This is a genomic window from Kitasatospora sp. NPDC036993 (assembly GCF_055607525.1).
Genome location: NZ_JBVJRP010000001.1, coordinates 322,926 through 378,252, shown reverse-complemented (window position 1 = coordinate 378,252; position 55,327 = coordinate 322,926). Strand labels below are relative to the sequence as shown.

Here is a 55,327-nt window from a genome sequence, read left to right as displayed (position 1 = left end):
TGCACCCCTCCGCCCCGCCCCGCCTCTCCCTCGCCGCCTCCCACACCCCTGCCTCCCAAACCCCTCCTTCCCGCGCCCCGCCCGACCTGACGGTCCGGCGGGGCTTTCGGCTTTCGCATGCCGCACCCGACCGGTCCGACGCCTCGAACCGGTTGACGCTGCATCACCTAACTCCTACTCTCGCTATTACCGGTTAGGCAATGGCCTCGCCGGGCGTCGAAGCCTCCGGGAGTGACCAGGCATGTCCACCACCACCCAGCTCCGCACCCTCCAGACCGGCCACGTGGGTCTGAACGTCACCGACCTGGCCCGCTCGGTCGACTTCTACCGGGCCGTGTTCGGCCTCCAGATCACCGCCGAGGGCACCGACCCCGAGCGCCGCTACGCCCTGCTCGGCCGCGACGGCCGCCTGGTGGTGACGCTCTGGCAGCAGAGCGCGGGCGCCTTCGCCACCGCCGCTCCCGGCCTGCACCACCTCTCCTTCGAGGTCGAGAGCCTCGACGAGGTCCGCGCCACCGAGCGGCTGCTGCGCGAGCTGGGCGCCGGGTTCGCCTACGACGGCGTCGTCCCGCACAGCGAGGGCTCGGCCTCCGGCGGCATCTTCTTCACCGACCCGGACGGCATCCGGCTTGAGGTCTACACCCGCACCGGGGTGGACGCGACCGAGGCCGCCGCCCCCACCACCGACGCCCCGACCTGCGGCTTCTTCTAGGCCGTCGCGAACCGGGGGAGCCCACCGTGACCACCGACGACACGCCGAACGGCCCCGGCACGCCGTACCACCCCGGCGAGCGGGCCGCCCAGGCCCGGGCCGGCCGGACCGAACGGGCCGACCACGCGGGACGGTCGATCCGCAGCACCGTCCCCGCGGTCGCCGCCCGCTTCCTGGCCGAACGCCGGATGCTGGTCGTCGGCGCCGCCGACCCGGAGGGCCGGGTCTGGGCCACCCAGCTGGCCGGCCCGGCCGGCTTCCTGTCGGCACCGGACGAGCGGACCATGGCGGTCGCCGCCCTCCCGGCCGGGGCCGATCCACTGGCCGGCGCGCTGGCCCGCCCGGCCCGGGTCGGCACCATCGCGCTGGACCCGGCCGGCCGGCGCCGGATGCGGCTCAACGGCCGTTCCGTCCCGGACGGCCGGGGCGGGCTGCTGGTGCACGCCGACGAGGTGGTCGCCAACTGCCCGAAGTACATCCAGCGCCGCACCCCGGCCGACCGCCCGGCCGCGGGACCGCCCCGCGCGGTCGCCACCGGTCGGGCGCTGACCACCGCCCAGCGCCTGACGGTGGCCACCGCGGACACCTTCTTCGTCGCCAGCACCGGGCCGGACGGCAGCGTGGACGCCTCGCACCGCGGCGGGTACCCGGGCTTCCTGGCACCGGTGGCCCCGGACCGGCTGCGCTGGCCCGAGTACCCGGGCAACAGCATGTTCCTGACGCTCGGGAACCTGGAGCTGGACCCGCGAGCCGGCCTACTGCTGCCCGACTGGGAGACCGGCGGGGCACTGCTGGTCACCGGAGAGGCCCGCACCGACTGGTCCGAGGAGGCCCGGCAGGGCGTCCCCGGCGCCGAGCGGATGGTCGAACTGGCCGTCACCGGCGTGGTCGAGCTGGTCGACGCCACCCCGCTGACCTGGACCGGACCCGAGTACTCGGCCGCCATTCCGCGCTGACCGCACCTCAGGTCCGTTCGGACCCTAACCGCTCCCGGCGGCCCCCGCCACGCCCGGAAGCCGAACGGGTCTCACCCGTTCGGCCTAACCCACCGTGACGGGACCCCGCCCGCTTTGGGACTTTGGTCCGGATAACACGCGGAATGGTCCGGGAAAGGCCCTTCCTGTCCCGTCGTCAGGCGACGACCAGGAAAGACCGCAGGAAAGAGGCGGAGCATGACCCTTACAGACCCCCTGTCCCCGCTCATGGAGTTCGACGAGGTCGAACCGGCGGAGGACTGCATATGCGGGGGCTGCAGTGCCCGCCGCCGCGCACGGCTGCACGCCGCGCCGGTCCACGAGGGCGGCCACGCCGCCGCCCGCAGCGTCCGCCGCCGGGCCGCCGTCCTGATGGCCGCCGTGGGCACCGCGATCGGCGGCGGGGCGGCCGCCGCCGGTTCCGCCACCGCCGCCCCCAGCCCCACGCCGGGCGGGAACAGCGCCGCCCAGTCCGCCCCGACCCCCCAGGGCGAGGTCAGCGGCCTCTACGGCCAGGCACCGGGCGCCCGCACCTTCGCCGCCCCGCGCGCCGCCGCGGCGCCGCTCACCCGGGCACAGATCATCCAGCGCGCCCAGACCTGGGTCGACCAGGGAGTGCCGTACAGCATGAGCCGCTACTGGTCGGACGGCTACCGCCAGGACTGCTCCGGCTTCGTCTCGATGGCCTGGGGCCTGAACAGCAGCCAGACCACCTGGACCCTGCCGAACTTCGCCGAGCGGATCGCCAAGAACGACCTCCAGCCCGGCGACATCCTCATCTACAACAACCCGGCCAGCCCACAGTCCGGTTCGCACGTGACGATCTTCGGCGGCTGGGCCGACTCCTCCCGGACCAAGTACATCGCCTACGAGCAGACCGGCCCCTCCACCAAGAAGCGCTCCACCCCGTACGCGTACTGGAACAACTCCGGCTCCTACGTCCCGTACCGCTACACCGGCCTGTCCACCGGCGGCAACGGCGGCGGCGGCAGTTCCTCGACCGCCTTCCCCGGCGCCGGCAGCTTCGGCCCCGGCGCAAACAACGCGAACGTCACCAAGCTCGGCCAGATGCTGGTGCAGCGCGGCGGCGCCGCGTACTACACCTCGGGCCCCGGCCCGCGCTGGACCGAGAGCGACCGCAGGGCCACCCAGGCCTTCCAACAGGCCCAGGGCTGGCGCGGCAGCGAGGCCGACGGCATCCCCGGCAAGGACACCTGGGACTACCTGGTCAACGGCAAGGGCCGCAACATCGACGGCGGGGGCGGCGGCACCCCGCTGCCGCCCCCGCCGCCCGTCACCGGGGCCCCCGCCTTCCCCGGCCCGCAGTACTTCGGCCCCGGGCAGAACAACGACCACGTCCGGCAGCTCGGCGAACAGCTGGTCCGCAAGGGCTTCGGCGGCTCGTACAGCGTCGGCCCCGGCGCGCGCTGGACCGAGAGCGACCGCAGGGCCGTCCAGGCCTTCCAGCAGGCCCAGGGCTGGCGCGGCGGCGAGGCCGACGGCTACCCCGGCCCCGACACCTGGCGCCGGCTCTTCTCCTGACACCCCGCCGAGGCGCGGTGCCCACCGGGGCACCGCGCCTCAGCGCTTCCCCGACATCCAGTGGAAGAGGCCCATCGCCACGCTGGTCGCCAGGTTGAAGCTGGACACCCCCGGCCGCATCGGCACCGCCACCAACCGGTCGGCCCGCGCCTTGAGCTCGTCCGAGACACCGTGCCGCTCGGTGCCGAAGGCCAGCAGCGCGTCGTCCGGGAACGGCACCTCCCGAATGTCCGCACCCTCCGGATCCAGTACGTACAACGGCCCGCCGGGCAACTCGGCGAGACCCAGCCGCTCGACCGCGGTCGCGAAGTGCAGCCCCGCGCTGCCCCGCAGCACCGTCGGGTGCCACGGGTCCAGGTCCCCGGTGGTCACCACCCCGGCGGCACCGAACCCCGCCGCCAGCCGGATCACCGCCCCCACGTTCCCCAGGTTGCGCGGATTCTCCAGCAGCACCACCGGCGCCCGCCGCGGCCGCCGCTCCAGCACCGCCCGGTTCGCCTCGGGGGAGGGCCGCCCGGCCAGCGCGATCACCCCGGTCGGATGCAACCGGGGCGCCAGCGTCCGCAGCACCCCCTCCGGCAGCTCCACCGCGAGCCCGTCCAGCGCCGGAACGACATCCGGCGCCAGCTCACCCGCCAACCCCAGCAGGGCCCCCCGGTCCGCGGTCAGCACCCGCCGCACGTCCCCCCCGAACCGCAGCGCGTGCTTCAGCACGTGGAAGCCGTCCAGCAGCACCGCCCCCGGCTCCCGCTCGGCCGCCCGCCACACCCGCACCAGCTCGTCGTCCACGCCGCTCACGCACCCGTCTCCACTTGCTTCGCCGCCTTGTCCCCGGCCTCCGGCACCGGTTCACCGGGACGTCCGGCGGCGGCGATCACCTCGTCGAAGCCGAGCGCCCGGCCCGGCGGGCCGTCCGGGGCCGCGGCGAGACCGGCCAGCGCGAGGTCCAGGTGCCGGTGGACCAGCGAGCCGTCCGCGTCCAGGGCCGCCAAGCCACCCGGCAGCGGACGGGACACCCGGACGCAGAGCAGCACCAGGTCCCCCATCCCGACGTCGGGACGCAGCCGCCCGGCCTCCCGCGCGGCCGCCAGCAGCCCCTCCACAGCGGTCACCGCGCCCCGGCGGACGGCGACCAGCTCCTCGTCCACCACCAGGCGCTCCAGCAGCACCACGATCGCCGCGCCCATCCGCAGATCGGCGGCGGCGTGCACGAAACGGCGCAGCGCCAGGTACGGATCCGGCTCGACGCCCCGCGCCTCCTCGGCCGCCCCGGCAAGCCGCCCCAGCAGGTCGATGACCAGCGCGCGGACCAGCGCCTCCCGGTCGGGGAAGCGCCGGTAGAGCGTGGCCGGACCGACCCCGGCCCGCCGGACCACCGCGTCCAGTGGGGCATCCGGCCCCCGTTCCAGGAACACCTCGCAGGCGGCGTCCAGAATCCTGCGCCGGCTGCGTTCCGCGTCGGCCCTCATCCACAACTCCCTAACCGGAGAAAATCTCTCCCCCATGCTAGCGCCGCGCCACTCGGAGAAAATCTCTCCGAATATCCGCACATCCGCCCTTCCCCCAGCCCCTGCCCCTGCCCCTGCCCCTGCCCCCAGCGCCCTCCCCCTGTTCCCACCCACCCACCTGTTCCCACCCACCCACCTGTCCCCCTGTTCCCACCCACCCACCTGTCCCCCTGTTCCCACCCACCCACCTGTCCCCCTGTTCCCACTCACCCTCCCTTTCCTCCCTCCCTCCCCGGCGAGAGGGACGCGCCGCGGGCGGGGGCGGCGCAAGGGGTGGCCCGGAGAGGGGCGTGACGGGTGATTTTCAGACTGCCACCGCCGTCGGGCACCGCACCCACGAGCAGGGCAGTCCGAAAATCACCCAGCCCCCGGAGCGGCCACCCCCGGAGCCGACCCCGCCACCCCACCCTCCCGAAAGCCCTCCCCCACCGAGCTCCCCCGCAAAGCCCGCTCCAGATCCCGCAGAGCCTGCCCCACCAACCGAACCCCCGCCCGCACCACATCCCGCTGCACCCCCGCCGGCGAGTCCGCCAACTCCCCCTCCAACCGCGCCTGCGCATCCCGCACCGCCCCGAACTCCACCGGCTGCCCCGTCAGCAGCGCCGCCGCCGCCAGCGCCGTCGCCAGCCGCAGCTCCTCCGCGTACTCCCCCGTCCCCGGCACCGGTTCCGCGTCCCCCGCCGGCAGATGGGCCTCCAGCAGCACCGCCGCCCGCCCGAGGGCCCCGACCGCCGCCCTGGCCCGGTCGATCTGCCGCCGGCTCACCCCGGCCAGCCCCGACTCGTGCCGCCCCGGCTCCGCGTCGGCCCGCTGCATCGCCTGGAGCAGCTCCGACCGCGCCTCCCGCGAGTCCAGCAGCGCGCTCCGCACCGCCCGTCCGCGCGGCGCCGCCGGCTTCTCGTAGCAGGCGATCACCGCCCCCGCGTACCGTCCGGCCGCCGCCAGCCACTCGGCGAGCCGTTCGCCCAGCCTGGCGGTCTGCCAGGTCGGGAACAGCGCGTACGTGACGAGCGCGATCGACCCGCCGAGCAGTGTGAGCCCGACCCGCTCGAACGCCGTCACCAGCGGGTTCCCCTCCTGCAGCCCGAGCAGGAACACCACGTACGTGGAGATCCCGACGGTGGTCAGCGCGTACCCGGTGCGGAAGGCCAGGTACGACCCGCCGATGCAGAGCACCGCCAGCGCGGCCAGCACCCACTCCCCGGGATGGGCCAGCTGCACCACCAGCGTCGAGACGGCGACCCCGACCACCGTCCCCGCCAGCCGGGCCACGCCCCGGCTGTAGGTCTGGGCGAAGTCCGGCCGCATCACCATCGCGGCGGTCATCGGCGCCCAGTACCCGTGGTGGAACCCGACGAGCCTGGCCAGCAGGTAGGCGGCGGTGACCACGCCGGTGAGCCGGACGGCGTGCTGGAAGATCGCCGAGCGCGGCCGCAGCTGGCGCCGGACGGCCCGCGCCGCGACCGGCAGCATCCGGGCGATGGTCGGCTTGCGCAGCGACCCGCCGGCGCCGACCACGGGCGTGGTGATGGTGTCCTCGTCGTTGCGGTCCAGGGTGTCCGCGGCCTTCCGCAGCAGCCCGCCGAGCCGCCGGGCGGAACGCCTGGCCGCCCCCTGGAGCCGCGGCCCGTCGTCGGAGCCGACCAGGGTGAGCGAGGGCGCGGAGCGGGGGAGCCGGACCGGGTCGCCGGTGCGGACCGCCCGGGCGAGGGCGTCCATGACCTCGGCGGAGGCCGCCAGCACCTCCCGGGCCCGGTCCCGCCCTGGGCCTTCCTCGGGGGCGCCCACCTTGGGGTCGGCGAGCGCGGCGAGGGTGGGCCTGATCCGCTCGGCGATGCCGCGCAGGCCGCGCAGCTCGGGCGGCCGGTGCCGGTCCTGCCAGGGCGTGAGGGCGGCCGCGTGGCGGGCCGTCATGAACGGCTCCGGGTCCACGTGCGCGGTCGGGTCCTGCCGCAACCGCCGTGCGTAGTCGGCGAGTTCGGCGTAGGTGTCGGCGAGGGCCTCCCGCTGGGCGGTCCAACTCCCGATCGGCCAGACGGTGATGACGACGGCCTGGGCGACCCCGCCGAGGGCGGCGACCAGCCCGTGGCCGAGCGCGGTGGCCGTGCTGACCGGGAGCTGTACGACGATCAGCATCACCGAGACGGTGTTGGTGGCGACCACTCCGGCGGTGGGCCCGATCGCCCAGGACAGTCCGGCCCCGAAGGCCCAGACCGCGAGCAGCACCGGGAACAGTCCGGGGACCCCGGCGGCCACGTAGCCGAGGAAGGTGCTGATGCCGAGTCCGGCCCCGGCCGCGACGGCCAGGCTGGCCCGGGGCCTGAAGCTCCGCTGGAAGGTGGCCGAGCCGGCGATGAAGGCGCCCATCGCGGCCGAGGTGGCGAGCGCGGGCCCGCCGAGGGTGAGGGTCGGGAAGAGCACCAGCGCCACCGCGACCGCCCCGCGCACCGCCCGCTTGGGGTCGGTGAGCGCCCGGTCCAGGGTGAGCCCGGTCCGCGCGGTGTCACGAAGTGCGGCGAACCAGGACATAGCGACATCCTAGGGGCCCCAGGCCGCCGACCGCCGCCGGATCCCGCTCAGCCGCGCCGCCGCCCACAGCAGCGCCCCGGTCGGCAGGAACACCGCGTCCGCCGCGATCATCGCCAGCGAGAACACCGGCAGCCCGAGCACCACCGCGATCCCCGCGTGCTCCAGCATCATGACGGCCACCAGCACGTTCTTGACCCGCCGGTTGAGCAGCGTGAACGGGAAGGCCACCTGGAGGATCACGGTCCCGTACGAGATCAGGAAGACCGGCAGCAGCGCCGAACCGACCAGCGCGGACAGTCCCGGCCAGGGGGCGAAGTAGTCCAGGTGCAGCGGGTAGTACAGCGCGGTGCCGTCCTGCCAGCGCGAGCCCTGCACCTTGTACCAGCCCGCCGTGGCGTAGATCAGCACCACCTCGGCGGCGATCACCAGCATCGCGCAGTTGTGCACCATGTTCGCCAGCGCGTCGAGCACCGCCCGCACCTCGCCGTCCGGCCGGAGCCGGCCGAGCGTCCACCAGAGCCCGGCCACCGCCCAGAGCCCCCAGAACAGCGGCGACCAGCCGACGTACGGGAAGGTCCGGTCGGTCCAGGTCAGGCTGCCCCCGGCGAAGCCGCCGAACTGGCAGACCGCCAGGACGGCCCCGAGCACCACCCAGAGCACCACCCCGGTCCACCCGGGCCGCGGTCCGGCGGGGGGCGCCGCCCGGCCGGAGGCTCGGCGGGCATCCAGCGACCAGACCTCGGCGCAGCGGGTGAAGACCAGGTAGACCGCCATCAGGTGGACCACGTTGTCGCCGCCGTCGCCGAGGAAGACGTCGCGGTTCTGCAGCGACAGCACGGTGACCAGGAACAGCACCGTGGCCGCCCTGGTCCGCCAGCCCAGCAGCACCGCGAGGGCCGCCGGCAGCGCCAGCAGGTAGACCAGTTCGAACCAGGGCCGCCCGCCGAACCAGGGCAGCACGGTGAACGCCCCGCTGTCGTTCAGCAGCCGCTCGGCGAGATCCATCGACCAGGGGGAGCGGTCGCCGTACAGCACCCGCCGGTTGGGCCACTCACGCAGCAGGTGGGCCAGCCAGACCAGCCCGAAGCCGATCCGCACCACGGCCGCCTGGTGCCGGCCGAGCGCCCGTCCGGTGAAGGCCTCCATCGCCCGGCCGAGCGGTGCCCCCGCCCGGCGCGCCGTCACCGGCGCCCCGGCACCCGCCTGCCGCGGCACGCCGCCCGACGGCCCCACCACGTCCGGCAGCGCGGCCCGCACCGCCGCCTCGTCGTTCATCCGAGCAGCCCCCGGTAGTCCTCGTCCGCCACCGGCCACCACGGCAGTTCCCGCACCCGGGGCGCCGGCGGGGCGGTCTCGCCGCTCCAGGACGGCGGCGGGACGGTGGCCGCGGTCGACCGGAACTGGATCTCCAGGACCCGGTCGCCGTCCGCCTCCCGGCCGATCCGCTGGAGCGCGATCCGCTTGAGGTACTGCTCGGCGAGCTTGCCGCGCGGGGAGTTCGGCGTCTCGTCCTGCGGGTTGTGCGAGCCGTCGTAGAAGTCCCAGGCCCGCCGCAGCAGGTTCTGCTCGACGTGACTGGGCGCCGGGTTGCCCCGTATCGCGGCGATGTCCTGGGCGGTCAGCCCGATCCAGTCGTGGGTGCGGGTCGCCCCGCCGGGCGCGACGGTGCGGACCCGGGCGTCCACGCCCACGTTCTGCTGGAGCGGGTTGGGCGCGAACAGCTTCCAGTTCTGCTCGAACTCCGGGTACACCACGCCGTCGACCTCGTCCCGGTACTGCCGGGACACCGTGTTGGCGGGCGCGACGTGCAGGAACACCGCGGCGAGGAACAGACCGGTGCCGCCGGCCAGCAGCGCCCCGGCGAGGCCGAGGACCGACTGCGCGGGCCGCGACCAGACCCGCCCGCCGGCCGGCCGGTCCGCCGTCTCCGTCATGCCCTCCCCCGCCCCGTCCGCGGGCGCCGCCGGCCCGCTGCCGACGCGCTCGCGCGCGCCCATCCTGCCCTACCGGGCAACGGGCGCCGGGCCGGTCCTCAGAGGACGAAGGCCTCCTGGCCGGTGCTGCTCACCATCGGACGGCCCGCACCCTGCCAGGCGTGCATCCCGCCGTCCACGTTCACCGCGTCCCGGCCCTGCTGCACCAGGTACTGGACGACCTGCGCGGAGCGGCCGCCGACCCGGCAGAGCACGTACAGCTTCTCCTCCGGCAGCTCGCCGAGGCGGGCGATGACCTCGCCGATCGGGATGTGCAGCGCGCCGTCCACGTGGCCGGCGTCCCACTCGTCCTGCTCGCGCACGTCCAGCAGGGCGGCGTCGGCGGGCACGGCGGCGGCGTCGGCGGAGGGGATCTGCGGGAACATCGTGTGGCTCTCCTGATGGGGGTGCCTCCCAGCCGAAGGCCGGGGGACGGTCGGATGCGTGTCATTGTCGCCCGCCGGCGCCCGGCCGCGGGCCCCGGTGGCCCGGCCGTCCGCCGGAGCCGGGCCGTCACCGAACAGCCGCTCCAGCTCGGCCTGCCGCTCGGCCGCCTTGGCCAGCAGCTCTTCGGCGAGCTGCTCCAGCAGCCGGTCCGGGTCCTGCGGGGCGAGGGCGAGCAACTGGCCCATCGGGGTCTGCTCCAGCCGGACCTGCTCGGTGGCGGTCTCGCCGATCTTGGCGGTCAGCCAGTCCAGCCGGCGGCGCAGCCAGTCCGACCGGTCGGGGGCGTCGGCGGCGGGCGCGGCCTCCGGCGCGGTGGACCACTCGGCGGCCAGGCCCTCCAGCGCGGCGGCGTCCCCGTACGCGTAGGCCTCGTTGACCCGGGCCAGGAAGGCGGCCCGGCGCTGCTGCTCGGCGGGTTCCGTGGTCAGGTCCGGGTGGGCACGGCGGACCAGCTCGCGGTAGATCCGCTGGGCCTCCTTGCCCGGCCGCACCCGTTCCGGCGCGGCGGGCGACGGCGGGGCCGCCTCCCCGTCCCGGCCGGACTGCTCGCGCACCGAGTCGAACAGCGCGTCCAGGTCCGGCAGTTCCTCGACCTGCCGACGCGCCTCGGCGGCCCGGCGCAGGTCCTCCGGCAGGCCGGTGCGGGCCGCGACGGCCTCGGCGACCAGAGCGTCCAGCTCGTCCAGCCGGGCGTAGAGCGGGCCGAGCAGCTGATGGTGGATCAGCGCGAAGTTGTCGATCTCGACCCGCAGCGTCTGCACGTCCACGTCCATGCTGAGCCAGGCCAGCTCGGCGGCGGCGACCCGCTCCTCCAGCTGCTGCTGCTCCGGGTCGGTCCAGCGGGCGGGGCTCTGCGCGCTCACTTCTCGCCTCTGTCTCGTCCGGCCGGCTGCGTCCTGCGGGACCACCCGTACGGGCGGTCCGGCCTGCCACCCTACCGCCGTGGCCACCGGCCCCGTCCGGATGAACCGGGGGTGCGGACCGGCGCGCGGCGCGTGACACGCAACCGATCCTGAGGAATCTCCCCGTTTCGGTGTCGGGTCCGGCCCGGTCCGTGCTTCGCTGGTACCCACACAGCGTGCCTTCCTCCGGAGAGACGGCCGCCCCCGGGCGCGGTGGCCAGGCGGGAGCAGAGCGGATCCATGGTGGCCGAGTCCAACCCCACACCGCGGCAGGCGGGCGACGGAACCACGCCGGGCGACCACCCGGCGGGCGTGGCCGCCCTGGTCCGGCTCGCCCCCGTCCTGGTCGACCGGTCCGGCCGGATCGCCCAGTGGGGGCGGGCCGCCGAGGAACTGTTCGGCCACCGCGCCGAGGTCGCCCACGACCGGCCGGCCGCCGGACTGCTGCCCGCCGTGGAGTCCCGGGTGCTCGACCGGTGTTCCGTCCGCCGCCACTGCGACGCCTTCGACACCCTCGCCGAGCGGACCGCCGACGGCCGCCCCTGGATCGGCCGGCTGACCGTCACCGACCGCGAGGAGCACCAGCGCGACGTGCTCTGGTGGGCCTACCCGCTGCCCGGCCCGTCCGGCGGACTGCTCGCGCTGGCCGCCGACGCCCGGCCGCTGCGCACCGCGGGGCCCCGGCTCGCGCTCGGCGAGCGGCTGCTCCCCTTCGCCGCCGCCCCCGGCACCAGGGGCGGCTTCCACACCGTGGCCCCCGCGCTCACCCCGGCCGGCCGGCCGGTGCCCGACCCACTGGCCCGGCTGCTGCCCGCCGCCCACCGCCCGGCGCTGCTGGCCGCCCTGGAGCGGGGCGGGCTGCCCGCCCTGCGGCTGGACCCGGCCACCGTGCTGCCGGTGCTGCCCTCCGAGGCCCAGACCGGTACGGCGCAGGCGGCCGCCGGCCTCGGCCGCCGCTACCCGACGCCCCAGCAGCGCGCCGCCAGGGTCGGCCCGCCGCCGCAGCCCGAGCAGGGCGCGCCCGGCCGCCGGGCGCCCGGACCGCTGCCAATCCAGCGCGAGCCCGCCGAGCGTCCCGCCGCCGCCCGGCCCCCCGTGGCCCAGCCGGTGGCCGCCGGCGGCGCGCCCGTCCCGCCCCCGGCCGCCGGCCCCGAGGTACCCCCACCCAGCGCAGGAGCCGTCGCCATCGAGCCGTCCGCCGTCGAGCCCGCCGCCAACGGCCACCCCCCGCTGTGCCCCGGCCAGGCCCCGCCCGCCGCCGTCCCCGTCCCGGTCCCGATCCCCGCCCCCGCGGGCGGCGACAACGCCTCCCGCGGACGGCTGGGCCCGTTCCTCACCAACGGGCAGGCCGGCGAGCAGCTGGCCCTGCTGAACGAGGTCGGCGGCAAGGTCGGCACCACGCTGGACCTCGGCTTCACCGCCCACGAGCTCTGCCAGGTGCTGGTCCCCCGGGTCGCCGACTTCGCCTGCGTGGACCTGGTGGACGGGCTGATCTCGGACTCCGAACTCCCGGCCGCCCGCCCGGACGACGACACCATGCTGCGCCGGGTCGCCCTGGTCTACAACGAGACCGGCGGCGCCTGGGACCACGTGCTCTCCGAGGGCTCGCTGGTCAGCATGCCCCGCCGCACCCCGCCCGGGATGGCCCTGCAACTGAACCAGCCGGTGCTGGTCCCCGTGGTCAGCCCGGACGTCGCGGTCGACTACGCGATCGCGCTCGGCGGCGCCCGGCTGGTCCCGGTGGTATCCGGCCGCTCGATGCTGGTCGTCCCGCTCTCAGCCCGCGGCACCGTGCTGGGCATCCTCAAGCTGCTCAGGCTGCCGGACCGCGCCCCCTTCGACGAGAGCGACGCGGCGACCCTCAAGGAGCTGGCCGTCCGCGCCGCGCTGTCGCTGGACAACGCCCGGCTGCACCGCGCCGAGGCGAGGGTCGCCACCACCCTGCAGCGCTCGATGATCCCGACCCGCCCGCCGCAGATCCCCGGCGTGCAGATCGCCCACCGCTACCTGCCGGGCGATCCCAAGGCCGAGGTCGGCGGCGACTGGTTCGACGCGATCCAGCTGCCCGGCAGCCGGGTCGCCCTGGTGGTCGGCGACGTGATGGGCCACGGCCTGCACTCGGCGGCCGCGATGGGCCGCTTCCGCACCGCCATGCAGACCCTCGCCGCCCTGGACCTGCCGCCCGGCCAGCTGCTGCGCCACCTGGACAACCTGGCCCACAAGCTCGGCGACGACCACCTCGCGACCTGCCTGTACGCGGTCTACGACCCGATCAACCGGACCTGCGAACTGGCCAGCGCCGGCCACGTCCCGCCCGTCCTGGTGCACCCGGACGGCACCGGCGAACTGCTGGAGATCCCGGCCGGCGCGCCGATCGGCGTCGGCGGGGTGCCGTTCGTCGCCAAGACCATCGACGTCTCGGACGGCTCGATGCTGGTGCTCTGCACCGACGGCCTGGTCGAGGTCAGGGGCGGGGACATAGGAGCCGGCCTGGCCGCGCTCTGCGGCAACCTGATCGACCCGCGGCAGAGCCCCGAGCAGGCCTGCGACGAGGTGCTGCGCCGGCTGCACACCGACGACCGCAAGGACGACGTCGCCCTGCTGGTGGCCCGCTTCGACGGGGTCGCCCCGTCCGAGGTGGCCACCTGGGACCTCACGGTGGACCACCGCGAGGTCCGCCGGGCCCGCTCGCTGGTCCGCGAGCAGCTGGCCGGCTGGCACCTGGAGGCGCTCAGCGACACCACCGAGCTACTGGTCAGCGAGCTGGTGACGAACGCCGTCCGGGTCGCCAGGGACACCGTGAAGCTCCAGCTGATCCGGGTGGACAAGCTGCTGGTCGAGGTCAGCGACGACAACCACAACCTGCCCTCGCTGGAGCCGGCCGAGCAGTTCGGCGAGACCGGCCGCGGCCTCACCCTGGTCACCAAGCTCGCCGAACGCTGGGGCACCGCCCGCAAGGCGGTGGGCAAGGTCGTCTGGTTCGAACTCCCGCTCCCGCACGCCTGACCGCCGGCCGGACGCCCCGGCACGCCGCCGCACGCCGAACGGCCGGGTACGGACACCCGTACCCGGCCGCCGAAGCGTGATCGTCACCCGTCAGGGGATGACGGCCCCCGCCGAACGGCGCCGCCGGGCCTCCGCCGCGACCTCCATGGAGGCGGCCGCGGCCACCGAGGCGGCGGCGCCGACCCCGGCCAGCACCCTCGGCCAGAAGTCCCCGAAGACCTCGACCGAGACCGCGATCAGCAGCGCGGTGATCACCGCGACCACGTGTTCCAGGCCTGCCAGGTTCGGCAGCACGACGGCCTCGCCGATCATCACCGCCACCACCAGGCCGCCGGTGAACCAGGCCCGGCAGCGGAACGCGATGCAGATCGCCAGCGCCACCACCGCGGCCGACGGCCCGGTGTCCCGCACGTAGGCGACCCACTTCGGGAAGCCGAACAGGTGGTGCGGCCCGATCGCCACGCCGACCCGGGCGAACAGCGTGCCCGCCAGGGTGCAGGTGTAGGCGACCACCAGGGTCAGCCGTCGGCCGAGCACGATCTCGGCGATCGCGAAGACCACGAACACCTGGGCCAGCGCCCCCCAGACCGGAAGGTCCAGCGCCGGTACGTACAGGGAGAGCGGAGTCCGCAGCAGCGAGACATCCAGCGGCAGCGCCGCCCGCACCACCCCGATGTTGTTGACGAAACGCTCGCCGCCCGGCAGGTGCTGGACGATGCTGAACAGCAGGATCAGAAACGTCGCCACGGTGGCCAGCGGAACGGCGGCGAACTTCTTTCGCACCACCGATTCCCTGACCGTCGCGAACAACGTTCCCCACTCCGCGACAGCGGCCGATCCGGCAATTGCCAGTGGCCCCTTTCGCACGCCCCCCGCGTGGGTCCTGTGAATCACAACCGGTTCTCCGAATCCCCGAACTCTCGACTACTCCAACACTAGAAGCCCGCCGACAGAGCCACATCGGTATGAATGGGGACCGGGGTCATCCTCAGGGGGGAGGGTGATCCCCCCGGTGGACCCCCGATCGGCCGACCGGCCCCCTCCGCCCCCCGACGGAGGGCTACCCCTTCCCGTCCCGTGCCGCCACCGGAACGCGGGGCGCCACCACGGCGGCCCCGGCGTGCCGGCGACGGAACAGGGCGGGCAGGCTCGGCGCGACGATGAAACCCTCGGCGCGCGCGCTCGCGAGGCCGATCCGCGGAATCTCGCTGCTCTTCTCGAAGAGCAGGTACCGCGGTTCCCAGATCGGCCGGTACTTGGCATTGGCCCGGTACAGCGATTCGATCTGCCACCAGCGCGAGAAGAACCCCAGAGTCGAACGCCACAGCCGCAGCACCGGCCCCGCGCCGAGACGCGAACCGCGCTCGAAGACCGAACGGAACATCGCGAAGTTCAGCGACACCCGCTTCAGCCCGATCTCCTCGGCGCGCTGCAACAGCTCGATGACCATGAACTCCATCAGGCCGTTCTCGGTGTCCCTGGCCCGGCGCATCAGGTCCAGCGAGAGCCCGTCCGGGCCCCACGGCACGAAGCTCAGCAGCGCCTTGAGCTCGCCGTCCCCGTCGTGGCACTCCAGCATCACGCAGCGGCCGTCCCCCGGGTCGCCGAGCCGGCCGAGCGCCATCGAGAAGCCGCGCTCGGTCGCCCCGTCGCGCCACTCGTCGGCCTTGGCCACCAGCTCGGCCATCTCCGCCTCCGAGATGTCCTCGTGGCGGCGGATCCGCACCGTGTACCCGGCCCGCTTGACCCGGTTGTAGGCCTGCCGGACCACCCGCATCGCGCGGCCGTCCAGCGAGAACTCGTCCAGCTCGACGATCGCCTCGTCGCCCAGCTCCAGCGCGTCCAGCCCGTGCCGGGCGTAGATCACCCCGGCCTCCTCGGAGGCACCCATCACGGCCGGCGCCCAGGCGTGCTCCCTGGCCTCGGACAGCCAGGCGTCGATCGCGCCCGGCCAGGCCTCCGGGTCGCCGATCGGGTCGCCCGAGGCGAGCGAGACGCCGCCGATCACCCGGTAGGTGACCGCCGCCTTGCCGCTGGGGGAGAAGACCACCGCCTTGTCCCGGCGCAGCGCGAAGTAGCCGAGCGAGTCCCGCTCGCCCTGCCTGTCCAGCAGGCAGCGCAGCTTCGCCTCGTCCTCCGGCGTCAGCAGCTCCTTGCCGCGCGGGCTGCGGAAGGCCACGTACAGCACCAGCAGGAAGAGCACCGCGCCCATCGCGTTGATCGCCGCGTTCACCCAGGTCGGGGCGGTGATCACCGAGCGCAGGTGCTCGGACGGGGTGATGGTGATCATCCGGCCGACCGAGTACCGGAAGAGGTCCCAGAAGCCCGCGCCGGACAGCTCGTTGGTCAGCCAGACCAGCAGGGCGCCGACCCCGCCGCCGAACACCAGGCCGCCGACGAAGGTGGCCGCCGCGGTCTTCGGGTTGGAGCTGTCGCCCTTGGAGGTGAACTCCCTCCGCCCGATCAGCAGCGCCAGCACGAACAGGCAGGTCAGGATGGTGGAGAAGTAGTTGAGCGGGTGGGTGTCGAAGCGCTCGCCCGGCACCAGCATGACCGCCGGGTACAGCAGCGCGAACATGCCGCCGAGCGCCGTGTTGAAGATCCACGCGGCCCGCTTGCGCCTGCGCATCGCGATCGCGAGGAACACCGACAGCACCGCGCTGGCCAGGCCCGCGGTCATCAGGTACGGGGTGAAGTACTCACCCTCGTTGTGCTCGCTGACCTGGACGCGGAAGGGCACCAGCAGCACCGTCGCCACGTTCAGCAGCGCGATCAGCCGCAGGTACCAGACGGAGGCCGCGGCGGCCCTCGGGCCCCAGCGGTCGAGCACGCCGCCGGGACGGGGCCCGGTGGACGTGGCGGACGGCTCCGGCTTCACAGTGGACGACACAGCTCAATTCCAAACGATCAGATGGTGGGGCGCATCCGCGAACGGCCCGGCGCCGGACGCCCGCACGGGCCCGACGGACTGACCGGCACACCTTCGCCCGGCCGGCCACCCGAAGGGAGAAGCGGCCGGAAAAGGGTCAGCCAACTCCATGGTTCCCCACCGAAGCTGAGAATTGCGTGAACCGGGTAGCCGATTCCCACCCCCGCCGAACGGCGGGGGTGAGCACCCCCCACGCGTTCGGCGCCCCACTCCCGCTGGCCCTACTCTCGAAACGACTCACGCGGACCGCCCCGACCCGGCCGCCCGAACCGAGGAGGCACCATCACCACCACCCGCGTGCTGATCGTCGACGACGAGATCCTGGTCCGCTCCGGCCTCGGCCTGATCGTCGGCTCCGCCGCCGACCTGGAGGTGGTCGGCGACTGCTCCGGCGGGCAGGCCGAGGACCACGTCCGACGACTGCGCCCGCACGTGGTGCTGCTCGACATCCGGATGCCCGACCTCGACGGCATCTCCGTGCTGCGCCGGCTGCGCGCCCTGCCCGACCCGCCCGCCGTGGCGATGCTCACCACCTTCGACACCGACGAGTACATCGGCACCGCGCTGCGGGCCGGCGCGGCCGGCTTCCTGCTCAAGGACACCGCACCCGAGCAGCTGGTGCACGCCGTCCGGGTGCTCGCGGCCGGCGGCAACATCCTCTCCCCGACCGTCACCCGCACCGTGATCGGCGGCTACGTGGACGGCGGCGGCCCGGACGCCGAGGCCACCGCGCTCGCCCGCACCCTCACCGGCCGCGAGCTCGACGTGCTCGCGCTGCTGGGCGAGGGCCTGTCCAACGCCGAGATCGCCGACCGGCTCTTCCTCGGCACCGGCACCGTCAAGGACCACATCAGCGCGATCCTCGGCAAGCTCGGCGCCGCCAACCGGGTCCAGGCCGCCGTCGTGGCCCACCGGGCCGGACTGGTCCGGCCGAAACCCGGCGACGGGGCATGACGACCGCCGACCACCTGCCGTCCAGACGGCTGCCGGCCTGGTGCACCGCCCCCTGGCTGATGCTGCTGCTGCCCGTCCTGTACTCCCTGCTGGACGCCGCCCTGGTGGCCAGGGAGGCCGCCTGGTGGCAGGTGGCCCTGTCCACGCTGGCCGCCGTCGCGCTGTTCTGGCGCCGCCGCTTCCCGGTGGCGGCGCTGCTGCTCACCATGCCGGGCAGCTGGGTGGACGAGATCTGGCTGGCCCCGATCACCGCCGTCTACTCGGTGGCCGCCGAGCGCCCCCGCCCCCGGGTCGTGATCCCCTGCGGCACCCTGTTCGCCCTGGTCGAGTTCTTCCACTGGCCGCTGCCCGAGAACGTCGTCGACCTCAGCCGCGCCACCGCGCTGGACGCCATCCAGGCCGTGATGCTGGCGGCCGGGCCGGCCGCCACCGGCCTGCTCGCCCGCACCCGGCGGGAGCTGGCCGCCCGGCTGGACGAGCTGACCCGCGGCCAGGAACGGGAGAGCCGGCTGCTGGCCGAGCGGGTGCTGATCAGCGAGCGCGGCCGGCTGGCCAGGGAGATGCACGACGTGGTCTCGCACCAGGTCAGCCTGATCAGCATCCAGGCCGGCGCGCTCCAGGTCAGCAGCGCCGACCCGGCCGCCGTGACGACCGCCAGGACCATCCGCGAACTGTCCGTGCGGACCCTCGACGAGCTGCGCCAGATGGTCGGGGTGCTGCGCGGCACCGGCGGGCTGCCGGACGCCCCGCTCGCCCCGCAGCCCCGGCTGGCCGACCTGCCCCGGCTGATCGAGGAGAGCGGCCTGGCGGCCGACTCCGAGCTGCACCCCGGTGACCGCCCGTGGCCGGAGGCCGTCGAGCGGGCCGCCTACCGCACCGTCCAGGAGGCGCTCACCAACATCACCAAGTACGCCCCGGAGGCGGCGGTGCACGTGAGGGTCCGGGCGAAGGGGCGCCGGCTGCGGGTCGAGATCCGCAACGAGGCCCCGCCGGTGCTCCCGGCCGAGACCCTGCCGGGCGGCGGCCACGGCCTGGTCGGTCTGCGCGAACGCGCCCAGCTGCTGGGCGGCAGCCTCACCGCGGGGCCGACCCCGGACGGCGGCTTCGAGGTCCGCGCCGAACTCCCGGCCGGCCACGGCTGACCCGGCCCCGCCGGGCCTCCGGAGAGCAAGGGCGGCAATGGCCGCAGGGAAACGAGAAAGCCCCGCAGATCCGTAGATCTGCGGGGCTTCGCTGTGCGCGAGGGGGGAGTTGAACCCCCACGCCCTTTCGGGCACTGGAACCTGAATCCAGCGCGTCTGCCTATTCCGCCACCCGCGCATGGGTGTTGTCCTCGTTGCCGACCGATCTCCCGAACCGCTCGGTACCATGGGTACTTCGCGCTTCCTTGGACCGGCCTCCCTTCCGGGCGGCCCTTCCGACATGGAAAACATTAGCACGACCTGGGGGGCGGCTCCGAATCCGTTGTCGGGCGGGGCCGACCGCAACCGAACGAATGCCCGGCGCACGCCCGTACGACTGCGGGGAGGGTGCTCCACCGGGCACACCTGGCGTGCCGTACCCGACATGCGTCAGCCTGTGTGTCCGAGCCCACCCCCGGGCACCACACGGTCCGGGAACCGTACGGAAGGGCCCGGCGTGGATACGATCAGTACGGAAGTACCGCAAGTAGGAGGCGCGACCGGGTCCCGGGCGGGATCCGGCCGGCAGGCAGGCGAACGAACCCTGGAAGGGGGTGCCCCATGGGAGTGCTGAAGAAGTTCGAGCAGCGACTCGAGGGTCTCGTCAACGGCACCTTCGCCAAGGTGTTCAAGTCCGAGGTCCAGCCCGTGGAGATCGCCGGTGCGCTGCAGCGCGAGTGCGACAACAACGCGAGCATCTGGAACCGCGACCGCACCGTCGTGCCGAACGACTTCATCGTCGAGCTGAGCCCGCACGACCACGAGCGGCTCAGCCCCTACTCCGGGCAGCTCGGCACCGAACTGGCCGGGATGGTCCGCGAGTACGCGGAGGCCCAGCGGTACAGCTTCATGGGCCCGCTCCAGGTGAACCTGGAGAAGGCCGACGACCTGGACACCGGCCTGTACCGGGTGCGCAGCCGCACCCTCGCCGCCGAGGAGCCCCAGCAGCAGCAGTACGCGCCGCAGCAGCCCGGCTACGACCGGCCGCCGGCCGCTCCGGCGCCCGGCGCACCGTGGCAGCAGCCCGGCGCCGGCCAGTACGGCACGCCCCCGCCGCCGGCCGCGCCTCCCGCGATGCCCCCCGGCCCGCCCGCGCCGGCACCCGCCGGCGGCAACGTCCGGGCCTTCCCCGGCGCCGGCCACGGCGGCACCTCGATGCGCCGCTGGATCGAGGTCAACGGCTCCCGGCACCAGATCTCGGGTTCCGCCTGCGTGCTCGGCCGGTCCACCGAGGCGGACGTGCGGATCGACGACCCCGGAGTCTCCCGCAAGCACGCCGAGATCCGTCCCGGCACCCCTTCGATGGTGCTGGACCTGGGCTCCACCAACGGCATCGTGGTGGACGGACAGCACACCCAGCGCGCTACGCTCCGCGACGGCTCGCGAATCGTCGTGGGCTCCACCACCATCGTCTACCGGCAGGTCGAAGGGTAGTGTCCGAATTGTTCGCGCGCCTCGCTCACCGACTGGCGGGACGGTCATGTCAGAACTGACCCTCACGGTCATGCGGCTGGGCTTCCTGGCCGTGTTGTGGCTGTTCGTCATCGTCGCGATCCAGGTGATCCGCAGCGACCTGTTCGGCACCAAGGTGAACCCGCGGCCCTCCCGTCGCGGCGGGGCCGCCACGGTGGCCGGCGGCGCGGCCACCACGCCCGCGGCACGCACCGCGGCACCGGCCCAGGCCGGCCCGGCGGCGGGCCAGACCCAGGGCGGCGGCGGTCGCCGTCGCGGCGGCCCGACCCAGCTCGTCGTGGTGCAGGGCTCGCTGGCCGGCACCACGGTGGCGCTCCAGGGCCAGACCATCACGCTGGGCCGTGCCCACGACTCCACCATCGTCCTGGACGACGACTACGCGTCCTCCCGGCATGCCAGGATCTATCCGGATCAGACTGGGCAGTGGACGGTCGAGGATCTAGGCTCCACCAACGGCACCTATCTGGACCGGCAGCGCCTGACCGCGCCCACCCCGCTCCAGCCGGGCATGCCGATCCGTATCGGCAGGACCGTCATCGAACTGCGGAAGTAGTAGCGCATGAGGGACAGCATCCCGTCCATGACCCAGAGGGGGGCACAGGTCGCATGACCCTGGTGCTGCGCTTCGCCGCCGGCTCCCACAAGGGACTGATCCGGGAGGGGAACGAGGACTCCGGCTACGCCGGGCCGCGGCTGCTGGCCGTGGCCGACGGCATGGGCGGCGCCGCGGCCGGCGAGGTCGCTTCCGCCGAGGTGCTCGGCTCGATCGTCCGGCTGGACGAGGACGTGCCGGGCGCCGACCTGCTGACCCTGCTGGGCGACGCCGTCCAGGGCGCCAACGACCGGCTCCGGCAGATGGTCGAGGAGGACCCGCAGCTGGAGGGCATGGGCTGCACCCTGACCGCCATGCTGTGGACGGGCCAGCGGATGGGCATGGTGCACGTCGGCGACTCCCGCGCCTACCTGCTGCGGGACGGCTCGCTGGTGCAGATCACCCAGGACCACACCTGGGTGCAGCGCCTGGTCGACGAGGGCCGGATCACGCCCGAGGAGGCCGAGACCCACCCGCAGCGCTCGCTGCTGATGCGCGCGCTGGACGGCCGCGGCCAGGTCGAGCCCGACCTGTCGATCCGCGAGGTCCGGGCCGGCGACCGCTACCTGATCTGCTCCGACGGCCTCTCCGGCCCGGTCAGCCACCAGACCCTCCAGGACACCCTCGGCAGCTACTACGCGCCCGAGCAGACCGTGCAGGAGCTGATCCAGCTCGCGCTGCGCGGCGGCGGTCCCGACAACATCACCTGCATCGTGGCGGACGTCATCGACGTCGGCGCCACGGACACCACGAGCGGCCAGTTCAGCGACGTCCCGGTGGTGGTCGGCGCGGTCGCCGAGGCCCCGCCGTCCTCGGCCGCCGCCGACCGCTCGATCGCGGACACCCCGGCCGGCCGCGCCGCCGGACTCGGCCGCGGCCCGCAGGGCGCCTTCGGCCCGGCCGAGGGCTACGAGGGCGAGTACGGCGCCGCGCAGGGCGGCTTCGGCCCCGCCGAGGGGTACGAGGGCGAGTACGGCTACGGCTCCGGTGAGCCCTCGGTGTACGGCTCCGAGGACCTCGACGAGGAGCGGCCGGGGAGGCGCAGGCGCAAGGGCCTGACGCTCTCGCTGGCCGCCCTGGTCACGCTCGGCCTGCTCGGCGGCGCCGGCTGGTTCGGCTACCAGTGGACCCAGGACCAGTACTACGTCGGCACCCAGGACGACCACGTCGCGATCTACCAGGGGATCAACCAGAACCTGGCCGGGCTGAGCCTGTCCTCGGTGCACTCCTCGTACAGCAGGATCCAGCTGAAGTGGCTGCCCGAGGACCAGCAGGCCCACGTGAAGAAGACCATCTCGGTCGGCAGCATGAAGGACGCCCAGTCGACGGTCAACGAGCTCGACGGCTGGGTCCAGCTCTGCCAGCGGGCCGCCAGGCCGGCCGCTCCGGCCACGCCGCCGGCCACCCAGGCCGCGTACCTGGCCACCACGCCCACCCCGGCCGAGAAGAACCGCGGCACGACCGCCGCGACGCCGACCGCCGCGCCCTCGACCACACCGAGCCCGACCGCTCCCGGGGCACCCGCCCCGGCGCCGAACGCCACTCCTCCGGCCGCCGGCGCGCAGGGCGACCAGGCCCCGCTGACCGACGAGGAACTCAGCCGGGCCAACTCCTGCCCGAAGCAGTGACGACCGTGATCCGACATAGGACGGCCCCGAGCGGGCTTGCCGGCCGTCAGGGAGCGGTCACCACGTGAGCAGCTACGACGTGAGCGAAGAGACCACCCGGTCCGGCCGGCGCCGGGCGGCGGCCGGGCGGGCCGTCCCCCGTCGGCGGGACAACACCACGATCTCCCCGCAGGAGGCGCCCAACCGGCGCAACACCGAGCTGGCGATGCTGGCCTTCGCGGTGCTGCTGCCGGTCCTCGCGTACGCCAACGTGGGCCTCGCGATGGACGGCAAGCTGCCCGCGGGCATGCTCGGCTACGGGTTCGGCATGGGCGCCCTGGCGATGGTCGCGCACCTGCTGGTGCGCCGCTTCGCGCCGTACGCGGACCCGCTGATGCTGCCGATCGCCACCCTGCTGAACGGGCTCGGGGTGGTGATGATCTGGCGGCTGGACAAGGCCAGCAAGCTGCTCAAGAACAACTACCCGGCGGCCGAGAACCAGCTGATGTGGTCGGCCCTCGGGATCGCCGGCTTCATCGGGGTGATGGTCCTGCTGAAGGACCACCGGGTGCTCCAGCGCTACACCTACATCTCGATGGTGGTGGCCCTGGTCCTGCTCGCCGCCCCGGCCTTCTTCCCGTCCAGGGACGAGGACTTCGGCGCCAAGATCTGGATCCGGATGGGGAGCTTCTCCATCCAGCCGGGCGAGTTCGCCAAGATCATCCTGACCGTCTTCTTCGCCGGCTACCTGATGGTCAAGCGGGACGCCCTGGCGCTGGCCAGCCGCAGGTTCATGGGCCTGTACCTGCCGCGCGGCCGGGACCTCGGCCCGATCATCGTGATCTGGCTGCTCAGCCTGCTGATCCTGATCTTCGAGAACGACCTGGGCACGTCCTTCCTGTTCTTCGGCCTGTTCGTGGTGATGCTCTACGTCGCCACCGAGCGGACCAGCTGGATCCTGTTCGGCCTGCTGATGTCGGTCGGCGGCGCGGTCGCCGTCGCCTCGACCGCCAGTCACGTGAAGGTCCGCATCAACGCGTGGCTCGACCCGATGGCCGTCTTCGGCCCCAACCGGCCGGATGGCGCCACCGAGCAGATCGGCCAGTCGCTGATGGCGCTCGGCTCCGGCGGGGCCACCGGCTCCGGCCTGGGCCAGGGCCGTTCCTGGCTGATCGGCTTCGCCGCCAAGAGCGACTTCATCCTGGGCTCCTTCGGCGAGGAGCTCGGACTGGCCGGCCTGATGGCGATCTTCCTGCTGTACGCGCTGCTGGTGCAGCGCGGCCTGCGCACCGCGCTCGCCGCCCGCGACCCGTTCGGCAAGCTGTTCGCCGTCGGCCTCTCGTCGGCGATGGCGATCCAGGTGTTCGTCGTGGCCGGCGGTGTCACCGGGCTGATCCCGCTGACCGGTATGACCATGCCGTTCCTCGCCCAGGGCGGTTCGTCCGTGGTCGCCAACTGGGCGCTGGTCGCGATCCTTCTGAAGATCAGCGACAGCGCCCGCCGACCCGGGGCCGAACCGGCCCCGGCCACCGAGGGCCACGGAGGACCCGCCCGATGAACAAGCCGATCCGCCGGGTCTCGATCTTCTGCCTCGTCCTGATCCTGGCCCTGATGGTCCGCACCAACTGGGTGCAGGGCGTCCAGGCCGAGTCCTGGGCCACCAACAAGAACAACAAGCGCCAGCTGTACGACCGGTACGCCCACCCGCGCGGCAACATCATCGTCAGCGGCCAGCCGGTCACCAAGTCCGACTTCGTCGACGGCCTGCGCTACAAGTACAAGCGCTCCTGGGTCGACGGCCCGATGTACGCCCCGGTGACCGGCTACTCCTCCCAGGCCTACGGCTCCAACCAGCTGGAGAACCTGGAGGACGGCATCCTCTCCGGCACCGACGACCGGCTGTTCTTCCGCAACACCCTGGACATGCTGACGGGCGAGCAGAAGCGCGGCGGCGACGTCGTCACCACCATCAACGCCAAGGTCCAGAAGGCGGCCTTCGACGCGATGGGGAACAAGAAGGGCGCGGTGGTCGCCCTCGACCCGAAGACCGGCGCGATCCTCGGGCTGGTCTCCACCCCGTCCTACGACCCCGGCACCTTCGCCGGCGGCGAGGCTGCCGACACCAAGGCCTGGACGGACCTCAACGCGGACCCGAACAAGCCGATGCTCAACCGGGCGCTGAAGGAGACCTATCCGCCCGGCTCGACCTTCAAGCTGGTCACCGCGACCGCGGCGTTCGAGAACGGCCGGTACCAGAGCATCGACGACGCGACGGAGACCCCGGAGCCGTACATCCTGCCCAACACCACCACCCAGCTGAAGAACGAGAGCCCGAACGAGCGCTGCGAGAACGCGACCGTGAAGTCCGGGATGGACCAGTCCTGCAACACGGTCTTCGCCAAGATGGGCGCGGACCTGGGCAAGGAGCGGATGCGGGCGCAGGCCGAGAAGTTCGGCTTCAACAGCACGATCGACACGCCGGTCCGATCCGAGAAGAGCGTCTTCCCCGACAGCCCCGGCCTGGACGGCACCGCCCAGGACTCGATCGGCCAGCACGACACCCGCGCCACCCCGCTCCAGATGGCCATGGTCTCCGCCGCGATCGCCAACAACGGCAGCCTGATGCAGCCGTACCTGGTGGACCAGGAGCGCTCGGCCTCGCTGACCACCATCTCCAAGCACACCGAGAAGCAGTTCTCCCAGGCGATGAGCCCGGCCACCGCCCAGAAGATGCAGGACCTGATGGTCTCGGTGGTCGAGAACGGCACCGGCAAGAACGCCCAGATCCCCGGCCTCCAGGTCGGCGGCAAGACCGGCACCGCGCAGCACGGCGAGGACAACGCCGGGCTGCCGTTCGCCTGGTTCACCTCCTGGGCGAAGACCTCGGACGGCCAGTCGGTCGCGGTCGCGGTGGTGGTCGAGGACGGCTCCCAGAACCGCGACGGCATCAGCGGCGGCCGGCTCGCGGCCCCGATCGCCAAGGCGGTGATGCAGGCCGCGCTCGGCAAGTAGGAGGGCCGGTCCGGAGTGAGGGGAACGTCACGAACGCCAGTACCGTCCGGATACCGGTCTGATATCGGCCGACGGCTGACTCCGGTCCGATGCGGTACGACCGGTAGCGTATCCGCCAGCAGCGGGTGTGCCCGTTGCCGCCCGCGAGGCACCGCACGGCTCGGCCGGAGAACCGGTCGCGGACCGCGCGGCGTCTCCCAGAGCGTGCGGGGACACCTACGTCACAACCTCGCCCACGGGCGAGGGAGAGGGTCGGATCTATGGAAGAGCCTCGTCGCCTCGGCGGCAGGTACGAGCTCGGCGGCGTCCTCGGACGCGGCGGCATGGCCGAGGTGTACCTCGCCCATGACACCCGGCTCGGCCGCTCCGTCGCAGTGAAGACGCTCCGGGCCGACATGGCCCGGGATCCGTCGTTCCAGGCCCGCTTCCGCCGCGAGGCACAGTCGGCGGCGTCCCTGAACCACCCCGCGATCGTCGCCGTGTACGACACCGGCGAGGACTACATCGACGGCATCTCCATCCCGTACATCGTGATGGAGTACGTCGAGGGGTCCACGCTGCGGGAGCTGCTGCACTCCGGCCGCCGGCTGCTGCCCGAGCGCGCCCTGGAGATGACCATCGGCATCCTCCAGGCCCTGGAGTACTCGCACCGGGCCGGCATCGTGCACCGCGACATCAAGCCGGCCAACGTGATGCTGACCCGGCAGGGCAACGTCAAGGTCATGGACTTCGGCATCGCCCGTGCGATGGGTGACGCCGGAATGACCATGACGCAGACCTCCGCCGTCATCGGCACCGCCCAGTACCTCTCCCCCGAGCAGGCCAAGGGCGAGCAGGTCGACGCCAGGTCCGACCTCTACTCCACCGGCTGCCTGCTCTACGAGCTGCTGACCGTCCGCCCGCCGTTCGTCGGCGACTCGCCGGTCGCGGTGGCCTACCAGCACGTCAGGGAGGAGCCGCAGCCGCCGTCGGTCTTCGACCCCGAGGTGCGCCCCGAGATCGACGCGATCGTGCTGAAGGCCCTCGCCAAGGAGCGCGACTACCGCTACCAGAGCGCCGACGAGATGCGCGACGACATCGAGCGCTTCCTCGACGGCCTGCCGGTGGCCGCCGCCCAGCAGGCCGCCTACGGCATGGGCGCGGCCGGCTACGGCTACGACCAGAACGGCTACCCGCAGCAGCACGACCCGTACGGCCAGACCAACGTGCTGCCGCAGCAGCCCGGCGGCCCGACCACCGTCCTGCCGCAGGCCTCCGGGCAGCCCGGCTACGGGCAGCAGGGCGGCTACCAGGACGACGGCTACGGCCAGGGCTACGCCGGCGCCTCGGGCGGCGGCAACGACGACGGCTACGGCCGCGGCGGCCGCAGGGGCGACGACCGGCCGAAGAAGAGCAACACCTCCTGGATCGTGCTGGCGGTGGCCGCCGTGCTGGTCCTGGTCGGCACCTTCTTCGTCGCCCAGGCGATGTTCGGCGACAAGGGGACCAAGGAAACCCCGAAGGTCACCGCCCCGAACCTGGTCGGCAAGACCCTGGCCGAGGCCAGGACGGCCGCCACCGGGGCCGGTGCCAAGATCGTGCTGACCGAGGGCGAGAAGATCGCCTGCCCGGACACCACCATCAAGAAGGACCAGGTCTGCACCCAGAACCCGACGGCCGGCACCCAGGTCGCCGAGACCTCCACCATCACGGTGCAGATCTCCTCGGGCCCGGCCAAGACCCAGGTTCCCGGTGTGGTCGGCAAGCCCAAGGACCAGGCCACCAAGGCGCTGGCCGACGCCGGCTTCACCAACGTCACCACCGAGTACAAGGATGACGACAACGCCGCGCAGGACACCGTCACCGCCCAGGACCCGGCGGCCAACGCGGCGGTCGACCCGGGCGCCGCGATCAAGCTGACCGTGTCGCAGGGCAAGGCCAAGGTCACCGTCCCGAACGTGGTCGGCGCCCAGAAGGAGGACGCGCAGTCCACCCTCCAGGGCCTCGGCTTCCAGGTGGACGCCTCGAAGACCGTGGCGGCCCCCGACCCGAGCAAGGTCAACACCGTCGCCCAGCAGTCCGTCCCGGCGAACAACAAGGCCCCGGCCAACACCAAGATCACGCTGACCATCTACAAGGCGCAGGACAAGCCCCAGGTCCCGCCGCTGGCGAACGTCAAGCTGGGCCAGGCCGCCGACCAGCTGAAGGCGCTCGGCCTGACCTACACGGTGGTCAACGGTCCGGCGGACCCGAACGCCACGGTGCAGCAGAGCAACCCTCCGGCCGGCACCCCGGTCGACCCGAACACCCAGATCCAGCTGTACACCAAGGCGGCCGAGCCGCCCAAAGGGGGCGACCCCACCACCCCACCCGCCAAAGGGGACCACTAGGCCTCCGATATTCCCCTGGTTCGACTGAACCGGGGGCCGGAGCCCGGGTAACTCCCCAGCACGCCCGAGGGCCCGCCGCGAAACCCGCGGCGGGCCCTCGGGCCATTTCTCCCCCGTAGGGCCCCGTACGGCCCTGTACGGCCCTCCAGGAGGGCCCTGCAGGGGCTTCAGGAGTGCCGCAGCTCCGGCGGCGGGGTGCGCTTGGCGTCCATGTCGTCCACCCGCACCAGGCTCCCCCAGACGGCCATCCGGTAGCGCGAGGTGTACACCGGCGTGCAGGTGGTCAGGGTGATGTAGCGGCCGGGGGCGGTGTAGCCGGAGCGGGCGGGGACGGGCGCCACGATGCCGGTGTCGTACTTGGTGGTCTCCGGCAGGGAGCCGTCGACCTTGTAGACGTACCACTTGTCCTTGGTCTCGACCACGACCGCGTCGCCCTTGTGGACGGCGTCCAGGTCGTGGAACTTGGCGCCGTGGCCGTCCCGGTGGGCGGCCAGCGCGAAGTTGCCCTCCGGGTCCCAGGGCATCGCGGCCTTGTACGGCTGCTCGTAGACGCCCGCCACGCCGTCGTCCAGGACCTCGGTCGAGGTGCCCATCCGGATCAGCACCTGGTAGTCCCTGCCCATCGCCGGGACGTGCAGGAAGCCCACGTCGTCCCCGGCGGCGAACTGCTTCGGCACGGCACCCGGGCTGCCCGGGGCACCGGTGGCACCCGCGGCACCGGGCCCGCCGGACGCACCGGGGGCCGGGGTGGCGCCGGGCTCCGCCGGGGGGCCGGGGGTCGGGCCGGCGGCCCAGCTGCTGCGCAGCCGGTCGCCCGCCGCCGAGGCCGCGCGGTCCGCCTGCACGTTGGTCCACCACAGCGAGTAGGCCACGAACAGGCCGAGCACCAGGCCCAGGGTGATCAGCAGCTCGCCGAGGACGCCGAGCGCGGCCAGCGCCCGGCGGCGCCCGCGCCCGGCCCTCGGCTCGGGCGGGGGAAAGGCCTCTTCCCCCGGTTCGGCCGACTGCGCGGTCTCGTCCTGCATCTGCGGTGCTCCCCCTCCGGGCCGGGCGGCCGGGCGGTCACCCGCCCGTGATCGCGGCCGGCTTGCCCTGGGCACGCGGCCGTTCCTCGATCATCTTGCCAAAGACGATGAGACGGAACTTGGAGGTGAACTCCGGGGTGCAGGTCGTCAACGTGATGTAGCGTCCGGGACCGGCGTACCCGGCGCCGTTCGGCACCGGCTTGATCACGCCCACGTTGTTGGGGGAAGTCTCCGGAATGGCCCCGGTGACCTCGTAGGTGTAGTAGCCGGCCGCGGTCTCCACCACGATCTTGTCGCCCTTGCCGAGCTGGTTGATGTACCGGAACGGCTCGCCGTGGGTGTTGCGGTGGGCGGCCAGCGCGAAGTTGCCCGCCTTGTCGCCCGGCATCCCGGTGCCCGCGTAGTGCCCGACCAGGCCCTTGTCGAGCACCGAGGACTTGGCGGTGCCCTCGGCGATCGGGAACTTCAGCCCGAGCTTGGGCATGTGGATGATGGCGAAGCCCTTGCCTGGCTCGAACACCTCGGGCTTGGCCGGGTCCGGGGCCGGCTGTCCCGGCTGCCCCTGCCTGGCGGGCGGCGGAGCCGCCTCGAACTGCTGCTCCAGCTGGTTGCGGGCCCCGTCGGCGGCCGCGTCGGCCTGCACGTTGGTCCACCAGAGCTGGTAGGCGACGAACAGCAGCATCACCACGCCGAGCGAGATGCACAGCTCGCCGACGCCCCTGGCGGCCACCACGAGCAGGGACTCCTTGGGGCGCGGCCGCCCGGCGGCGCGGCCGTTCGACCGGCGCCGTCCGCTGCCGGAGCGCAGCGCGGTGCGGCCCTGCGCGGCACGCCGGCGCTCGGCGCGGCCGCCGGTGGGCGGGGCCGGCTCGGCGTCCGGCGCGCCGATGTCGAGAGGCAGCCGCAGCTGGAGGGTCTGGTCGGGCAGCCAGGGGTACTCGGGCCCGTCCACGAGGGGCTCCTGGGCCTGCTCGTACACGCCCCAGCCGTCCTCGGGCACGGCCTGCGCCGGGTACCCCTGCCCGTACGGCGCGCCGGTGCCGTCGTCCGGGCCCTGGTGCTTGGGCCCGCCGTGCTGCCGCACGGCGCCGTGCGGGTCCGCCTCCGGCTGGTAACGCCCCTCCGGACGCACCGTGGTCATGCCGGTCAGCCCCGGCCGATCACCGGGGCGAGCCCGGCCGACCGGTCGACCGCCTGGGGGAAGCCGCACTCCGCGAGCCAGTTGGCGAGCATCCGGTGACCGCCCTCGGTGAGCACCGACTCGGGGTGGAACTGCACGCCCTCGACCGGCAGTTCACGGTGCCTCAGGCCCATGATCACGCCGCTCCCGGTGCGCGCGGTGACCACCAGCTCGGCCGGCACGGTGGCCGGTTCGACCGCGAGCGAGTGGTAGCGGGTCGCGGTCAGCGGCGAGGGCAGGCCCTCGAAGACCCCGCCGTCCTCGTGCTCGACCGGTGAGGTCTTGCCGTGCAGCAGTTCCGGCGCCCGGCCGACCACCGCGCCGTAGGCGGCCGCGATCGACTGGAGGCCCAGGCAGACGCCGAACACCGGCAGTCCGATCCGCGCGCAGTGGTGCACCATCTCGATGCAGACCCCGGCCTCCTCGGGGGCACCGGGCCCCGGGGAGAGCAGCACCCCGTCGAAGCCCTCCTCGCCGGAGCGGCGGATGGCATGCTCGACGGTCACCTCGTCGTTGCGCACCACCTCGCAGGTGGCGCCGAGCTGGTACAGGTACTGGACCAGGTTGAAGACGAAGCTGTCGTAGTTGTCCACCACCAGGATGCGGGGCCGGGTGGTCGCCTGGGTCGTCATGCGCGCGTGGTCTCCGTGGGATGCGTGCTGGAAGGGGGATGCGGGCCCGGCCGGCTCAGCCGACCGCGGCGCCGTCGCCGCCGTCCACTGTGACGTCGCCGAAGGGGAGCAGCGGTTCCGCCCACGGGAAGACGTAGGTGAAGAGGAGGTAGACGATCCCCAGGACGAGGAGCAGCGAGATGACGGCCCGGACCAGGGTGGGCCCCGGGAGGTGACGCCAGATCCAGCCGTACATGGTGCTCCCTCGACGTAGCGGACTGGGTTAAAGAGTAGACCCGCCGTTCGCGGGCGCGGGCCGTTACGCCGGTCCGTCCGCCGACCGCAGCTCCGTGGTGCCGGAGTACCCGGGCAGGGCCAGGTCCCCGCTCTCCTGGACCTTCCAGCCGAGCCCGTACGCCTGTACGTACTGGAGGTAGTTGCGGATCGTCGGGTCCGCCTCCACGGCCGAGCGCAGCCCGTCGGTCCTCCCGACCGCCTTGACCACGTACGGCGGGGAGTAGACCCGGCCCTGGAGCAGCAGGGTGTTGCCGACGCAGCGCACGGCGCTGGTGGAGATCAGCCGCTGGTCCATCACCTGCACGCCCTCGGCGCCGCCCCGCCACAGCGCGTTGACCACGGCCTGGATGTCCTGCTGGTGGATGACCAGGTCGTTGACGCCGGGTTCGGGCACGCCGGGGATGCGCGCGGTGGCGTTCGGCGGGGCGTCGTTGAGGGTGACGGTCAGGCCGCCGCCCTGGAGCGGCTCCAGGGCGGCCCCGGAGCGCAGTCCGCCCAGCTGGGCGGCGTCGGCGGGGTCGTGGCCCTGCTGCTCGGTGAGCTGCTGGGCGCGGGCCTGGAGGTCGGCGAGCTGGGACTGCGCCTGCTGGTTCTGCGCGCTGCGCTGGCGGACCACGTCGCCGAGGCTCAGCAGCGAGTTGTCCGTCCGCAGGTCGGTGCCGCGGGCGGTCTGCGCGCTGATGTAGAAGAGCAGTCCGGCGAGCGCGAAGACGGCGCAGGTCAGGGCACGTCCGACAATTCGGGTGCCGGACCGGCGGGTAGGGACCGGCTCAGGGGGAATCGACAAATTAGTCACCGTACCCTTATCTCCTCAAGACCCGCCGAGCCACTACGCTAACGGACGCCGGTGGCACGTGGCGGGACGGTCCCCAGGGCCCTCTCCTCCGCCGACGCCGGCAGATTCCACCCGCTGCACCTCCGCGCGGCCTCACAGCGCATCGACAGGAGAGCTCCTCGTGCCGAAGTCCCGACTCCGCAAGAAGTCCGACTACACCCCGCCGACGGCGGCCGCGGTGAAGATCAGCTCGGGCCGTGGTTGGGTCGCGCCGCTGATGCTGGCACTGTTCCTGATCGGCCTGGTGTGGATCGTCACCTACTACGTGACCAGCGGCAACTACCCGGTCGAGAGCTGGCGGAACTGGAACATCCTGGTCGGCTTCGGCTTCATCGCCGCCGGCTTCGGTGTCTCCACCCAGTGGAAGTGACGGCCCGCCCGTCCTGAGGCCCGGTTCCGGGCCGTTCCCCGCCGCTCCGGACGCTCGACCCGGAGCGGCGATCAGTCGTGCCCGGACTCTGAGCGGTCAGCCGGTCGGTTATCCCCACGATCGGACTGTCACGCTTATCCACATGGTTATCCACACTGGGGAAAAGTCCCCCCGGGCTGTGGATAACTTTTCCGGAGCGGGCCGTCCACGACTGTGCGCAGCCCCGCGGAAACGCGAGAACCGCACAGCAGGACACGCGTAGAACAACAGTCCACAACCGTCCGGACGCACAGCCTGTGCACAACCCCGCACCCGCTGTGGACAAACGTGCGGGACGTCAGGCCCCGTAGAGCGCCATCCCGGCCAGCAGCATCCCCGCCTCGACCGCCACCGCGGCCACCACCGCCAGCGCCTGGACGGCTCCGCGGCGCTCGCGCGGGGCGTACATCAGGCCGGCCGCGGTCAGCGCGCCGAGCACCAGGCCGCCGAGGTGCGCCCGCCAGTCGGTGTTGGGGCGGGAGAAGGTGACGATCAGGTTGAAGACCAGGAACGCCATCGCCGGGCCGAGCGGGCCCCGGCTCCGCAGCTGCATCACGATCGTGGCGCCGATCAGCCCGAAGATCGCCCCCGAGGCGCCCACCGAGTTCATCAGGTCGCCGGCCACCAGGAAGGCGAAGGCGCTGCCGCCCAGGCCGGAGACCAGGTAGAGGGCCAGGAAACGCAGCCTGCCGAGCGCCTCCTCCAGCGCCGGGCCGAGCCAGAACAGCACCAGCATGTTCGTCCCGATGTGCCACCACTCCAGGTGCAGGAAGGTGGCGGTCAGCAGCCGGTACCACTGGTCGGGGCCGTCGGCGACGCCCGCCGGGCCGCCCTGGATGTCCCGTCCGGCGCTGAACAGCGACCAGGTCTGCCCCAGCCGCGGCGAGAGCACGTAGGCCGCCAGCACCCAGACCACGATGTTGAGCCCGATCAGCACCTTGGTGACCAGCCCGCCGTCGACGGCCGGGGCTCCACCGAACCTGGTGGTCGCCCGCCGCGTCCCGGCGTGGCCGTCGCCGACGCATTCGGGGCACTGGAAGCCCACCGAGGCGGCCACCATGCACTGCGGACAGATCGGCCGCTCGCAGCGGGGGCAGGAGACCCCGGTGGGGGTCTGCGGGTGCCGGTGGCAGCCGGGGAGTCCGGCCTCCGGGGACCGATCGGCCGACGGCCGCGGCTCGTCCTGGAGCATCAGCGGGTCCCCTTCCCGTACACGGCCTCCGGAACCGCCAGCCTACTGCCGCACACCCGTTCCCGGGCCCGCTCCCCCGCGGCCGCGTTCTCCGCCCGCTCTCCCTTCCATCCCGCGGGCCCCGCGTACGGCCCACCCCGACATGCCATCGGACAAATCAGGATGCATGATCAGCATTCAGGTGGATATGTGCATAAAGGACGCCACCCAGGAGGAGAGACTCGTGAGCTTTACGGATTCGGCCCGAGAGACGGCCACCAGGACCCGGGACACCGCCGCACAGTTCGCGGACGGCGCCAAGCAGCGCATGGGCCCCGCCTTGGACGCCGTCGGCCCGAAGGCCTCGCAGGCCGCCCACAACCTCCGCATCCAGTACGACAAGCACCTCGCCCCGCAGTTCGGCCAGGCCTTCGCCAGCCTGCCGCCGGAGGCCCAGCAGAACGCCCTGAAGGCCCTCCACCGGGCCCAGGAGGCCGCTCTGGCGGCCCGTCTGTCCGCCACCCGGGCCGCGGACCAGGCCCGCACCACGGTCGCCCCCAGGGTCGTCCAGGCGGTCGAGGAGGCCCGTGCCGCGGTGACCCCGGTCGCCCAGGAGGCCCAGTCCCGCGGCGCCGCCGCGCTGACCGCCCTCCACGGCAACGTCAGCTCGGCCGAGATCAGCGAGCTGGCCGCCAGGAATGCCAGGAAGGGGCACTGCAACCGGGCGGCCACCGGCCTGGCCGTGGCCGGCCTGCTGGCGGTCGGCGGCGGCATCGTGGCCTGGCAGTGGTGGCGCCGGCACAGCAACCCGGAGTGGCTGGTCGAGCCCCCGGCCACCCAGGAGCCCCGCCCGGCCGGCGCGCACGCCGCCTCCGCCCCGGTGAACGGCTCAGGACCGGACGCCACCGCGGGGCCCGCCGCCGAGGCCCCGGCCGCGGAGGACGGCGGCCCCGCCGCCGAGGACGGCCCCGGGCCGCGCTGACCGTCCGGGAGGCCCGGAGATCCCCGGGAAACGCCGATCGGCCGCCGACCAGGATCCTGGTCGGCGGCCGATCGGCTACCGCTGTGAACTGTGGAGCATAGGAGATTCGAACTCCTGACATCTGCCTTGCAAAGGCAGCGCTCTACCAACTGAGCTAATGCCCCTCGACGGCACCACGGGTGCCGACGGGCACCAGAGTACCGGTTTCCGGCGCGATTCCCAGCGCCGTCCCCCTGGAACGGTGCCGTCCAGTGGGGTCGGCCGGTCCGGTTCTTCGACCGGGCCGGCCGGCCCGGGAGGCGCCGAGGAGCGCCTCCGGAGTTCGTCGATCGTCAGATCGCCGGGGGTTCAGCGACCGGCCGGAACCGGGTCGGTGGCCTCGGTCCACAGGTCCTGCTCGGCACGGTCGGCCTGGACCTGACGGTAGACAAAGAAGCCGCCGAGGGCGACCAGGGCGACCAGGAGAAGCTTCTTCACCGCGGGACCTCGTCCTTCTTGCGTTGTTGGACTCAAGAGCCGGATCCGGCCGGACTGACCGGGCCGACGAGTCCAGTTGTGTTTCGAGCGCGAACGGGCTGCCGGGTGCCAGACTGCCCTTGCGGCCGATGATACACACCGGTGTCCCAATCGTGACCAGCCACCGGTGCGGCCAACCCGGCGGTCCGGTCCCAGGATTGACGCCGCACCTCCTGGCGGGTGGTCCGGCCGCCCCGTGGACCGTCCCGGGGCCCGCCGGGCCCGGCCCGCGGGTCCGTCCGCTGACCGTCCCGGCGCCGCCACCACGGCCGTGCCGTTCTCCGGGTCCGCGCCGGTCGACGCCGGGAACGCCGAAGGGCCCGGAGTGGATCACTCCGGGCCCTTCGGGGAGGTGGGCCTAACAGGACTTGAACCTGTGGCCTCTTCCTTATCAGGGACGGTTGTTTCCCCAGGTCAGCAACATCGCGCTCCGCCGCAGGTCAGGGGCATCTACAGGTATCCGCCCCCGTCCACCCCCCTATAACGTCACCCTGAACCCCCTGGATTTCGGAAGACTTCTGGATGGGTCGGTGGGCTACGCCGCTACCGCCAGCCTGGGGCGATGCCGGTACACCGGGTCTCCGCGCGGCGGCTTCGGATCTGACCGGCCAGACCCGGCGCAGCCGTCCCTGTTCTCCTGGGTTCTGGATGAGTTCTGGATGAGCCGGTGGGCTACGCCGCTACCGCCAGCCTGGGGCGATGCCGGTACACGGGGTCTCCGCGCAGAGCGGCCAGGACCTGGCCGGCCAGGTCCGGTGCAGCATGGGTGTAGAGCCAGGTGATCTCTCCGCCGCGCTCGTGTCCGAGGATCTCCTGGACGATGGCCTCGGGGACGCCAGCGTCGTGGAGCCGTGAGGCGAGTGCGTGGCGCTGGTCGTGGAAGTCGGGCCAGTAGTCGGTGCGCGTGGTCTTGTCGGGGAGCTTCTTCACGGTCTTCCGCATGACTCCGGCCGCGTCGATCGCCTTGATCCAGTTGCGGCGGAACGCGCTGCGGCGCAGCGGTGCGCGGTGTGGCTCTCCCCTTCTGTTCTTGCGGTTGCGCCCGTGGAACACGAGTTCCTCGGGACACATGCCGTCGACCTCGGGGTCGGACACCGCGTACGAGGGCTGCTCGGCGGCGAGGTGCGCGCGCAGTACCCGCACAGCAAGGGGAGTGAGGGGGACGGTGCGCAGCGATGCGTTCTCCTTGGGGTACGCCTTGCGCTTCAGCTTCCCCGCGACCTCAGTGACCACCTCGCGGACCTGAAGCCGTGCGCCGTCGAGGTCAACCCAGCAGGCGCGCAAGCCGACCAGCTCGCCCCAGCGCAGCCCGGTCTCCTGGGCGACGATCTGAAGAGCGAAGTGGTAGCAGGGGAGAGCCTTCCGGATCCGGCGCAGCTGGGCGTAGGTGGGCGGTCGCCGGTCTTCGGGGTGCCGCTTTTTGATCTTGGGCAGTTTGACGCCGTCGGCCGGGTTGAAGTGGAGCCGTCTGTCCCGCAGCGCTGCGGCGAGCAAGCGGTCCAAGACCTGGAACACCTTGGTCGCGCTGCTCGGCGCCAGGCCGCCCGGGACGAGGCTGTTCACCCACTCCTGTACGTCGGCCCATCCGATCTCGCAGATCTTCCAGGTCCCGAAGCGCGGTTGTATGTGGAGGCGCCACAGCCGGTCGTCGCGGTCGAGGGTGGAGTCCTCGCCGGTCTGGAGTGGGCGCCAGGTCTCCGTGTACCAGGTGGTGAGGGTGATCTCTGCGCGCCGGGGGTCGATCCATCGGCGCTCGTGGATCTCGTTTCGGATCCGGTTCAGCTCGGTCTTGGCCTCGGTCTCGGTGTCGCAGGTACCGGACAGGGGCTCCCCTCCGGGACCGGTGTATCGGTACTGCCACGTGCCTATGCAGTCGCGGCGAGCCCGAACCTTCTTCTCGGGCCACTTCGCCCGGCACCTCTTACACCCGCATTTCATGCTGGGCAACTGGCGCGGGTTGTTGGTTTCCTTACGCCCCACGGAGCACCTGCCCGCCCTCGACGACGGCGCGCCCGTGCTGGGCGGCAAGCAGCGGGGGCGGCAGGGTGATGGGCTCCCCGCAGAAGCAGAGTGCCGCGCCGAGCCCGGCCGGAGCGTCGAGGTCGGACAGGATGGCGTGGATTTCGGCCACCGCGGCAACAGGCTGGGCGTCACGCCGAACATGGATCGTGATGGTGGCCGGGTCGTACGCGATGGCCTCGGCGGCCAGGTCGACGGTTTCAATACGCAGGCACACGGGCGTCCCCCAGGACTCGGCACATGGGCATGGATGACCTACGTGCCGCAGCTGGAGGACTACGGCCGACTACTCGCCGGGTTGGAGGTCCGCGGCCCGTCGACCGTACCCCTACGAAGGTAGAAGTGCACAGTGCGTTAGTAGAAAAAGTGGGGGCGTGTCGCTCCGGTTCCGGTCGCCTCGGGCGTGCACGGTCAGGAGGCCCTGGCGATCCTCACCATCGCCTCGGCCTGCTGGACAAGCAGGCGCTGCTGAGCGGTGGGCAGCTCTCGGAAGAGCCTGAGCATCTTCTTCTCCCGCTCCTCGTTCAGGGCTGCGGGAACCCGGCGCCCTGCGGCCGCGAACACGGCGGCGGGCGTGAGGCCCAGAGCGTCGGCGAGGCGGCGGAGGACGTCAGGATCGATCCCGGCCGTACCTCGGGCGCGGCGGACCCACGCATTCAGAGAGGCCAGGGGGATATCCGCCCGGCCGGCGAGCCAAGTCTGGCTCCGCCCCGTCTCGGCGAGGACGCGCAGGATCAGCGCGGACAGGTCCTCGCCCGCGGTCTCGTCTCTCGCTTCTCCCTGCATGTGTAGAAAGACTGCCGTCGCCAGCAGCGGTGCGCAAGCCCGCCACCTGCACTGTCGTGATTTTGACCTCGGCTTTGGGCGCCCTTAATCCGGAATGAAGCCTCACACATCCCCATCCGGCCCCATTGACGTGCCTCTACATCTACGTGTAGATGTAGAGACCTGCCAGGGCGGCAGCGCCCCAGCCACCCAGAACCAGCCAGAGAGCGGGATGCGAGATGCGACGACGCAGCGGAGGAGCCGAGATCCGGCAGGCCATGACCGCCGCCGGGCTCACCATCGCAGGCCTGGCCGCCGCGACCCGCGCCGCGGACCCCACGGCGGTCGGCATCTCGCAGTCGATGGTCGGCTTCGTGACCAGCCGCGGACGGTCAGCCCGCGAGGAATGCAGCAGGCACGTAGCTGAGCTGATCGCCACCGCGCTCGGCCGACCGATCGGCGAGCTGTTCATCGACGAGGTCCCCATGCCCGCGCAATCTACATCTACACGCGGAAGCGAGAAAGTCCCCAACGCTGTCGAACCGCTCATGACCTCGGTGGAACTGCTGGCGTACCTGCGCAAATCACCGAGCTGGCTGGACCGGGAGATCAAGGCAGGCCGCATCACGCCCATCTACGCCGGCCGCTCCAGGCGGTTCGACCGCCACCAGGTGCTTGCCGAGCTGGCGGTCCCTGCCGCCGCATAAGCCCCCAGAAACGGCTCGGGGCCGCCCCCGGCTCCACACCAGGACGGCCCCAGCCCTCACCCCTCGCTACGACGAAGGAGAGAACGACATGTACCAGGGTACCAACCCTGCTGCTGCACCCCTGTTGGACGCCGACGCCGCGCTCGACGCCGCCGTCCCCGCGGACGTGGACGTGCCCGCGCTGCCGGCCGAGGTGCTCCTGGAGGTCCACGACCTGGACCTCGACGTCCTGGTCCCGGCCGCCGAGTGGTGGCGGACCGCGACCCGCCGTGCCGCGCGCCGGCTGATTGGCCAGATGGGCCCGATGCTGCGCCATCTGGTCGCCGAGATCGTCACGCTGGACCGCCAGCTCGCCGAGACCGACAACGAGGTCGAGCAGCTGCGTGCCGAGCTGGCGGAACTGCGTGCCGAGGTCAAGGAGCTGCGCGCGGCGAAGGAATCGGCGCCGGCGCCGGACCCGGATCCGCTGGTCGCCGCGCACGGCATGGCCCTGCGCTTGTCGCAGGCTCTGACGCCGTCTCCGGTTTCGGTCAGTGTGGACCGCTACTCGTGGGAGGACGCGCCGCGGGTGACGGTCCACGCGGACGATGCCGTCTCCATCGAGGCCTGGGGCGTCGAGCTGTGCACCGCCATCCAGTGGACGGAGTCGTCCTCCGGCCGGTCCCGGATGGCGCACGGCGAGTGCACGATCGACGGCATCCTGGTCTCGCTGACCGGGTCCGTGTACCTGGGACTCGCGGCGGTGGCGTCGTGACTCAGCCGCACATCGCGCACACCGCCGAACTGGTCGTCCGGGCAGTGATGGGCCGTCCAGACTTCACGCCAGCCGCGGTCGTCCAGGCCCTCGCGGACGCAGCCTTGCTGCGCACCGCCCCGCCGGAGGTCTACCGGGCGTCCTGGGACGACCAGTCCCTCGGGCTGTACGCCTCCCGGGACGCCGCCCGGGGCCGGTGTCTGCTGGCCGCCGCCATCGCCCGTCCCGAGGCCCGGATGTCCTGGCACCCGACGAACGGGGACGACGACGCCGAAGAGTTCCTGGCCGACGGCGGGGAGAACACGGAGTACTACATCACCACGGTGCCGGTCCGGATGACGGCGGGTGAGATCTGATGACCACCCGCCGCAGTCTCGGCCCCATCGACCACGGCACCCTCACGGGCTACACCCAGCACCGCAACCGCCGGATCCCCATCCCCAAGACCGACGAGTGCGGGTGCCGCGCGGCCTACAACGCCGAGCGCCGGGGGCAGGCCGCCGAACGGGCGCCCCGATCCGCGCACGAGTGGAACCAGGGCCTGACCGGCGAGCGGCCGCCAGTCGCCGAGCGGCCGCTGTCCGCCCGCTGCCCCACCGAGGGCTGCGGCCAGGACGGCACCGACCCGCGCGTCGGCGGCCCCGGCTGGACCTACATCCGAGTGGTCGGCTCCGCCGTGGGCGGCCGCTGGTACTGCTCGGGCGGCTGCGCCACGGTCGGCATCGCGCTCGCCGAGCTGCGCCCGGCCGACGCCGAGGCCGGTGGTGTCCGGTGACCAGCAGCCTTCTTCTCGCGCTGTGCATCATCGCCGCGCTGTGCTGGCTCGCCGCCTGGACCGAGCAACTGGTCTACGAGCGTCGCCAGTCCCAGACCGAGCGCTCTCACCGGCGCCCGCGCCCGGGGCCGGCCTCCGCAGCGCCGAGACCGGCCCCGGCGCACCTGCCGTGAGCAGCGTCCCGGCCGAACCGTCCGGGCCCCGGCTCGTCGGGTTGCACGTCGTGTTCGGGACCCGGACCCGTGCCCCGTACGCGGACTACGAGTGCCCGTGCGGCCACCGGGACGCCGCCCTTGGCGCGGCCGCCGTGATCCGGCTCGTCCGGGTCACGGGGCCCGCCCACCTCGCCGTCTGCCCCCTCCGCCCCCGAGAGGAATCCCATGCCTCCCATCCGTATCCACCTCGCCGCCGCCGGTGAGGTCCGGTCCCTCACGGGGCCCGAGCACTACCGCGAGGCGCAGCAGCGTCTGCTGATGGCTTGGGAGGACGACCGGTCGCCCGAGAACTCGGCGCACTTGGTCGCCGAGGCCGGCGTCCACGCCACCCTCGCCGTCGCGGCCGCGGTCGCGCTCGGCAGCCCGGCCACCTCGGGCATGGACCTGGCCGACTACGACGCCTGGGTCCAGGTCGCCTCCGAGACCCGCCGCCCGGCCCCCGCCGTCCCGACCTGCGGCCTGCACGCCGTGCTGATGGACGCCATGCGCGAGTACCAGCGGACCGCGTGCACCTCGACGCTGCGCGAGCACTCCCAGCGGGACTACCTCGCCGAACACCTCGTCACCGCCCTGACCGCCGCCGGATACAAGGACCACAGCTGATGAGCACCACCACCGCGCACGTCGACCTCGTCACCGGCGTCGTGTCCACCGATCCCGAGCCCGTCCCGTTCGCCGAGGTCGTGGCCGAGCACATGGGCGGACGCGTCCACGACGCCGCGTCCGCCGAGCTGCACCAACTGCTCGGCGCCGTCGCCAAGCACGGCAAGAAGGGGACGCTGGCACTGGTCATCAGCGTCGAACCGCCCCAGGGCCACGTCGAGGGCGGCCCGCTCAACATCGCGATGTCGACCATCCTCAAGGCCCCCAAGGGCATCGTGCCCGCCTCGACCTACTACCTCGACCGGCAGGGCAACCCCTCCAGGCAGGACCCGCGCCAGCCCGGCCTGTTCGGCGACGACGCGCCGGTCGAGGCCCGGCAGGCCGGCCTGCGCACGGTCCTCGCCCGGGCGGGCGTGGATGCGGACGAGGTCGACGGCCTGGCCGCGGCGCTCGATGCCGAGGGCTACCGCCGCCCGTAGCCCGCTCCCCCCTTGTACGGCCCGAGGGGCGCGGCGCGCACCGACCCGCGCCCCTCGGGCACCAGCACCACGACCAGACTGGAGCCCCCCGATGCAGCAGCGGCCCGCCGTCGCCGCCGCCGCGCCCGCCGCCACCGCCGGGCAGCGGCCGCCCCGGCGCAGCAGCGCGCCGTTCTGGACCCGCTTCCCGTCCATGTGGCTGCCGCTGCTCACCGGCGACCACCTGCGCTCCGTCACCGCGGCCGGTGACTACGCGCGCGGCGCCGACGGCTACTGCTGGGCGGCGGACCGCACGCTCGCCGGCGGCCTGGGGCTGCACCCGGACACCGTCGGCGCCGGGCTGCGCGCCGCCGAGGCCGCCGACATCGTCCGCGCCGTCCGCCGGCCCGGCGGCACCTCCGCGCGCGTCCTCGTCCTGCCCGAGACGGACGACGACACCGTCCTGTGGGTGTGCGTCAGCTCCTACGCCCGCAACGTCCTGACCGCCTACGACTTCCTGGCGTACTGCGCGCTCAGCGTGCGGCAGCACCTGGACGAGCCGACGAGCATGGACCTCATAGCCAGGCTGACCGGGATGAGCCCGGCCCGGGCCCGCACGGCCGTCGCCGAGCTGCTCGCCGCCGGCTGGATCACCAGCCGGGACGCCCCCGGCCGCGCCGCCCGCTACACCGTCCACCCCGCCCCGCTCGCCGGCGTCGCCACCCAGCTGGTGCTCGACTTCCCGCGCCCGCGGCCCGTCAAGGTCGACCGGCCGGCCCCGGCCGAGCCCGCCCACCGGGGCGAGACCGACGGCCAGCTCGCCCTGTTCGACCCCGCAGACCCGGACACGACCCCTCACGGATCGACCGTCACCACCCCTCACGGATCGACCGCGACCACCCCTCACGGATCGACCGCGACCACCCCTCACGGATCGACCGCGACCACCCCTCACGGATCGACCGGACGAACAAGATCACCCCAACAAGATCTCTCCAACAGGCCTGCCGCCGTGGGCGGTTGCGGTTCCGCCGTAGGCGATACCGCCGTACCGCGCGACACGGGCGCACCCGCGAGCACCCGCGACGCCGCCGTCCGGCCAGCCGCCGCATCGGCTGCGCCGGAACCGCGAACCCTGCCCCCGCTGCTCATCACCCCCGCCGCCTACCGCGTCCTCGCCGAGGTACCCGCCCTGGTCGCCCGGATGAGCCGCTGGGAGCAGCGGCAGGCCGCCCGCGCCGTCGGTGCCGCCATCGAGACCGCCGCGGGCGACGCCGACCGGGTGGCCGACCGGCTGCGCCGCCGCTACGCCTCGGCCGACCCGGACGACGTGCGCCGCCCGTACGGGTGGCTCGCCGAGCGGGGCCTGACCCGGCGCGGCTGCTCCGCCCCGGCCTGCGAGTCCGGGTGGGACCTGGTCCGCGACGACAGCTGCCGCTCCTGTGCCACCCGCATCGAGGAGGCCCGTGCCGTCGAGACGGCCCGCCGGGCGCAGCACCACCCCGCGCCCGCCTCCGAGCCCGCCCCGGCCGCCGCCCGCTCCCGGACCTGGGTCTGTGCCCTCCACCCCTCGACCTCGCTGCCGTGCGGCATGTGTGCAGCCGAACCCGCCCGTACCTGGGCGCCCGTGTCGGACACGACGGCCGGCCGCCAGTTCCGCGAGCAGCGCGCCGCCCGCCGCCTGGCCCGCGAGACCGCCGCGGCCGCGGCCGCGGCCTGACCTTCCCCGACCTCCCCGAACGAAAGGACCGCCGTGACCATCCAGCCCGCCTACGCCATCGGCGACCGCGTCCGCACGAACATCGACCTCGCCGCCGCCGACTGGGCCCCCGAGCAACCCGACTTCCCCGCCGGTGCGCTCGGCACCGTCGACAGCGTCGACACCGGCCGGTGCGGCGGCCTCGGCGTCCTGCTGGACGACGACCCGGTCCGCATGCCGCTGTCGATGACCGCCGACGAGGTCGAGGCCGTCGGGAGCGCCCGGTGAAGCCCGCTCGCCGCCCGACACTCCTGCCGCTCACCGCCACCGAGCTGGCCCAGCTTGACCACCTCGTCCGCCGGGCCGCCGACCGCCTCGGCCCGGACGAGGCCGGCATCCTGCTGCGGCTCTGGGAGCACGACCGCACCGACCGCGCCCAGGAGCAGCGCAGCGCCGGTGGCACCCGGGCCGCTGCGCGCCGCAGCGCCGAGCAGCTGCGCACCGCCGAGCATCGACTCACGGTCTACCGGGTCGTGTTCGCCGACGCCGGGCCCGACGCCCTCGACCGCCTGAGCGCCGCGCTCGCCGACGCCGGCCTCGACCTGGCCGCCGAGCTGGACCGGATCGCCGACGACTACCCCGCCCAGGAGGCCTGAACATGGCCCCCTGTCAGCTCTGCACCACCCACGACACCCCCGGCCGACTCTGCACCCCGTGTGCCGAGCGCCTCGGCCGCCACCTGGTCGACCTTCCGCATCTCTACACCGCCCTCGGCGCGTACCTGCGCCCCTCCTCCCAGGTACGCGACCGCCTCGGCACCGTCCCGGCCGGACCCGACGCCCCGCTGCCGGTGGCCGAGGACGTCCTGGACCTGATCGGCCCCGGCGGCATCGTGAGCGATCTGGAAACGTGGCGCGAGGCCCTCCACCAGGACGCCGACATCCCATGGCCGGCACCGTGGGGCGACCTCGCCGGCCGAGTCCGCCGCGCCGCCGTCGGTCTGCGCGACCACCTCGCCTACATCCAGCTCGACTGGCCGGTCGCCGGCCAGTTTGCCTTCGAGGTCGCCCAGCTTCACCAGGCCGCCGCCCGCCACATCGCCCCGACCGACCGGCCCACCGACATCGGCGACCACCCGGCCGACCCCGGCCGCCCGGCCGCCGAGGCCTGCGGCGGCCGCCTCCAACTGCCGCACGGCGGCACCACCGTCCGCTGCGCCCGGTGCGGCACCACCTGGGACCAGCTCCAGTGGCTTCAGCTGCGCCGTCGCATGCATCACGCCACAGCCGGCACCACCGCAGCCGCGTGACTCCCGCCCGCGTCCCCGGCCGGGCGCAGCAGCACCGACGGCGCCACATCGTCCGGGCCCAGCACGGTCCACTCCACCGCTTCCACGGTCAGGCAGACGCGGTCCGCGTCTTCACCCGCCATCCAGACCACGACGTCGCCCGCCCGCGGTACCGCCGGCATCTCGACGCACCGCTCCGTGTCGTCCGGGAACCACAGTCCGACCTGCACAACCGCCTCCGTTCGTTGGTGATGGCCACATCCTTCCAGGGCCTCCCCGACCCCCGTTAACGATCAATTAACGCCCCTGGCTTGACAGTTAGAGGAAATTCATGCCTCCGTCCCGTGCCGACTTGGCCGCCAAGCACCGCCAGGCCCGCCGCCTGCTGCGCGCCGGCCGATCCACGACCTCCGTCGCCACCGAACTGCACATGGACCGCCGCGCCGTCCGCCAACTGCGCATCGACGCCGGCATCCCGTCCCTGCCCGGCGGCACCCCGCAAACGCGCACCGTCGAAGAGAAATGGCGCAGCCACACCCGCCCAGACGAGGGCGGCCACCTGACGTGGACCGGCGAGCACACCAGCGGCGGCGGCCGCGTGATGCGGCACTCCGGCACCGCCTACAGCGCCCACCGCGTCGCCTACCGAATCCACCACGGCACCGACCCCAAGGGCTACGCCAAGGCCGGCTGCGGCCTTCCGGGCTGCGTCGCCCCCGAGCACCAGGTCGACACCGCCGACCACCGCGTCGCCCGCACCCCGCGCGCCGTGTTCGACAGCCCCGAGGCGAAGCTGACCGCCCTCACCCGCCCGGCCACCGGCGGGCACCTGACGTGGACCGGCCCCTCCGACTCCCGCGGCCGCCCGCTGCTCAACCACCGCGGCCACCACCTGGTCCCCGCCCGCGTCGTGTTCGCGCAGCACTACGGACGCCCGCCCGAGGGCCACGTCACCACCGCGTGCGACCACCCCGAGTGCCTGACCGGTGCGCACCTCGACGACCGCCGCACCCGCGCCGCCCACGCCCGCGCCTACGCCGCCCTCGGACTCTGACCCCCCTCGACCGCACCGCGCTCACCCCGCCCCGGTGAGCGCTCTCACCCCACCCGGAGACTCCCGTGAGCCCGCTCACCCCTCCCGCCGACTGGACCATCGGCACCGTCTTCACCGCGCAGCTGCACGGCCTGGCCGGCGCCTGGGCACTGACCGGCACCGTGACCGTCTGGGGCGTCGAGACCGCCCCGGACAGCGCCACCACCCTGACCGTGCAGCTCGGTGACCAGCCCGACCACCGCCGCGCACCCACCCACACCACCTACGCCCGCGGCGAGGTGAGCGTCCACACCACCGGCCGCCGACAGCTCGTCAGCCCGATCACCCCGCAGCCCGGCCCCACCCTCATCACCATCGGCTGGATACCTCTCGCCCAGCGCCCGGCCGACGACGCCGCCCACCACCTGGAGCAAGCCGACAAGGAGCTGGGGGGCTGGGAGCCGATCCCGAACGACGGCTCGGCGCTGGGGGTGAGTGCGCTCGCTCAGCTCCAGCGCGCCGCCGCCGCGGCCAGAACCCGCGATGACCTCATCCGGCGGTTGCGCGCCGGTGATGTGCCGCGCCAGCTCGTCGCCGACGCCGCCAGCCTCCACCCGACCCGGGTCACGCAGTTGTGCTGCTCCAGCCCCACCGACCGTGTCAAGGTGACGGCATGAGCAGCACCGACCTCGCCGAATTCCTCCGCGCCCGGATCTCCGACGACGAGCGGATCGTCCAGGCTGCCGCCGCACACATCGCCCGCCACGACCCGGCCCGCGCACTCGCCGGCGTTGCCGCCACACGGCGCATCCTCGACCTGCACACAGTCGAGCGCGACCCGAGGGCGCTGCGCTTCCTCCGTGAGGGCCCGGCCGACGGCCCGTACTGCACCGCCTGCTTCGGGCAGTACCACCCGTGCGAGACGCTCCGCCTCCTGGCCTTGCCGTACCAGGACCACCCCGACTACCGGCCCGACTGGGCACCCGATCCCGAATGACCAGCCCCCGTGACCGCGTACCGCCCACCGGCAGGGTGACCAGATCCGACCTCGGGCGTCTCGGCGTACCCGCCGCGACCGTCCGCGGCTGGGTCCACCGCGGCCACCTCACCCGAATCGGTGGCACCTCGCACAACCCCGAGTACTCCGCCGAGACCGCGCTGGCCCTGGTCGAACGCTGGAAGCCCCGCGGCGATCCCGCTTGACCAGGGGCGCAACACGGTGCAACGATCTGGCCACCACCCGTGTGTCCTGATCCGGGTGACGCAGACGATCACGAAGGGCTCCGACGGCGACTGCCGCGGGGCCCTTCGTCGTCCCCACACCCCGGAGGTACCGTGCAGCGCACCCCCACTCCGCGCGACCTCGACCGCCGCCCCCGCGTCATCGCCCCCGGCGCTCCAACAGGCACCCCCCTCCGGGAAAAACACCCCCCCTCCCTCCGAAAACAGGCACCCCCCTCCCGAAGAGGAGCAGCATGTCCCGAGGCCGGCACCGGTCCGGCCGCCCGTACCAGCGCGCACGCCGCGAGATGTTCGCGATCTACGGCACGGTCTGCCACATCTGCGGACACGACGGGGCGGGCGAGGCGGACCACCTCACTCCGGTGAGCGTCGACCCGGGCCAGCCCCTCGACCCGCACGGCATGCGCCCGGCGCACGGGGCCAACGCGCCGTGCCCGGTGTGCGGCCGGCTGTGCAACACCGAGAGGGGCGCACGACCGATCACGCGCGCGGTGCGCACGTCCCGTGACTGGTGATCACAAAATTGTGACCTGGGGTGATGTCCGTTTTTGGGTGGGGCGGCCGGACGGCCCCGCGCCCAGCCTTCCGTATCTCTCCCCGCGCATCCGAGGGGGTGTCGATCATGGTCGGACCGGTGTCCTCGGCGGTGTCGGGCGGCGACCGGCGGGCCGCGCTGGAAGCGGTCCGGGACAAGCTGGCCGCAGAGTTGGAGTCCCTCGAAGGTCCGGCCGTCGCCGTGGTGTCCAAGGAGCTGCGGGCGACGCTCGCCGAGCTGGAGTCGCTTCCGGGCGGCTGGGAGGTGAGCCCCGTTGACGACCTCTCCGCTCGCCGTGCGGCTCGGCGCGCAGGTGCCCAGGGTGGCGACCTACCCGCCGGCGGCGGCCAGCGCGGCACCTGAGTTCATCGACCTCGCCGCGACGGCAGGCCTGTACCTGGACCCGTGGCAGCAGTTCGTGCTGACGCACGGCCTGGGCGAGCGCGCCGACGGGTCGTGGGCGTCGTTCAAGAATTCGGTGTGGGTGCCGCGGCAGAACGGCAAGGGCGGCATCATCGAGGCCCTGGAACTGGGCTGGCTGTTCCTCACCCGAGAGCGGCTGATCCTGCACTCGGCGCACGAGTACAAGACCGCCCAGGAGGGCTTTCTTCGGATCAAGGAGTTGGTCCAGTCCACGCCGGACCTGGACCGGCGGGTGAACCGGTACTGGCAGGCCAACGGCGAGCAGGGCATCGAGCTGACCCGCTCGGCGGGCGGCGGGCGGCTGCGCTTCATCGCCCGCAGCAGGGGAAGCGGCCGCGGCTTCTCCGGCGACAAGAACATCATGGACGAGGCGCAGGAGATCGTCCCGGAGCAGATGGCCGCCCAGCTGCCCACCATGTCGGCCCGGCCGGATCCGCAACTGTGGTTCTTCGGCACGCCGCCGCTCACCCCGGATGCGTGGTGCTACGGGCTGCGCGAGGACGGTGAATCCGGCGCGGACCCGCGCATGATGCACATGGACTGGGGCACCGATCTCGACCCCACCGACCCCGAGCACCGGCGCCGCGCCGCCCAGGACGTCGACCTGTGGCTCGCCTGCAACCCGGCGATGGGCAGGCGCATGACCGAGGAGTTCGTCCGGGGCGAGTCCCTGCCCTCGGGCCTCGGCGAGCGCTTCATGATTGAGCGCCTCGGCGCCTGGCTGCCCCGGCTCACCGAGGGCGGCGGCGTGATCGACCCGGCCGTGTGGGACGACCTCGCCGACGAACAGTCCCAGCCGGTCGGCGACGTCGCGTTCGCACTCGACGTCACCCCGTCCCGGGACTGGGCGAGCATCGCCGCGTACGGGCTGCGGGCCGACGGCACCGGCCACCTGGAAGTGATCGACCGCCGTCCCGGGACCGAGTGGATCGTCGACCGCCTGGTGCAGCTCGCCGACCGCTGGGACCCGGTGGCCATCGCTCTCGACGCCAAGGGGCCCGCGGGAAGCCTGCTGGTCGACCTCGACAAAGCCGGCATCGGCCGCCCCGATGACCCGGAGCGGCCCGCCCGCGGCGACCTCGCCGTCCCGGCCGCGCCGGACGTCGCCGCCGCGTGCGGCCAGCTCGTCGACGCGATCACCCAGCGCACCGTACGGCACACCGCACAGCCCGAGGTCGCCGAGGCGATCCGCGGCGCCAAGACCCGCCCGCTCGGCGACGCCTGGGCCTGGGGCCGACGCATCTCCACCGTCGACATCTCCCCCCTCGTCGCCGTCACCCTCGCCCGCTGGGCCTGGGAGACCCGGACCCACCTCGTCCACGGCGTCGACTACGACGTCCTCGACTCCGTCCTGTGAAGGAGGTGACGATGTCCAGCCGCATGGGCCGCTTCGGCCGCGCGCTGGCGACGCCGTTCCGGTGGATCGCCGGCGCGACGTCGCGGGCGATCACCGCCCTTCCCTGGAGCGCGGGCGGTCCCGCCCAGTCCCAGGTGTCCACCGAGCGAGCGCTGTCCCTGATCCCGCTGTGGGCGTGCGTGCGCCTGATCTCCGAACAGGTCGCCTCGCTGCCGCTCCAGCTGTACCGGCGCGACGGCGCAAGCCGCGAACCCCTGTCCTACGTACCCCAGTTGCTCTGGGCGCCGGCCGCCCGCGACGACCTGTTCACCTGGCTCCAGAAGTGCGTACTGTCGCTGTGCCTGCGCGGCAACGCCTACGGGCTGATCACCCAGCGGGACGACCTCGGCTTCCCCACCATGATCGAGTGGCTCAACCCCGACGACGTCTACGTCGACGAGACCGACCCCGTCCGACCCGTCTTCTACTGGCAGGGCCGCCGCGTGCCGGACGCCGACATCGTCCACATCCCCTGGATGGTGCTCCCCGGCCACGTCAAGGGCCTCTCCCCCGTCCAGATCTTCGCCCGCACCATCGGGGTGGGCCTGGAGACCACCGACTACGGCCTGTCCTGGTTCCGCAACGGCGGCACGCCACCGGGCGTGCTGAAGAACGGCAGCAGGACGATCACCCGGGACGAGTCCGAGGAGATCAGCGACCGCATCTCCGCCCGGATCCGCTCCCGAAAGCCCTTGGTGCTCGGTTCGGACTGGGACTTCACCGCGCTCCAAGTCTCGCCCGAGGAAAGCCAGTTCATCGAGACGATGAGGCTGAACGCGAGCCAGGTCGCCGCGATCTACGGCGTCCCGCCCACCATGGTCGGAGGCGACTCCGGCGGCTCCATGACCTACACCAACGTCGAGGCCGCCGCCAACGAGCTGGTCGTCCTCACGCTGCGCCCGTGGCTGGTCCGGCTGGAGAACAAGTTCTCCACCCTGATGCCCGGGCATGAGGCCGTGCGCTTCAACGTGGACGCCATGGTCCGCACCACGATCATCGAGCGCTACCGGGCGCACGGCCTGGCCCTGGCACAGGGCTGGCGCAACCTCGACGAGATCCGCGCGCTGGAGAACCTCGGCCCGCTGCCCCCGGGCGCCGGCGGCGACCTGTACGGGCCGCAGCGCGCTGCCGCCAACCCACAACCCCCGGCCCTGGAGGCCTGATGAGCACGGCAGAGCGCCGCTCGGCGCGCGGCCTGGTCGAGGTCCGCGCGGACACCGGCCAGGGCAAGATGACCATCGGCGGGTACGCCGCCAAGTTCAACAAGCTCTCGCGGAACCTCGGCGGCTTCGTCGAACGCATCGACCCCGGCTTCTTCGCCAAGTCTGAGGGCGACGGCTGGCCCGAGGCGCTGGCCCGCTACAACCACGACGACGACTTCCTGTTGGGCACCATCGCGGGCGGCACGCTGCGCCTGGCCGTGGACGGCACCGGCCTCGACTACACCGCCGACCTGCCGTCCGCCCGCGCCGACGTCTACGAGCTGGTCCAGCGCGGCGACGTCACCCGATCCTCGTTCGCCTTCTTCACCTTCGAAGACGACTGGAGCATGACCGACCAGGGCTTCCCGCTGCGCACCCTGCTGTCCGGCCAGCTGGTCGACGTCGCCCCCGTCAACAGCCCGGCCTACCTCGACACCGACACCGGGCTGCGCTCGCTCGCCGAGCGCGCCGGCGCCACCGTCGAGGAAGTCCGGGCCGCCGCCGCGGGCGACGGCCTGGCCCCCTTCCTCAGCCGCACCCCCGCGGCCACCGTCATCGACACGGTTCCGACCGGGCAGGGCGACCCCCACCCGCTCGTGAGCCTGCGGCAGCGGCGCGCCGAGCTTCTCCGGCGCCGCACCCCCTGAGGCAGGGCGCACCCCACCTCGACACCCACATCCACCACGCCCCCGGCCCGGCCGGCGGGCGACACCGTCATGCCCAGGGAGGGCACGTGAGCGACTTCATCAAGCGGCTCCAGGAGCGCCGCGCCGGCATCTGGGAGCAGGCCAAGGCCCTGCTGGACACCGCCGAGGCGGACAAGCGCGAGCTGTCCGGCGAGGAGGAGCAGACCTACCAGCGTCTGAACGCCGACCTCGACCGGATCGACGAGCGCGTCAAGGACATGGCTGCGGCCGAGCAGCGCGCGGCCGACGCGGAGGCCGCTTTCGCGGAGCTGCTCAAGCGGCCGGCCGAGCGCGACGCCCCGAAGGCCTCGGGCGAGGCCGAGCAGGTCCGGTCCTGGCTGACCGGCCAGTCCGGTTCCCGGGCCTTCGAGATCCGGCCCGACGGGCCGATGCCGATGGACCTGCGGACCCTGTCCAAGCTGACCGCGGGGGCCGGCGCGAACACGGTTCCGGTCAGCTTCTACCGGCGACTGGTCCAGCACATGATCGAGGTGTCCGGTGTCCTCGCCGCCGGGCCCACGGTCCTGACCACGACGACCGGCGAGCAGATGCAGGTCCCCAGGACCACCGCCCACTCCTCCAACGCCGCGATCGTCGCCGAGGCCGGCACCCTGCCCGCCAACGACCCGGCTTTCGGCCAGGTCCCGCTCGACGCCTACAAGTACGGCCTGCTGCTCCAGGTCTCGCACGAGCTGGCCAACGACACCGCCGTCGACCTCATCGGCTACCTCGCCACCCAGGCCGGCCGCGCGCTCGGCAACGGATTCGGTGCGCACCTCGTCGCCGGCACCGGCGCCTCGCAGCCCAACGGCGTCCTCACCGCGGCCTCGCTCGGCAAGACCGGGGCGACCGGCGTCGCCGGCGTCCCGTCCGCGGACGACCTGATCGACCTGTTCTACGCGGTCATCGCGCCGTACCGGGCCAGCGCCTCGTGCGGCTGGATGATGCGCGACGCCACCGTCGCCGCCGTCCGCAAGCTCAAGGACAGCACGGGCGCCTACCTGTGGACCCCGGGCCTGTCCGGCTCGCCGGACACCATCCTCGGCAAGCCCCTGTACACCGACCCGAACATGCCCGCCGCCGCAGTCACCGCGAAGTCGATCCTGTTCGGCGATTTCTCGACCTACTTCGTCCGGCAGGTCGAGAGCATCCGGTTCGAACGCTCGGACGACTACGCGTTCAACAGCGACCTGATCACCTACCGCGCGATCCTGCGCGGCGACGGCGACCAGGTCGACACCACCGGCGCCATCAAGCACTTCGCCGGCGCCGCGACCTGACCGGCCCGCGCTGGCGCGCACCCGCGCGCCGGCGCACCACCACAGTGAGGAGTTAACCCGTGCGCGTGCGCATGCTCGTCCAGATGTCCGGCACCCGCGACGGCCAGGACTGGCCGCCGCCCGGCACCGTCCTCGACCTGCCCGAGGCCGAAGCCCTCCAGCTCGCCGCCCACCGCAACGCCGTCGTCGTCGTCGAGGAACAGGACGATCCCGAGGACGAGCAGGACAACCCCGAGGACACCGATCCCGAGGACGACCCGGACGACGCCGAGCCCGAGGACGAGGCCGCCGAGGACGGCACCGGCGCGCGCCGCCGCGGCCGCCCGCGTCTGCCCCGGGACGCCCAGGGCAACATCGTCCGGACGTGACCGTGGTGGCCACCGACTACGCCACCCTGGACGCGCTGAAGCTGGCGCTTCAGATCGACCCCGGCGACTTCACCCGGGACCAGCTGCTCACCACCGCGCTGAGCGCGGCCGCGCGCGGCATCGACTCCGCGACGGGCCGGCGCTTCTGGCTCGACAACATGGCATCGGCCCGCGTCTACAACCCCAACGGCCGGACCCTGGCCGCCGACGGCGGCGAGCGCCTGGTCGTGGACGACATCGGCGACTCGGCCGGCCTGCTCGTCGAGACCGGCGCCGCCGGCACCTGGACGGCCGTCACCGGGTACGAGACCGGACCGGACAACGCGCTCGTACGCGGCCGCCCGGTCGCCGCGCTCGTCCTCCCGGCCGGGACCTGGGGCTACGGCATCACCCGCGTGCGGGTCACCGCCCGCTGGGGCTGGCCCGCCGTCCCCGACGACATCGTCCAGGCCACCCTCATCCAGGCCGCCCGCCTCTACCGGCGCAAGGACTCCCCCGAGGGCGTCACAGGCTCCGCCGAGTGGGGCGTCGTCCGGCTCTCCCGCCGCGACCCCGACGTCTGGAACTTGCTCGAACATTTCATCCTGCCAGGCTTCGGATAGGAGGCCCCAGTGCAGTTCGCCGCCGTGCGCGCCGCCATCGCCGACGCCGCCCGCGCCGTCACCCTCCCCGCCGGCGCCGCCAAGCTCACCAGCACCGGCTACACCCCCGACAGCGTGTCCGCCCCCCACTTCTTCGTCGGCGAGTACACCGTCGACTACGACCGCACGTTCGGGCGCGGCCGGGACGAAGCCGAGTTCACCTGCCGCATCCTCGTCGGCCGCCAGGACGACCGCGCCGCCCAGCTCATCCTCGACGCCACACTGTCCGGCGCCGGCCCCGCCTCCCTCAAGCAGGCCATCGAGGCCGCCCGCGGCGCCCCCGGCGAGCCCGCCCTCGGCGGCCTGGCCCACGACCTGAGGGTCGAGCGGGTGCAGGGCTACCGCTGGTACGAGCACGCCGGCACCCAGTACGTCGGCGCCGAGATCATCATCCGCGTCATCGGCGACGGAAGGACGTGACCCATGCCCGCCCAAGTCCTCACCGACGTCCGCCTGTTCACCGGCGGCGCCGACCTGACCGGCGTCTCCAACAAGGCCGAACTGTCGGCAGAGGTCGAGGTCAAGGACCGCACCGTCTTCGGCTCCGGAGGCTGGTCACGGGTCCAGGGCGGCCTCGGCAGCAGCAAGCTCTCCGCTGAAGGATTCTGGGAGGCCGGCGACCCGGGCATGATCGACGACGCCACGTGGGCCCAGCTGGGCGGCGTCGTCCCCTGGACCGTCGCCCCGCACCTCGCCGCCGTCGGCTCCCTCGCCTACCTCACCCAGGCGCTGCGCACCGACTACACCCTCGGCGGCGCCGTCGGCGACCTCGCTCCCTGGACCGCCGGCGCGTCCGGCACCGGCGTGATCGCCCGCGGCCGGATCGCCCACCCGCCCGGCACCGCGCGCTCCAGTGCGGGCGCCGGCACCGCCCTCCAGCTCGGCCCCGTGCCGGACGGGCGGGCCCTGTACGCCACCCTCCACGTCCTGTCCGCCGCCGGGACCACCCCGACGCTGACCGTCCGCATCGAATCCGCCGCCGACCAGGCGTTCACCGACCCGACCGTCCGGGCGACGTTCGCCGCCGCCACCGGCCTCGGCGGCCAGGCCCTCGCCGTCCCGGCCCCGGGCACCGACACGTGGTGGCGCCTCGCCTGGACCATATCCGGGACCACCCCCTCGTTCACGTTCGTCGGCGCCGTCGGCGTCCAGTAGAAGGGAGCGCACCATGCCCACCATGGTCCTCACCGCCCAGTATCTGAACATCGCCGGGAACGTCCTCGCCGAGTTCGCGAAGAAAGCGGAACTGGCCGTCGAGGTCGAAGAGAAGGACGTCACCACGTTCGTCTCCAACGGCTGGAAAGTGTCCATCGGCGGCCTCAAGTCCGGCACCCTGGCCTGCGAGTTCCTCCAGGACTACGCCGCCGGGAAGCTGGACAGCATCATGTGGCCGCTGCTCGGCCAGGTCGTGCCCTTCGAGGTCCGGCCCACCCAGGCCGCCGTCGGCCTCTCCAACCCGAAGTACTCCGGGCAGGTGCTGGTGAAGGAGTGGGCCCCAGTCTCCGGCAGCGTCGGCGACGAGGCCACCGCTGGCGTCAGCTACCCGACGTCGGGCGAAGTCGTCCGCGCCACCAGCTGATGGCCGGACAGAACCCGGTCGACCTCTCGGTCAGTTTCGAGGGCTTCGACGCGCTCACCGCCGCGCTGCGCGCCGAGGAGGACGGCAAGCAGCTGCGCGCGGAGCTGGCCAAGAACATGCGCGACGCGCTCAAGCCCGCGGCCGAACAGGCCAAGAGCGGCATCATGTCGATGGCCGCCAGCAGCACCGCCGCCCCCGCCCTGCGCTCGGCGATCGCCAAGAAGATCCGCCCCGAGGTCAAGTTGGGCGGGCGCTGGACCGGCGCCCGCGTCAAGAGCCGCAAGATCCAGGGCATCCGCGGTTTCGCGAACGCGCCCAAGCGCACCCAGCGCGCCAGCGGCTGGCGCACCCAGACGTTCGGGCGCGGCGTCTGGCGCGTCCAGCACGGCAAGGTCAACTGGTTCGACCGCGCCATGACCCCGAACGCCGACACCTACCGCCAGGCCGTCGCCGACGCGATGGAGAGCATGGCCCGCCGGATCGCCGACCGGGCCCGATAGGAGAACACCGTGTACCTCGTCTACCACCCCGAGGGCAGCGACGAGCCCCAGCGCTTCCCGTACCAGCCGACCAAGCTCATGAGCGCCGAGCGCGAGAAGCTGGAGAAGCTCAGCGGCCGGGACTTCTCCGACTTCACCCAGTCCGTCATCAAGGGCAATGGCCTGTGCCGGCGTGCGCTGCTGTTCGTGTTCCTGAAGCGCGCCCACCCCACCCTGCGCTTCGACGACGTCGACTTCGCCTGGGACGAACTGACGCTGGAGCACAGCCGGGCGGAGCTGGAGCTGATCCGTGCCGAGGCCGCCGAGAGCGTTCCGGCCGACCAGCGGGCGGCCGTCCTCGCCCAGCTCGACCGGGAGATCGCCGAGGCCTACGAGGAGCCCGAGGGAAAAGTCCTGCCGCCGATCGCCGGATGAGGCGGATCG

General features: G+C 73.2%; 61 protein-coding genes and 2 tRNA genes. 42 read left to right on the top strand and 21 right to left on the bottom strand.

Annotated features, from left to right (window positions below; genetic code table 11):
- Positions 1-241: 241 nt before the first annotated feature.
- The 3 genes from ACZ7C5_RS01780 (at position 242) to ACZ7C5_RS01770 (ending at position 3,228) form a co-directional block, all read left to right on the top strand.
- A complete protein-coding gene (locus ACZ7C5_RS01780) occupies positions 242-712 on the top strand; it encodes a VOC family protein (RefSeq protein WP_470321685.1) in 471 nt (156 codons plus the stop codon).
- Positions 713-738: 26 nt separating this feature from the next.
- Entirely contained in the window at positions 739-1,668 is a 930-nt protein-coding gene (locus tag ACZ7C5_RS01775) for a pyridoxamine 5'-phosphate oxidase family protein (RefSeq protein WP_470321684.1), read from the top strand.
- A 216-nt stretch (positions 1,669-1,884) separates the two neighbouring features.
- Positions 1,885-3,228, top strand: coding sequence for a peptidoglycan-binding protein (locus tag ACZ7C5_RS01770; protein ID WP_470321683.1), 1,344 nt, complete (start codon positions 1,885-1,887; stop codon positions 3,226-3,228).
- A gap of 39 nt (positions 3,229-3,267) precedes the next feature.
- On the opposite strand, the gene ACZ7C5_RS01765 is transcribed toward ACZ7C5_RS01770, so the two are convergent.
- The 6 genes from ACZ7C5_RS01765 to ACZ7C5_RS01740 all read right to left on the bottom strand — a co-directional run bounded on the left by ACZ7C5_RS01765 (position 3,268) and on the right by ACZ7C5_RS01740 (position 10,548).
- A complete protein-coding gene (locus tag ACZ7C5_RS01765) occupies positions 3,268-4,017 on the bottom strand; it encodes a TrmH family RNA methyltransferase (RefSeq protein WP_401089286.1) in 750 nt (249 codons plus the stop codon).
- A 5-nt stretch (positions 4,018-4,022) separates the two neighbouring features.
- Positions 4,023-4,697 (bottom strand): TetR/AcrR family transcriptional regulator, encoded by a 675-nt coding sequence (locus tag ACZ7C5_RS01760; RefSeq protein ID WP_470321682.1) that lies wholly within the window; start codon positions 4,695-4,697, stop codon positions 4,023-4,025.
- 396 nt (positions 4,698-5,093) lie between these two features.
- Entirely contained in the window at positions 5,094-7,265 is a 2,172-nt protein-coding gene (locus ACZ7C5_RS01755) for an FUSC family protein (RefSeq protein ID WP_470321681.1), read from the bottom strand.
- A gap of 9 nt (positions 7,266-7,274) precedes the next feature.
- Complete coding sequence (locus tag ACZ7C5_RS01750) at positions 7,275-8,540, bottom strand: HTTM domain-containing protein (protein ID WP_470321680.1); 1,266 nt, start codon at positions 8,538-8,540, stop codon at positions 7,275-7,277.
- Positions 8,537-9,199 (bottom strand): DUF5819 family protein, encoded by a 663-nt coding sequence (locus tag ACZ7C5_RS01745; protein ID WP_401081285.1) that lies wholly within the window; start codon positions 9,197-9,199, stop codon positions 8,537-8,539. Before ACZ7C5_RS01745 ends, ACZ7C5_RS01750 begins: the two co-directional genes overlap by 4 nt.
- Before the next feature lie 98 nt (positions 9,200-9,297).
- On the bottom strand, positions 9,298-10,548 hold the full coding sequence (locus ACZ7C5_RS01740; protein ID WP_470321679.1) for a rhodanese-like domain-containing protein: 1,251 nt from the start codon (positions 10,546-10,548) through the stop codon (positions 9,298-9,300).
- A gap of 279 nt (positions 10,549-10,827) precedes the next feature.
- Here ACZ7C5_RS01740 and ACZ7C5_RS01735 point away from each other — a divergent pair, with 279 nt between their 5' ends.
- Entirely contained in the window at positions 10,828-13,593 is a 2,766-nt protein-coding gene (locus tag ACZ7C5_RS01735) for an ATP-binding SpoIIE family protein phosphatase (protein ID WP_470321678.1), read from the top strand.
- 90 nt (positions 13,594-13,683) lie between these two features.
- Here the strand turns inward: ACZ7C5_RS01735 and ACZ7C5_RS01730 are convergent, their stop codons facing one another.
- Together ACZ7C5_RS01730 and ACZ7C5_RS01725 are read right to left on the bottom strand one after the other, a co-directional pair.
- Positions 13,684-14,376, bottom strand: coding sequence for a hypothetical protein (locus tag ACZ7C5_RS01730; RefSeq protein WP_317620028.1), 693 nt, complete (start codon positions 14,374-14,376; stop codon positions 13,684-13,686).
- Positions 14,377-14,653: 277 nt separating this feature from the next.
- Entirely contained in the window at positions 14,654-16,423 is a 1,770-nt protein-coding gene (locus ACZ7C5_RS01725; RefSeq protein ID WP_401081378.1) for a phosphatidylglycerol lysyltransferase domain-containing protein, read from the bottom strand.
- Between the two features lie 399 nt (positions 16,424-16,822).
- Here ACZ7C5_RS01725 and ACZ7C5_RS01720 point away from each other — a divergent pair, with 399 nt between their 5' ends.
- Both ACZ7C5_RS01720 and ACZ7C5_RS01715 read left to right on the top strand, forming a co-directional pair.
- The gene (locus ACZ7C5_RS01720) at positions 16,823-17,476 is read left to right on the top strand and encodes a response regulator (protein WP_223244124.1); all 654 of its coding nucleotides are present in this window, start codon (positions 16,823-16,825) and stop codon (positions 17,474-17,476) included.
- Complete coding sequence (locus ACZ7C5_RS01715) at positions 17,473-18,618, top strand: sensor histidine kinase (protein ID WP_401081276.1); 1,146 nt, start codon at positions 17,473-17,475, stop codon at positions 18,616-18,618. The genes ACZ7C5_RS01720 and ACZ7C5_RS01715 overlap by 4 nt, the downstream gene beginning before the upstream one ends.
- A 94-nt stretch (positions 18,619-18,712) precedes the next feature.
- Here the strand turns inward: ACZ7C5_RS01715 and ACZ7C5_RS01710 are convergent.
- A tRNA-Leu gene (locus ACZ7C5_RS01710) sits at positions 18,713-18,796 on the bottom strand.
- Positions 18,797-19,218: 422 nt separating this feature from the next.
- Here ACZ7C5_RS01710 and ACZ7C5_RS01705 point away from each other — a divergent pair.
- The 6 genes from ACZ7C5_RS01705 (at position 19,219) to pknB (ending at position 27,710) form a co-directional block, all read left to right on the top strand.
- Positions 19,219-20,091: an FhaA domain-containing protein gene (locus ACZ7C5_RS01705; RefSeq protein WP_401081273.1), complete on the top strand. Its 873-nt coding sequence runs from the start codon at positions 19,219-19,221 to the stop codon at positions 20,089-20,091.
- 46 nt (positions 20,092-20,137) lie between these two features.
- Positions 20,138-20,683, top strand: a complete 546-nt coding sequence (locus ACZ7C5_RS01700; protein WP_401081270.1) for an FHA domain-containing protein FhaB/FipA — start codon at positions 20,138-20,140, stop codon at positions 20,681-20,683.
- A 53-nt stretch (positions 20,684-20,736) separates the two neighbouring features.
- Positions 20,737-22,350, top strand: coding sequence for a PP2C family protein-serine/threonine phosphatase (locus tag ACZ7C5_RS01695; RefSeq protein ID WP_401081267.1), 1,614 nt, complete (start codon positions 20,737-20,739; stop codon positions 22,348-22,350).
- 160 nt (positions 22,351-22,510) lie between these two features.
- On the top strand, positions 22,511-23,887 hold the full coding sequence (locus tag ACZ7C5_RS01690; protein ID WP_470321874.1) for an FtsW/RodA/SpoVE family cell cycle protein: 1,377 nt from the start codon (positions 22,511-22,513) through the stop codon (positions 23,885-23,887).
- A complete protein-coding gene (locus ACZ7C5_RS01685; RefSeq protein WP_470321677.1) occupies positions 23,884-25,341 on the top strand; it encodes a peptidoglycan D,D-transpeptidase FtsI family protein in 1,458 nt (485 codons plus the stop codon). The genes ACZ7C5_RS01690 and ACZ7C5_RS01685 overlap by 4 nt, the downstream gene beginning before the upstream one ends.
- A 260-nt stretch (positions 25,342-25,601) precedes the next feature.
- Positions 25,602-27,710: a Stk1 family PASTA domain-containing Ser/Thr kinase gene (pknB, locus tag ACZ7C5_RS01680; protein WP_401081261.1), complete on the top strand. Its 2,109-nt coding sequence runs from the start codon at positions 25,602-25,604 to the stop codon at positions 27,708-27,710.
- A 167-nt stretch (positions 27,711-27,877) separates the two neighbouring features.
- On the opposite strand, the gene ACZ7C5_RS01675 is transcribed toward pknB, so the two are convergent.
- From ACZ7C5_RS01675 to ACZ7C5_RS01655, 5 genes are all read right to left on the bottom strand, one after another.
- Positions 27,878-28,735: a class E sortase gene (locus tag ACZ7C5_RS01675; protein WP_401081258.1), complete on the bottom strand. Its 858-nt coding sequence runs from the start codon at positions 28,733-28,735 to the stop codon at positions 27,878-27,880.
- Between the two features lie 37 nt (positions 28,736-28,772).
- Positions 28,773-29,876 (bottom strand): class E sortase, encoded by a 1,104-nt coding sequence (locus ACZ7C5_RS01670; RefSeq protein ID WP_401081255.1) that lies wholly within the window; start codon positions 29,874-29,876, stop codon positions 28,773-28,775.
- A 5-nt stretch (positions 29,877-29,881) separates the two neighbouring features.
- On the bottom strand, positions 29,882-30,547 hold the full coding sequence (locus ACZ7C5_RS01665; RefSeq protein ID WP_470321676.1) for an aminodeoxychorismate/anthranilate synthase component II: 666 nt from the start codon (positions 30,545-30,547) through the stop codon (positions 29,882-29,884).
- Between the two features lie 55 nt (positions 30,548-30,602).
- Positions 30,603-30,782 (bottom strand): hypothetical protein, encoded by a 180-nt coding sequence (locus ACZ7C5_RS01660; RefSeq protein WP_188297678.1) that lies wholly within the window; start codon positions 30,780-30,782, stop codon positions 30,603-30,605.
- A 63-nt stretch (positions 30,783-30,845) separates the two neighbouring features.
- Entirely contained in the window at positions 30,846-31,610 is a 765-nt protein-coding gene (locus ACZ7C5_RS01655; RefSeq protein WP_401081250.1) for a DUF881 domain-containing protein, read from the bottom strand.
- Between the two features lie 169 nt (positions 31,611-31,779).
- Between ACZ7C5_RS01655 and crgA the strand changes: the two genes are divergently transcribed.
- Positions 31,780-32,028, top strand: coding sequence for a cell division protein CrgA (gene crgA, locus ACZ7C5_RS01650; RefSeq protein WP_188297680.1), 249 nt, complete (start codon positions 31,780-31,782; stop codon positions 32,026-32,028).
- Positions 32,029-32,365: 337 nt separating this feature from the next.
- Here crgA and ACZ7C5_RS01645 read toward each other — a convergent pair whose 3' ends face one another.
- A complete protein-coding gene (locus tag ACZ7C5_RS01645; protein ID WP_470321675.1) occupies positions 32,366-33,259 on the bottom strand; it encodes a rhomboid family intramembrane serine protease in 894 nt (297 codons plus the stop codon).
- Positions 33,260-33,482: 223 nt separating this feature from the next.
- Here ACZ7C5_RS01645 and ACZ7C5_RS01640 point away from each other — a divergent pair, with 223 nt between their 5' ends.
- A complete protein-coding gene (locus ACZ7C5_RS01640) occupies positions 33,483-34,220 on the top strand; it encodes a DUF5324 family protein (RefSeq protein WP_401081243.1) in 738 nt (245 codons plus the stop codon).
- 91 nt (positions 34,221-34,311) lie between these two features.
- Here the strand turns inward: ACZ7C5_RS01640 and ACZ7C5_RS01635 are convergent.
- From ACZ7C5_RS01635 to ACZ7C5_RS01615, 5 genes are all read right to left on the bottom strand, one after another.
- Positions 34,312-34,384: transfer RNA gene (locus ACZ7C5_RS01635), tRNA-Ala, on the bottom strand.
- Between the two features lie 184 nt (positions 34,385-34,568).
- Positions 34,569-34,697 carry a DLW-39 family protein gene (locus ACZ7C5_RS01630; RefSeq protein WP_014137031.1) on the bottom strand — a complete coding sequence of 43 codons (129 nt, stop codon included), beginning with the start codon at positions 34,695-34,697 and terminating at the stop codon, positions 34,569-34,571.
- A gap of 711 nt (positions 34,698-35,408) precedes the next feature.
- Positions 35,409-36,716: a tyrosine-type recombinase/integrase gene (locus ACZ7C5_RS01625; RefSeq protein WP_401081240.1), complete on the bottom strand. Its 1,308-nt coding sequence runs from the start codon at positions 36,714-36,716 to the stop codon at positions 35,409-35,411.
- A complete protein-coding gene (locus tag ACZ7C5_RS01620; protein WP_401081237.1) occupies positions 36,706-36,972 on the bottom strand; it encodes a hypothetical protein in 267 nt (88 codons plus the stop codon). Before ACZ7C5_RS01620 ends, ACZ7C5_RS01625 begins: the two co-directional genes overlap by 11 nt.
- Positions 36,973-37,166: 194 nt before the next feature.
- On the bottom strand, positions 37,167-37,541 hold the full coding sequence (locus ACZ7C5_RS01615; RefSeq protein WP_401081234.1) for a transcriptional regulator: 375 nt from the start codon (positions 37,539-37,541) through the stop codon (positions 37,167-37,169).
- A 218-nt stretch (positions 37,542-37,759) separates the two neighbouring features.
- Here ACZ7C5_RS01615 and ACZ7C5_RS01610 point away from each other — a divergent pair, with 218 nt between their 5' ends.
- The 11 genes from ACZ7C5_RS01610 to ACZ7C5_RS01560 all read left to right on the top strand — a co-directional run bounded on the left by ACZ7C5_RS01610 (position 37,760) and on the right by ACZ7C5_RS01560 (position 44,040).
- The gene (locus ACZ7C5_RS01610) at positions 37,760-38,227 is read left to right on the top strand and encodes a hypothetical protein (RefSeq protein ID WP_401081231.1); all 468 of its coding nucleotides are present in this window, start codon (positions 37,760-37,762) and stop codon (positions 38,225-38,227) included.
- A gap of 88 nt (positions 38,228-38,315) precedes the next feature.
- Positions 38,316-38,981: a hypothetical protein gene (locus tag ACZ7C5_RS01605; RefSeq protein ID WP_401081228.1), complete on the top strand. Its 666-nt coding sequence runs from the start codon at positions 38,316-38,318 to the stop codon at positions 38,979-38,981.
- Entirely contained in the window at positions 38,978-39,337 is a 360-nt protein-coding gene (locus ACZ7C5_RS01600) for a hypothetical protein (protein WP_401081225.1), read from the top strand. The genes ACZ7C5_RS01605 and ACZ7C5_RS01600 overlap by 4 nt, the downstream gene beginning before the upstream one ends.
- Positions 39,337-39,756: a hypothetical protein gene (locus ACZ7C5_RS01595; RefSeq protein WP_401081222.1), complete on the top strand. Its 420-nt coding sequence runs from the start codon at positions 39,337-39,339 to the stop codon at positions 39,754-39,756. Before ACZ7C5_RS01600 ends, ACZ7C5_RS01595 begins: the two co-directional genes overlap by 1 nt.
- A complete protein-coding gene (locus tag ACZ7C5_RS01590; RefSeq protein WP_401081219.1) occupies positions 39,753-39,929 on the top strand; it encodes a hypothetical protein in 177 nt (58 codons plus the stop codon). Before ACZ7C5_RS01595 ends, ACZ7C5_RS01590 begins: the two co-directional genes overlap by 4 nt.
- Positions 39,930-40,136: 207 nt before the next feature.
- The gene (locus tag ACZ7C5_RS01585; protein WP_401081216.1) at positions 40,137-40,574 is read left to right on the top strand and encodes a hypothetical protein; all 438 of its coding nucleotides are present in this window, start codon (positions 40,137-40,139) and stop codon (positions 40,572-40,574) included.
- Positions 40,574-41,053 (top strand): hypothetical protein, encoded by a 480-nt coding sequence (locus tag ACZ7C5_RS01580; RefSeq protein WP_401081213.1) that lies wholly within the window; start codon positions 40,574-40,576, stop codon positions 41,051-41,053. The genes ACZ7C5_RS01585 and ACZ7C5_RS01580 overlap by 1 nt, the downstream gene beginning before the upstream one ends.
- 91 nt (positions 41,054-41,144) lie before the next feature.
- On the top strand, positions 41,145-42,752 hold the full coding sequence (locus ACZ7C5_RS01575) for a hypothetical protein (protein WP_401081210.1): 1,608 nt from the start codon (positions 41,145-41,147) through the stop codon (positions 42,750-42,752).
- Positions 42,753-42,785: 33 nt separating this feature from the next.
- Complete coding sequence (locus ACZ7C5_RS01570; RefSeq protein ID WP_401081207.1) at positions 42,786-43,019, top strand: hypothetical protein; 234 nt, start codon at positions 42,786-42,788, stop codon at positions 43,017-43,019.
- The gene (locus ACZ7C5_RS01565) at positions 43,016-43,387 is read left to right on the top strand and encodes a hypothetical protein (RefSeq protein ID WP_401081204.1); all 372 of its coding nucleotides are present in this window, start codon (positions 43,016-43,018) and stop codon (positions 43,385-43,387) included. The genes ACZ7C5_RS01570 and ACZ7C5_RS01565 overlap by 4 nt, the downstream gene beginning before the upstream one ends.
- Before the next feature lie 2 nt (positions 43,388-43,389).
- A complete protein-coding gene (locus ACZ7C5_RS01560; protein ID WP_401081201.1) occupies positions 43,390-44,040 on the top strand; it encodes a zinc finger domain-containing protein in 651 nt (216 codons plus the stop codon).
- On the opposite strand, the gene ACZ7C5_RS01555 is transcribed toward ACZ7C5_RS01560, so the two are convergent.
- The gene (locus ACZ7C5_RS01555) at positions 44,007-44,249 is read right to left on the bottom strand and encodes a hypothetical protein (RefSeq protein ID WP_401081198.1); all 243 of its coding nucleotides are present in this window, start codon (positions 44,247-44,249) and stop codon (positions 44,007-44,009) included. The two genes, ACZ7C5_RS01560 and ACZ7C5_RS01555, sit on opposite strands and share 34 nt — an antisense overlap.
- Before the next feature lie 101 nt (positions 44,250-44,350).
- Between ACZ7C5_RS01555 and ACZ7C5_RS01550 the strand changes: the two genes are divergently transcribed.
- The 17 genes from ACZ7C5_RS01550 (at position 44,351) to ACZ7C5_RS01470 (ending at position 55,318) form a co-directional block, all read left to right on the top strand.
- Positions 44,351-45,073 (top strand): hypothetical protein, encoded by a 723-nt coding sequence (locus ACZ7C5_RS01550; RefSeq protein WP_401081195.1) that lies wholly within the window; start codon positions 44,351-44,353, stop codon positions 45,071-45,073.
- 65 nt (positions 45,074-45,138) lie between these two features.
- Positions 45,139-45,729 (top strand): hypothetical protein, encoded by a 591-nt coding sequence (locus tag ACZ7C5_RS01545; protein ID WP_401081192.1) that lies wholly within the window; start codon positions 45,139-45,141, stop codon positions 45,727-45,729.
- Positions 45,726-46,049 carry a DUF6221 family protein gene (locus tag ACZ7C5_RS01540; protein ID WP_401081189.1) on the top strand — a complete coding sequence of 108 codons (324 nt, stop codon included), beginning with the start codon at positions 45,726-45,728 and terminating at the stop codon, positions 46,047-46,049. The genes ACZ7C5_RS01545 and ACZ7C5_RS01540 overlap by 4 nt, the downstream gene beginning before the upstream one ends.
- On the top strand, positions 46,046-46,255 hold the full coding sequence (locus ACZ7C5_RS01535) for a hypothetical protein (protein ID WP_470321674.1): 210 nt from the start codon (positions 46,046-46,048) through the stop codon (positions 46,253-46,255). Before ACZ7C5_RS01540 ends, ACZ7C5_RS01535 begins: the two co-directional genes overlap by 4 nt.
- A 272-nt stretch (positions 46,256-46,527) precedes the next feature.
- On the top strand, positions 46,528-46,809 hold the full coding sequence (locus tag ACZ7C5_RS01530; RefSeq protein WP_401081183.1) for an HNH endonuclease: 282 nt from the start codon (positions 46,528-46,530) through the stop codon (positions 46,807-46,809).
- Between the two features lie 107 nt (positions 46,810-46,916).
- Entirely contained in the window at positions 46,917-47,192 is a 276-nt protein-coding gene (locus ACZ7C5_RS01525; protein ID WP_401081180.1) for a hypothetical protein, read from the top strand.
- Positions 47,104-48,609 (top strand): terminase, encoded by a 1,506-nt coding sequence (locus ACZ7C5_RS01520; protein WP_401081178.1) that lies wholly within the window; start codon positions 47,104-47,106, stop codon positions 48,607-48,609. Before ACZ7C5_RS01525 ends, ACZ7C5_RS01520 begins: the two co-directional genes overlap by 89 nt.
- Positions 48,610-48,620: 11 nt before the next feature.
- Positions 48,621-49,811, top strand: coding sequence for a phage portal protein (locus tag ACZ7C5_RS01515; protein WP_401081175.1), 1,191 nt, complete (start codon positions 48,621-48,623; stop codon positions 49,809-49,811).
- Positions 49,811-50,497, top strand: a complete 687-nt coding sequence (locus ACZ7C5_RS01510; protein WP_401081169.1) for an HK97 family phage prohead protease — start codon at positions 49,811-49,813, stop codon at positions 50,495-50,497. Before ACZ7C5_RS01515 ends, ACZ7C5_RS01510 begins: the two co-directional genes overlap by 1 nt.
- Before the next feature lie 86 nt (positions 50,498-50,583).
- Positions 50,584-51,816, top strand: coding sequence for a phage major capsid protein (locus ACZ7C5_RS01505; RefSeq protein WP_401081166.1), 1,233 nt, complete (start codon positions 50,584-50,586; stop codon positions 51,814-51,816).
- 59 nt (positions 51,817-51,875) lie between these two features.
- Positions 51,876-52,184 carry a hypothetical protein gene (locus ACZ7C5_RS01500; RefSeq protein ID WP_401081163.1) on the top strand — a complete coding sequence of 103 codons (309 nt, stop codon included), beginning with the start codon at positions 51,876-51,878 and terminating at the stop codon, positions 52,182-52,184.
- A complete protein-coding gene (locus tag ACZ7C5_RS01495; protein ID WP_401081160.1) occupies positions 52,181-52,786 on the top strand; it encodes a phage gp6-like head-tail connector protein in 606 nt (201 codons plus the stop codon). Before ACZ7C5_RS01500 ends, ACZ7C5_RS01495 begins: the two co-directional genes overlap by 4 nt.
- Before the next feature lie 9 nt (positions 52,787-52,795).
- The gene (locus ACZ7C5_RS01490) at positions 52,796-53,245 is read left to right on the top strand and encodes a hypothetical protein (RefSeq protein WP_401081157.1); all 450 of its coding nucleotides are present in this window, start codon (positions 52,796-52,798) and stop codon (positions 53,243-53,245) included.
- Between the two features lie 3 nt (positions 53,246-53,248).
- On the top strand, positions 53,249-53,980 hold the full coding sequence (locus tag ACZ7C5_RS01485; protein WP_401081154.1) for a hypothetical protein: 732 nt from the start codon (positions 53,249-53,251) through the stop codon (positions 53,978-53,980).
- Between the two features lie 13 nt (positions 53,981-53,993).
- Positions 53,994-54,404 carry a phage tail protein gene (locus ACZ7C5_RS01480; protein WP_401081151.1) on the top strand — a complete coding sequence of 137 codons (411 nt, stop codon included), beginning with the start codon at positions 53,994-53,996 and terminating at the stop codon, positions 54,402-54,404.
- Complete coding sequence (locus ACZ7C5_RS01475) at positions 54,404-54,904, top strand: hypothetical protein (RefSeq protein WP_401081148.1); 501 nt, start codon at positions 54,404-54,406, stop codon at positions 54,902-54,904. Before ACZ7C5_RS01480 ends, ACZ7C5_RS01475 begins: the two co-directional genes overlap by 1 nt.
- A gap of 9 nt (positions 54,905-54,913) precedes the next feature.
- A complete protein-coding gene (locus ACZ7C5_RS01470) occupies positions 54,914-55,318 on the top strand; it encodes a hypothetical protein (protein ID WP_401081145.1) in 405 nt (134 codons plus the stop codon).
- Positions 55,319-55,327: the final 9 nt, after the last annotated feature.

Bases quoted from the DNA above. Each gene is read 5' to 3' on its own strand.
- ACZ7C5_RS01780 (WP_470321685.1), top strand. From the start codon at position 242: ATGTCCACCACCACCCAGCTCCGCACCCTCCAGACCGGCCACGTGGGT.
- ACZ7C5_RS01770 (WP_470321683.1), top strand. From the start codon at position 1,885: ATGACCCTTACAGACCCCCTGTCCCCGCTCATGGAGTTCGACGAGGTC.
- ACZ7C5_RS01760 (WP_470321682.1), bottom strand. From the start codon at position 4,697: ATGAGGGCCGACGCGGAACGCAGCCGGCGCAGGATTCTGGACGCCGCC.
- ACZ7C5_RS01755 (WP_470321681.1), bottom strand. From the start codon at position 7,265: ATGTCCTGGTTCGCCGCACTTCGTGACACCGCGCGGACCGGGCTCACC.
- ACZ7C5_RS01750 (WP_470321680.1), bottom strand. From the start codon at position 8,540: ATGAACGACGAGGCGGCGGTGCGGGCCGCGCTGCCGGACGTGGTGGGG.
- ACZ7C5_RS01745 (WP_401081285.1), bottom strand. From the start codon at position 9,199: ATGACGGAGACGGCGGACCGGCCGGCCGGCGGGCGGGTCTGGTCGCGG.
- ACZ7C5_RS01735 (WP_470321678.1), top strand. From the start codon at position 10,828: ATGGTGGCCGAGTCCAACCCCACACCGCGGCAGGCGGGCGACGGAACC.
- ACZ7C5_RS01715 (WP_401081276.1), top strand. From the start codon at position 17,473: ATGACGACCGCCGACCACCTGCCGTCCAGACGGCTGCCGGCCTGGTGC.
- ACZ7C5_RS01705 (WP_401081273.1), top strand. From the start codon at position 19,219: ATGGGAGTGCTGAAGAAGTTCGAGCAGCGACTCGAGGGTCTCGTCAAC.
- ACZ7C5_RS01700 (WP_401081270.1), top strand. From the start codon at position 20,138: ATGTCAGAACTGACCCTCACGGTCATGCGGCTGGGCTTCCTGGCCGTG.
- ACZ7C5_RS01695 (WP_401081267.1), top strand. From the start codon at position 20,737: ATGACCCTGGTGCTGCGCTTCGCCGCCGGCTCCCACAAGGGACTGATC.
- ACZ7C5_RS01685 (WP_470321677.1), top strand. From the start codon at position 23,884: ATGAACAAGCCGATCCGCCGGGTCTCGATCTTCTGCCTCGTCCTGATC.
- pknB (WP_401081261.1), top strand. From the start codon at position 25,602: ATGGAAGAGCCTCGTCGCCTCGGCGGCAGGTACGAGCTCGGCGGCGTC.
- ACZ7C5_RS01675 (WP_401081258.1), bottom strand. From the start codon at position 28,735: ATGCAGGACGAGACCGCGCAGTCGGCCGAACCGGGGGAAGAGGCCTTT.
- ACZ7C5_RS01670 (WP_401081255.1), bottom strand. From the start codon at position 29,876: ATGACCACGGTGCGTCCGGAGGGGCGTTACCAGCCGGAGGCGGACCCG.
- ACZ7C5_RS01665 (WP_470321676.1), bottom strand. From the start codon at position 30,547: ATGACGACCCAGGCGACCACCCGGCCCCGCATCCTGGTGGTGGACAAC.
- ACZ7C5_RS01660 (WP_188297678.1), bottom strand. From the start codon at position 30,782: ATGTACGGCTGGATCTGGCGTCACCTCCCGGGGCCCACCCTGGTCCGG.
- ACZ7C5_RS01645 (WP_470321675.1), bottom strand. From the start codon at position 33,259: ATGCTCCAGGACGAGCCGCGGCCGTCGGCCGATCGGTCCCCGGAGGCC.
- ACZ7C5_RS01615 (WP_401081234.1), bottom strand. From the start codon at position 37,541: ATGCAGGGAGAAGCGAGAGACGAGACCGCGGGCGAGGACCTGTCCGCG.
- ACZ7C5_RS01610 (WP_401081231.1), top strand. From the start codon at position 37,760: ATGCGACGACGCAGCGGAGGAGCCGAGATCCGGCAGGCCATGACCGCC.
- ACZ7C5_RS01605 (WP_401081228.1), top strand. From the start codon at position 38,316: ATGTACCAGGGTACCAACCCTGCTGCTGCACCCCTGTTGGACGCCGAC.
- ACZ7C5_RS01595 (WP_401081222.1), top strand. From the start codon at position 39,337: ATGACCACCCGCCGCAGTCTCGGCCCCATCGACCACGGCACCCTCACG.
- ACZ7C5_RS01585 (WP_401081216.1), top strand. From the start codon at position 40,137: ATGCCTCCCATCCGTATCCACCTCGCCGCCGCCGGTGAGGTCCGGTCC.
- ACZ7C5_RS01580 (WP_401081213.1), top strand. From the start codon at position 40,574: ATGAGCACCACCACCGCGCACGTCGACCTCGTCACCGGCGTCGTGTCC.
- ACZ7C5_RS01575 (WP_401081210.1), top strand. From the start codon at position 41,145: ATGCAGCAGCGGCCCGCCGTCGCCGCCGCCGCGCCCGCCGCCACCGCC.
- ACZ7C5_RS01560 (WP_401081201.1), top strand. From the start codon at position 43,390: ATGGCCCCCTGTCAGCTCTGCACCACCCACGACACCCCCGGCCGACTC.
- ACZ7C5_RS01550 (WP_401081195.1), top strand. From the start codon at position 44,351: ATGCCTCCGTCCCGTGCCGACTTGGCCGCCAAGCACCGCCAGGCCCGC.
- ACZ7C5_RS01540 (WP_401081189.1), top strand. From the start codon at position 45,726: ATGAGCAGCACCGACCTCGCCGAATTCCTCCGCGCCCGGATCTCCGAC.
- ACZ7C5_RS01535 (WP_470321674.1), top strand. From the start codon at position 46,046: ATGACCAGCCCCCGTGACCGCGTACCGCCCACCGGCAGGGTGACCAGA.
- ACZ7C5_RS01530 (WP_401081183.1), top strand. From the start codon at position 46,528: ATGTCCCGAGGCCGGCACCGGTCCGGCCGCCCGTACCAGCGCGCACGC.
- ACZ7C5_RS01525 (WP_401081180.1), top strand. From the start codon at position 46,917: ATGGTCGGACCGGTGTCCTCGGCGGTGTCGGGCGGCGACCGGCGGGCC.
- ACZ7C5_RS01515 (WP_401081175.1), top strand. From the start codon at position 48,621: ATGTCCAGCCGCATGGGCCGCTTCGGCCGCGCGCTGGCGACGCCGTTC.
- ACZ7C5_RS01510 (WP_401081169.1), top strand. From the start codon at position 49,811: ATGAGCACGGCAGAGCGCCGCTCGGCGCGCGGCCTGGTCGAGGTCCGC.
- ACZ7C5_RS01485 (WP_401081154.1), top strand. From the start codon at position 53,249: ATGCCCGCCCAAGTCCTCACCGACGTCCGCCTGTTCACCGGCGGCGCC.
- ACZ7C5_RS01480 (WP_401081151.1), top strand. From the start codon at position 53,994: ATGCCCACCATGGTCCTCACCGCCCAGTATCTGAACATCGCCGGGAAC.
- ACZ7C5_RS01475 (WP_401081148.1), top strand. From the start codon at position 54,404: ATGGCCGGACAGAACCCGGTCGACCTCTCGGTCAGTTTCGAGGGCTTC.